At 69.5% G+C, this 57,536-nt stretch carries 52 protein-coding genes (1 of these 52 cut by a window edge); 12 read left to right on the forward strand and 40 right to left on the reverse strand.

Translation table 11 applies throughout. The features are described 5' to 3' along the window. Window positions 1-110: 110 nt before the first annotated feature. The 8 genes from exaC to KXS11_RS13580 form a co-directional block, all read right to left on the reverse strand. Complete coding sequence (exaC, locus tag KXS11_RS13545) at window positions 111-1,634, reverse strand: acetaldehyde dehydrogenase ExaC (protein ID WP_437386130.1); 1,524 nt, start codon at window positions 1,632-1,634, stop codon at window positions 111-113. 116 nt (window positions 1,635-1,750) lie between these two features. Further along, window positions 1,751-3,031 (reverse strand): GAF domain-containing protein, encoded by a 1,281-nt coding sequence (locus KXS11_RS13550; RefSeq protein ID WP_437386131.1) that lies wholly within the window; start codon window positions 3,029-3,031, stop codon window positions 1,751-1,753. A 76-nt stretch (window positions 3,032-3,107) separates the two neighbouring features. Beyond that, entirely contained in the window at window positions 3,108-5,396 is a 2,289-nt protein-coding gene (locus KXS11_RS13555; protein WP_437386132.1) for a heavy metal translocating P-type ATPase, read from the reverse strand. Continuing rightward, window positions 5,396-5,620 (reverse strand): heavy-metal-associated domain-containing protein, encoded by a 225-nt coding sequence (locus KXS11_RS13560; RefSeq protein ID WP_437386133.1) that lies wholly within the window; start codon window positions 5,618-5,620, stop codon window positions 5,396-5,398. The genes KXS11_RS13555 and KXS11_RS13560 overlap by 1 nt, the downstream gene beginning before the upstream one ends. Window positions 5,621-5,722: 102 nt before the next feature. Beyond that, entirely contained in the window at window positions 5,723-6,721 is a 999-nt protein-coding gene (locus KXS11_RS13565) for a malate dehydrogenase (protein WP_437386134.1), read from the reverse strand. A gap of 9 nt (window positions 6,722-6,730) precedes the next feature. Further along, window positions 6,731-8,329 (reverse strand): SDR family oxidoreductase, encoded by a 1,599-nt coding sequence (locus KXS11_RS13570; RefSeq protein WP_437386135.1) that lies wholly within the window; start codon window positions 8,327-8,329, stop codon window positions 6,731-6,733. A 75-nt stretch (window positions 8,330-8,404) separates the two neighbouring features. Beyond that, window positions 8,405-9,175: a 3-hydroxybutyrate dehydrogenase gene (locus KXS11_RS13575; protein ID WP_437386136.1), complete on the reverse strand. Its 771-nt coding sequence runs from the start codon at window positions 9,173-9,175 to the stop codon at window positions 8,405-8,407. Then, the gene (locus tag KXS11_RS13580) at window positions 9,172-10,581 is read right to left on the reverse strand and encodes an MFS transporter (RefSeq protein WP_437386137.1); all 1,410 of its coding nucleotides are present in this window, start codon (window positions 10,579-10,581) and stop codon (window positions 9,172-9,174) included. Before KXS11_RS13580 ends, KXS11_RS13575 begins: the two co-directional genes overlap by 4 nt. A gap of 68 nt (window positions 10,582-10,649) precedes the next feature. Between KXS11_RS13580 and KXS11_RS13585 the strand changes: the two genes are divergently transcribed. Next, complete coding sequence (locus tag KXS11_RS13585) at window positions 10,650-11,630, forward strand: LysR family transcriptional regulator (protein ID WP_437386138.1); 981 nt, start codon at window positions 10,650-10,652, stop codon at window positions 11,628-11,630. A 23-nt stretch (window positions 11,631-11,653) separates the two neighbouring features. Here the strand turns inward: KXS11_RS13585 and KXS11_RS13590 are convergent, their stop codons facing one another. The 11 genes from KXS11_RS13590 to KXS11_RS13640 form a co-directional block, all read right to left on the reverse strand. Further along, window positions 11,654-12,514 carry an aldehyde dehydrogenase family protein gene (locus tag KXS11_RS13590; RefSeq protein WP_437386139.1) on the reverse strand — a complete coding sequence of 287 codons (861 nt, stop codon included), beginning with the start codon at window positions 12,512-12,514 and terminating at the stop codon, window positions 11,654-11,656. Then, window positions 12,511-14,007 carry an aldehyde dehydrogenase family protein gene (locus KXS11_RS13595; RefSeq protein WP_437386140.1) on the reverse strand — a complete coding sequence of 499 codons (1,497 nt, stop codon included), beginning with the start codon at window positions 14,005-14,007 and terminating at the stop codon, window positions 12,511-12,513. Before KXS11_RS13595 ends, KXS11_RS13590 begins: the two co-directional genes overlap by 4 nt. Window positions 14,008-14,013: 6 nt before the next feature. Further along, window positions 14,014-15,036, reverse strand: coding sequence for a deoxyribose-phosphate aldolase (gene deoC / locus KXS11_RS13600; RefSeq protein WP_437386141.1), 1,023 nt, complete (start codon window positions 15,034-15,036; stop codon window positions 14,014-14,016). Continuing rightward, window positions 15,033-16,034 (reverse strand): sugar-binding transcriptional regulator, encoded by a 1,002-nt coding sequence (locus KXS11_RS13605; RefSeq protein ID WP_437386142.1) that lies wholly within the window; start codon window positions 16,032-16,034, stop codon window positions 15,033-15,035. Before KXS11_RS13605 ends, deoC begins: the two co-directional genes overlap by 4 nt. 117 nt (window positions 16,035-16,151) lie before the next feature. Continuing rightward, complete coding sequence (locus KXS11_RS13610) at window positions 16,152-17,390, reverse strand: MFS transporter (protein WP_437386143.1); 1,239 nt, start codon at window positions 17,388-17,390, stop codon at window positions 16,152-16,154. 64 nt (window positions 17,391-17,454) lie between these two features. Continuing rightward, window positions 17,455-18,162: a hypothetical protein gene (locus KXS11_RS13615; RefSeq protein ID WP_437386144.1), complete on the reverse strand. Its 708-nt coding sequence runs from the start codon at window positions 18,160-18,162 to the stop codon at window positions 17,455-17,457. A gap of 105 nt (window positions 18,163-18,267) precedes the next feature. Then, on the reverse strand, window positions 18,268-19,200 hold the full coding sequence (locus KXS11_RS13620; RefSeq protein WP_437386145.1) for a bifunctional riboflavin kinase/FAD synthetase: 933 nt from the start codon (window positions 19,198-19,200) through the stop codon (window positions 18,268-18,270). Continuing rightward, on the reverse strand, window positions 19,197-19,616 hold the full coding sequence (locus KXS11_RS13625; RefSeq protein WP_437386146.1) for a hypothetical protein: 420 nt from the start codon (window positions 19,614-19,616) through the stop codon (window positions 19,197-19,199). The genes KXS11_RS13620 and KXS11_RS13625 overlap by 4 nt, the downstream gene beginning before the upstream one ends. A gap of 104 nt (window positions 19,617-19,720) precedes the next feature. Continuing rightward, window positions 19,721-20,089, reverse strand: a complete 369-nt coding sequence (locus KXS11_RS13630; protein WP_437386147.1) for a hypothetical protein — start codon at window positions 20,087-20,089, stop codon at window positions 19,721-19,723. Further along, window positions 20,086-21,024 carry a tRNA pseudouridine(55) synthase TruB gene (gene truB, locus KXS11_RS13635; RefSeq protein WP_437386148.1) on the reverse strand — a complete coding sequence of 313 codons (939 nt, stop codon included), beginning with the start codon at window positions 21,022-21,024 and terminating at the stop codon, window positions 20,086-20,088. The genes KXS11_RS13630 and truB overlap by 4 nt, the downstream gene beginning before the upstream one ends. A gap of 59 nt (window positions 21,025-21,083) precedes the next feature. Next, window positions 21,084-21,758 carry a uridine kinase gene (locus tag KXS11_RS13640; RefSeq protein ID WP_437386149.1) on the reverse strand — a complete coding sequence of 225 codons (675 nt, stop codon included), beginning with the start codon at window positions 21,756-21,758 and terminating at the stop codon, window positions 21,084-21,086. Between the two features lie 38 nt (window positions 21,759-21,796). Here KXS11_RS13640 and KXS11_RS13645 point away from each other — a divergent pair, with 38 nt between their 5' ends. Beyond that, window positions 21,797-22,681: an A/G-specific adenine glycosylase gene (locus KXS11_RS13645; protein WP_437386150.1), complete on the forward strand. Its 885-nt coding sequence runs from the start codon at window positions 21,797-21,799 to the stop codon at window positions 22,679-22,681. A gap of 131 nt (window positions 22,682-22,812) precedes the next feature. Here KXS11_RS13645 and rbfA read toward each other — a convergent pair whose 3' ends face one another. The 4 genes from rbfA to nusA form a co-directional block, all read right to left on the reverse strand. Further along, a complete protein-coding gene (gene rbfA / locus KXS11_RS13650; protein WP_437386151.1) occupies window positions 22,813-23,250 on the reverse strand; it encodes a 30S ribosome-binding factor RbfA in 438 nt (145 codons plus the stop codon). Window positions 23,251-23,365: 115 nt separating this feature from the next. Continuing rightward, a complete protein-coding gene (gene infB, locus KXS11_RS13655) occupies window positions 23,366-26,140 on the reverse strand; it encodes a translation initiation factor IF-2 (protein WP_437386152.1) in 2,775 nt (924 codons plus the stop codon). Window positions 26,141-26,419: 279 nt separating this feature from the next. Next, window positions 26,420-26,695 (reverse strand): YlxR family protein, encoded by a 276-nt coding sequence (locus KXS11_RS13660; RefSeq protein ID WP_437386153.1) that lies wholly within the window; start codon window positions 26,693-26,695, stop codon window positions 26,420-26,422. A gap of 5 nt (window positions 26,696-26,700) precedes the next feature. Further along, window positions 26,701-27,702 (reverse strand): transcription termination factor NusA, encoded by a 1,002-nt coding sequence (gene nusA / locus KXS11_RS13665; protein ID WP_437386154.1) that lies wholly within the window; start codon window positions 27,700-27,702, stop codon window positions 26,701-26,703. A gap of 206 nt (window positions 27,703-27,908) precedes the next feature. Between nusA and KXS11_RS13670 the strand changes: the two genes are divergently transcribed. Both KXS11_RS13670 and KXS11_RS13675 read left to right on the forward strand, forming a co-directional pair. After that, the gene (locus KXS11_RS13670) at window positions 27,909-29,594 is read left to right on the forward strand and encodes an ATP-binding protein (protein ID WP_437386155.1); all 1,686 of its coding nucleotides are present in this window, start codon (window positions 27,909-27,911) and stop codon (window positions 29,592-29,594) included. Next, on the forward strand, window positions 29,591-30,271 hold the full coding sequence (locus KXS11_RS13675; RefSeq protein WP_437386156.1) for a response regulator transcription factor: 681 nt from the start codon (window positions 29,591-29,593) through the stop codon (window positions 30,269-30,271). The genes KXS11_RS13670 and KXS11_RS13675 overlap by 4 nt, the downstream gene beginning before the upstream one ends. A gap of 49 nt (window positions 30,272-30,320) precedes the next feature. Here KXS11_RS13675 and KXS11_RS13680 read toward each other — a convergent pair whose 3' ends face one another. Genes KXS11_RS13680 through KXS11_RS13710 form a run of 7 tightly spaced genes read right to left on the reverse strand, consistent with a single transcriptional unit; the run spans window position 30,321 to window position 37,512 of the window. Then, window positions 30,321-32,078 carry a proline--tRNA ligase gene (locus tag KXS11_RS13680; protein ID WP_437386157.1) on the reverse strand — a complete coding sequence of 586 codons (1,758 nt, stop codon included), beginning with the start codon at window positions 32,076-32,078 and terminating at the stop codon, window positions 30,321-30,323. A gap of 50 nt (window positions 32,079-32,128) precedes the next feature. Next, entirely contained in the window at window positions 32,129-33,139 is a 1,011-nt protein-coding gene (locus KXS11_RS13685; protein ID WP_437386158.1) for a hypothetical protein, read from the reverse strand. After that, window positions 33,136-34,176 (reverse strand): VWA domain-containing protein, encoded by a 1,041-nt coding sequence (locus tag KXS11_RS13690; protein WP_437386159.1) that lies wholly within the window; start codon window positions 34,174-34,176, stop codon window positions 33,136-33,138. The genes KXS11_RS13685 and KXS11_RS13690 overlap by 4 nt, the downstream gene beginning before the upstream one ends. Then, complete coding sequence (locus KXS11_RS13695) at window positions 34,173-35,171, reverse strand: vWA domain-containing protein (RefSeq protein ID WP_437386160.1); 999 nt, start codon at window positions 35,169-35,171, stop codon at window positions 34,173-34,175. The genes KXS11_RS13690 and KXS11_RS13695 overlap by 4 nt, the downstream gene beginning before the upstream one ends. After that, a complete protein-coding gene (locus tag KXS11_RS13700) occupies window positions 35,162-35,629 on the reverse strand; it encodes a hypothetical protein (RefSeq protein WP_437386161.1) in 468 nt (155 codons plus the stop codon). The genes KXS11_RS13695 and KXS11_RS13700 overlap by 10 nt, the downstream gene beginning before the upstream one ends. Further along, entirely contained in the window at window positions 35,616-36,506 is an 891-nt protein-coding gene (locus tag KXS11_RS13705; RefSeq protein ID WP_437386163.1) for a DUF58 domain-containing protein, read from the reverse strand. The genes KXS11_RS13700 and KXS11_RS13705 overlap by 14 nt, the downstream gene beginning before the upstream one ends. Before the next feature lie 4 nt (window positions 36,507-36,510). Beyond that, window positions 36,511-37,512, reverse strand: a complete 1,002-nt coding sequence (locus KXS11_RS13710) for an AAA family ATPase (protein ID WP_437386508.1) — start codon at window positions 37,510-37,512, stop codon at window positions 36,511-36,513. A gap of 198 nt (window positions 37,513-37,710) precedes the next feature. Between KXS11_RS13710 and KXS11_RS13715 the strand changes: the two genes are divergently transcribed. From KXS11_RS13715 to KXS11_RS13725, 3 genes are read left to right on the forward strand one after another with little or no spacing between them, the layout of a single operon-like run. Further along, a complete protein-coding gene (locus KXS11_RS13715) occupies window positions 37,711-38,973 on the forward strand; it encodes a cytidylyltransferase domain-containing protein (protein WP_437386164.1) in 1,263 nt (420 codons plus the stop codon). Next, a complete protein-coding gene (locus tag KXS11_RS13720; RefSeq protein ID WP_437386165.1) occupies window positions 38,970-39,878 on the forward strand; it encodes an N-acetylneuraminate synthase family protein in 909 nt (302 codons plus the stop codon). Before KXS11_RS13715 ends, KXS11_RS13720 begins: the two co-directional genes overlap by 4 nt. Continuing rightward, on the forward strand, window positions 39,871-41,220 hold the full coding sequence (locus tag KXS11_RS13725; RefSeq protein WP_437386166.1) for a DUF6716 putative glycosyltransferase: 1,350 nt from the start codon (window positions 39,871-39,873) through the stop codon (window positions 41,218-41,220). The genes KXS11_RS13720 and KXS11_RS13725 overlap by 8 nt, the downstream gene beginning before the upstream one ends. Window positions 41,221-41,238: 18 nt before the next feature. On the opposite strand, the gene ispG is transcribed toward KXS11_RS13725, so the two are convergent. The 7 genes from ispG to KXS11_RS13760 all read right to left on the reverse strand — a co-directional run bounded on the left by ispG (window position 41,239) and on the right by KXS11_RS13760 (window position 48,488). Beyond that, entirely contained in the window at window positions 41,239-42,399 is a 1,161-nt protein-coding gene (ispG, locus tag KXS11_RS13730; protein ID WP_437386167.1) for a flavodoxin-dependent (E)-4-hydroxy-3-methylbut-2-enyl-diphosphate synthase, read from the reverse strand. A gap of 72 nt (window positions 42,400-42,471) precedes the next feature. Further along, window positions 42,472-42,837, reverse strand: a complete 366-nt coding sequence (locus tag KXS11_RS13735; protein ID WP_437386168.1) for a hypothetical protein — start codon at window positions 42,835-42,837, stop codon at window positions 42,472-42,474. A 122-nt stretch (window positions 42,838-42,959) separates the two neighbouring features. Beyond that, window positions 42,960-43,622 carry a response regulator gene (locus KXS11_RS13740; protein WP_437386169.1) on the reverse strand — a complete coding sequence of 221 codons (663 nt, stop codon included), beginning with the start codon at window positions 43,620-43,622 and terminating at the stop codon, window positions 42,960-42,962. Next, window positions 43,619-44,842: a sensor histidine kinase gene (locus tag KXS11_RS13745; RefSeq protein ID WP_437386170.1), complete on the reverse strand. Its 1,224-nt coding sequence runs from the start codon at window positions 44,840-44,842 to the stop codon at window positions 43,619-43,621. The genes KXS11_RS13740 and KXS11_RS13745 overlap by 4 nt, the downstream gene beginning before the upstream one ends. 102 nt (window positions 44,843-44,944) lie before the next feature. Beyond that, window positions 44,945-46,279, reverse strand: a complete 1,335-nt coding sequence (locus KXS11_RS13750; protein ID WP_437386171.1) for a M50 family metallopeptidase — start codon at window positions 46,277-46,279, stop codon at window positions 44,945-44,947. A 96-nt stretch (window positions 46,280-46,375) separates the two neighbouring features. Continuing rightward, entirely contained in the window at window positions 46,376-47,455 is a 1,080-nt protein-coding gene (locus KXS11_RS13755) for a 1-deoxy-D-xylulose-5-phosphate reductoisomerase (RefSeq protein ID WP_437386172.1), read from the reverse strand. A 34-nt stretch (window positions 47,456-47,489) separates the two neighbouring features. Next, on the reverse strand, window positions 47,490-48,488 hold the full coding sequence (locus KXS11_RS13760) for an FKBP-type peptidyl-prolyl cis-trans isomerase (protein ID WP_437386173.1): 999 nt from the start codon (window positions 48,486-48,488) through the stop codon (window positions 47,490-47,492). Window positions 48,489-48,633: 145 nt separating this feature from the next. Here KXS11_RS13760 and KXS11_RS13765 point away from each other — a divergent pair, with 145 nt between their 5' ends. Continuing rightward, window positions 48,634-49,449: a lysophospholipid acyltransferase family protein gene (locus KXS11_RS13765; protein ID WP_437386174.1), complete on the forward strand. Its 816-nt coding sequence runs from the start codon at window positions 48,634-48,636 to the stop codon at window positions 49,447-49,449. An 18-nt stretch (window positions 49,450-49,467) separates the two neighbouring features. Here KXS11_RS13765 and KXS11_RS13770 read toward each other — a convergent pair whose 3' ends face one another. After that, complete coding sequence (locus KXS11_RS13770; protein ID WP_437386509.1) at window positions 49,468-49,944, reverse strand: OsmC family protein; 477 nt, start codon at window positions 49,942-49,944, stop codon at window positions 49,468-49,470. Between the two features lie 85 nt (window positions 49,945-50,029). Here KXS11_RS13770 and gabT point away from each other — a divergent pair, with 85 nt between their 5' ends. After that, window positions 50,030-51,403, forward strand: coding sequence for a 4-aminobutyrate--2-oxoglutarate transaminase (gene gabT, locus KXS11_RS13775; protein ID WP_437386175.1), 1,374 nt, complete (start codon window positions 50,030-50,032; stop codon window positions 51,401-51,403). Beyond that, window positions 51,400-52,404 carry an asparaginase gene (locus tag KXS11_RS13780; RefSeq protein WP_437386176.1) on the forward strand — a complete coding sequence of 335 codons (1,005 nt, stop codon included), beginning with the start codon at window positions 51,400-51,402 and terminating at the stop codon, window positions 52,402-52,404. The genes gabT and KXS11_RS13780 overlap by 4 nt, the downstream gene beginning before the upstream one ends. Here the strand turns inward: KXS11_RS13780 and KXS11_RS13785 are convergent. Together KXS11_RS13785 and KXS11_RS13790 are read right to left on the reverse strand one after the other, a co-directional pair. After that, window positions 52,366-55,473, reverse strand: a complete 3,108-nt coding sequence (locus KXS11_RS13785; protein ID WP_437386177.1) for an FtsK/SpoIIIE domain-containing protein — start codon at window positions 55,471-55,473, stop codon at window positions 52,366-52,368. The two genes, KXS11_RS13780 and KXS11_RS13785, sit on opposite strands and share 39 nt — an antisense overlap. Window positions 55,474-55,577: 104 nt before the next feature. Further along, entirely contained in the window at window positions 55,578-56,357 is a 780-nt protein-coding gene (locus tag KXS11_RS13790; RefSeq protein WP_437386178.1) for a PP2C family protein-serine/threonine phosphatase, read from the reverse strand. 200 nt (window positions 56,358-56,557) lie between these two features. Here KXS11_RS13790 and KXS11_RS13795 point away from each other — a divergent pair, with 200 nt between their 5' ends. After that, the gene (locus tag KXS11_RS13795; protein WP_437386179.1) at window positions 56,558-57,040 is read left to right on the forward strand and encodes an Lrp/AsnC family transcriptional regulator; all 483 of its coding nucleotides are present in this window, start codon (window positions 56,558-56,560) and stop codon (window positions 57,038-57,040) included. 82 nt (window positions 57,041-57,122) lie between these two features. Beyond that, window positions 57,123-57,536, forward strand: the start of a protein-coding gene (locus KXS11_RS13800) for an ATP-binding protein (RefSeq protein WP_437386180.1). It continues 1,326 nt past the right edge of the window; 414 of the gene's 1,740 nt are visible here — the first part of the coding sequence; its start codon is at window positions 57,123-57,125; the stop codon falls past the right edge of the window.

A 57,536-nucleotide genomic window follows, 5' to 3' on the forward strand; every position in this document is an offset into this window, starting at 1 on the left:
CTCGTCGGAGTGTTCGGATCCTACGCCCATCGCGGGGCTTCGGCAGCCCCGGGTGACGGGTGGCGCGACCCGAACGCGCGCCACCCGCGGTCCACCCGGCAGCCGGTCGATCAGAAGAAGCCCATGGGCCCTTCGGCGTAGCTGACCAGGAGGTTCTTCGTCTGCTGGTAGTGGTCGAGCATCATCTTGTGGTTCTCGCGTCCGATGCCCGACTGCTTGTACCCACCGAAGGCGGCGTGCGCCGGGTACTGGTGGTAGGTGTTCGACCAGACACGACCCGCCTCGATCGCGCGGCCCGCGCGGTACAGCGTCGTCGCCTCACGACTCCACACGCCCGCCCCGAGACCGTACAGCGTGTCGTTGGCGATCGAGATGGCCTCGTCGTAGTCGCTGAAGCTCGTGAGGGCGAGCACCGGACCGAAGATCTCCTCCTGGAAGATCCGCATGTCGTTCGTGCCCTCGAACACGGTCGGCTGGACGTAGAAGCCTCCGCTCAGCTCGCCGCCGAGGTCGGCACGTTCACCACCGATGAGCAGCTTCGCACCGCCCTGCTTCCCGATGTCCATGTAGGACAGGATCTTCTCCAGCTGGTCGTTCGAGGCCTGCGCGCCGATCATGGTGTCGGTGTCGAGCGGGTTGCCCTGCCTGATCTTGCCGATCCTCGTCAACGCATCCCCGACGAACCCGTCGTAGATGGACCGCTGCACGAGCGCACGGCTCGGGCACGTGCACACCTCGCCCTGGTTCAGGGCGAACATGCTGAAGCCCTCCTGCGCCTTCTCGTAGTACAGGTCCTTCTCGCGCGCGACATCCTCGAAGAAGACGTTCGGACTCTTGCCGCCGAGTTCCAACGTCACCGGGATGAGGTTCTCGCTCGCGTACTGCATGATCAGCCGGCCGGTCGTGGTCTCGCCGGTGAACGCGATCTTGCGGATGCGCGGATGGGAGGCGAGCGGGGCGCCCGCTTCGATGCCGAAGCCGTTGACGACGTTCAGCACTCCGGCAGGCAGCAGGTCCTTCACCAGGTCGACGATCACGTGGATGGACGCAGGGGTCTGCTCGGCCGGCTTGAGGACGACGCAGTTGCCGGCGGCGAGCGCCGGCGCGAGCTTCCACACGGCCATGAGGATCGGGAAGTTCCAGGGGATGATCTGCCCGACCACGCCGAGTGGTTCATGGAAGTGGTACGCGACCGTGTCGTGGTCGAGTTCCGAGATGCCGCCCTCCTGCGCCCGGATGGCGCCAGCGAAGTACCGGAAGTGGTCGATCGCGAGGGGGATGTCCGCCGCCAGGGTCTCCCGGACCGGTTTGCCGTTCTCCCAGCTCTCCGCGACCGCGATCTCCTCGAGGTGCTCCTCCATGCGGTCCGCGATGCGGTTGAGGATGACGGCGCGCTCGGCGACGCTCGTCTTCGACCAGGCGGGGAAGGCCTTCCAACCGGCCTCGACGGCTCGATCGACGTCGGTTGCCGTGCCGCGCGCGATCTCGGTGAACACCGCGCCGGTCACCGGCGTCTGGTTCTCGAAGTACTGCCCGTTCGCCGGCGGGACGTACTCACCACCGATGAAGTGGTCGTAGCGCGGTGCGTAGCTGAACACGGCACCAGCGGTGCCCGGATTGGCGTAGACGGTCATGTCACTCCTTGTCGACGACGTTGTCGGTGCCGCACCCCTCGGGTGGGCTGCCGCCGACGCTAGTCGCCTGGACGTTGCATGAGGTTGCGCCGCACTCCCGCGCCGAGCGTGCCGGGTCAGGGCGCCGCGAGCTCCGCCTCGATGGCTTCGATCCGGGCGACCAGGCCCGCTCGCTTCGGTGAGCGCGGCGGCAGCAGGCGGAGGCATGCGACGAGCACCTCGACGTCGTCGGGTGCTGCGGCCGTGCGGATGTAGTCGTGGAGGAGATCGACCGAGGCATCGGTGAGCATCGCCTCGCGGAGCCTGGCCGCCACGTGCTCTCGGAGTTCGACGATGCCGGGAGCTGTGGAGTCGGGCAGGAGCGGGCCCGGGTACGCGGCGAGCGCCGCCCGGTGCGCTCCCCGGTCGAGGAGTGACAACACCTGGTGTGCGTCGAGCTCCAGCGGGGTGACGAGCCGGTAGGGACGGGAGGCCGGGACCAGCGCGGGGGCGACGTTGGTGAGCACCCTCCGGAGCCGGACGAACTCGGCTCGCAGCGTGACGGCGGCCTCGTCGGCGTCGTAGAGCAGTGTCGCGAGCGCCTCGGCGCTGAGACCCTGTCGATGCCACGACAGGAGCGCGAGGATCTCCGCGTGACGACGGCTCAGCTCGGTCGGCCGCACCGTACCGTGGCCGACCAGGAGCCCGGTGTCGCGCCCGAGCACCTGGAGTCCGGCGCGCACCGCCGTCGGCCGGGTCGGCTGATCGCGACGAGAGCGTCCTGCGAACCTGCGGTCGGCGATCGCCCGCAGGCGCTGCACCATGATCTCGGACTCGACCGCGGCCGCCGTGGCCTCCATGAGCGGGAGGGCGTGCGAGGCGACGGCCTGCGGGCCGCCGGTGATGTCGATGACCCCGATGATCTGGCGGGTCTCCGGATCGTGGACCGGGACCGCCGTGCAGCTCCACGGGTGGACGAGGCGGTTGAAGTGCTCGGCCGCGTGGATCTGGATGCCGTGGTCGAGTTCCAGCGCGGTACCCGGTGCACTCGTGCCGACCTCGCGTTCCGACCATCCGGCGCCCTCCACGAACAGCATGCCCTCGGCGCGTCGGCGGAGGTGGCGGTCGCCGTCGACCCAGAGCAGCCGGCCCATGGCGTCCCCCACAGCCACGAGCATCCCGGAGTCGTCGTCCGCATCGTTCACGAGGAGCTTCGTGATCACGGGGAGGACGCCGGCGAGGGGGTGACCCAGCCGGTGGTCGCGCAGTTCGTCTTCGTCGAAGGCGAGTTCGGGCATGAGGTTGTCGGGGTCGAGATGACGACCCATGGAACGCTCCCAGGACTCCCGGACGAGGCGCCGGACGAGTCCGTGCTGCGCTTCGGCACGCGCGGGCGCCGCGAGCCAGGGACTGGACACGTCACCACCACCCATCTGCGTCGACCGGTTCTGCGGACAGTGTAACCCCGCTGGGGACGCCGACAGCCCGGAGGGATCAGCTCCGCGGCCGGAAGCTGCGCAGACGCAGACTGTTGAGGACGACGAACACGCTCGAGAACGCCATCGCCGCGCCGGCGATCATGGGATTGAGCAACCCGAGCGCGGCGAGCGGGATGGCCGCCACATTGTAGGCGAACGCCCAGAACAGGTTGCCGCGGATGATGCCGAGGGTTCGTCGCGAGAGACGGATCGCGTCGACGGCCGTCGTCAGCGAGCCGGACACGATGCTGAGGTCCGCCGCCCCCTTCGCGGCATCCGTTCCGGTGCCCATCGCGATGCCGAGTTCCGCGGTGGCGATGGCGGCGGCGTCGTTGACGCCGTCGCCGACCATCGCGACCCGGTGCCCCTGCGCCTGGAGACGCTCGACGAGGGCGATCTTGTCGTCGGGGCTCGCGTCGGCGATCACCTCGGTGATGCCGACCTCGGCGGCGACCCGAGCGGCGACCCGCGCGTTGTCACCGGTCAGGAGCACCGGCTCCATGCCCAGTCCGCGAGCCGCGGCGATCGCAGCTGCCGCTTCGGGTTTGACCGTGTCCGCGATCTCGAGGACGCCACGCACCTCGCCCCGCCACGCGACCACGACAACAGTGCTCGCACGCTCGGCCGCGTCTCGCAGCACTGCCGCCGCTTCGGCGCCGACGGCGAAATCACGTTCGGTGGCGAAGGACGCGCGTCCGACGAGGACGTGCTCCCCGGCGACCGTGCCGGTGACGCCCTGCCCTTCGACGCTCACGAAGTCGGTGACCTGGTGGTACTGGAGGCCGGCTGCATCCGACGCACCGACGACCGCCTGGGCGATCGGGTGCTCCGAACCGCGTTCGAGGGCGGCCGCCAGCGACAACGCCTCGTCGGTCGAGGCCGAGGCCCAGCGGCGCGCGAGCGTCATCCGCCCCTCGGTCACGGTGCCCGTCTTGTCGAGCACGAGGCGGTCGATGCCGCTCGCCCGCTCGAGCGCCGCAGGACCCGCGATGAGGATACCGAGCTGGGCACCGCGGCCGGTGCCGACGAGCAATGCCACCGGGGTGGCAAGACCGAGCGCACAGGGGCACGCGATGATGAGCACTGCGACGGCGGCCGTGAACGCGGCCTCCATCGAGGAGCCTGCGGCTGCCCACACGATCGCGGTCACGAGGGAGATGACGAGGACGATCGGCACGAAGACGCTCGAGATTCGGTCGGCGAGGCGCTGCACCCGACTCTTCCCGAGCTGCGCGGCTTCGACGGCCTGCGCCATCCGCGCCAGCTGCGTCTCGGCCCCCACGGCGGTCGCCCGGACGACCAGGCTGCCGCCCCGTGCGACGGTGCCACCGATCGCCCGGGATCCGGCGGTCTTCTCCACTGGCACGGACTCCCCCGTCACCAGACTCTCGTCGACGCTCGCGGCGCCCTCGACGACCGTGCCGTCGGTCGCGACGGCCTCACCGGGTCGAACGATGAACCGGTCGCCGACGAGGAGCTGTCCGATCGGGATGCGCTCCTCGCGTCTCGTCGCAGCCATGAGGTCCGTCGGGTCGGCGGCACGTTCGCGCAGCACCGACACCTCCGCGGCGCCGAGGGTCATGAGGTCGCGCAGCGCCTGCCCGGCCACGCGCTTCGAACGTTGTTCGATGAGCCGTCCAGCGAGGAGGAAGACCGTGACCCCGGCAGCGACCTCCAGATACAGGGCGCTGGAGGGATCCGCGTCGGGCGCGAAGAAGGTGAACTCGTGACGCATGCCGGTCATGCCGGCCATCCCGAAGAACAGGGCCCAGACGGACCAGAGGTAGGCGGCTCCGGTGCCGAGCGTGATGAGGGTGTCCATCGTCACCGAACCGTGCCGGAGTGTCGCGAACGTCGCCCGGTGGAACGGGTAGCCGCCCCAGAACACGACGGGGGTCGCGAGGGTGAGCGACAACCACTGCCAGTTGTCGAACTGCCACGCCGGGACCATCGCCAGGAGGACGACGGGCAGGGCGAGGGCGGCGCTCACGATCAGGCGGGTGCGCAGGGTGGTCGACGTGGTGGAGGGATCGACCGCCGAGACGGACGGCTCCGTGGCCGCCGAGCCGGCCTGCTCACGCTCGACCCTGCGGACGGTCGCGGTGTAGCCGGCCTTCGCGACCGCCTGGACCAGATCGTCCGTGCTCACGCCGGCAGGTGCGCTCACCGTGGCGCGTTCGGTCGCGAGGTTCACCTGCGCCTCGACACCCTCGAGCGCGGTGAGTCGCTTCTCGACCCTCGCCACACAGCTCGCGCAGGTCATGCCCTCGATGTCGAGACTGAGTGTCTGCAGACCACCGGGCATCAGACGCGACCGATGAGCGTGTACCCGGCCTCGTCGACACCGCCGGCGATCGCCGCCTCGTCGTCGGCTCCGGTCCCCGTGACGACGATCGTGCCGGCACCGAGATCGACCGCGACGGTGTCGACGCCCCCGAGTGCGGTGAGCTCGCTCGTGACCGAGGACACGCAGTGGCCGCACGTCATGCCGTCGACGCGATAGGTGGTGGACGTGGTGATGCTGGACATGGTCACTCCTTGATGCGTTGGAGCTTCCACCATACCCCCGGGGGGTACCTCACGCAAGCGTCGTCAAGGGACGTCGGCGACAACCTCGGCCCCGCGTGGAACTCAGCCGAGCAGCCCCAGCCCACGCACCGCCGCGCGCTCCTCCTCGAGTTCGGCGAGCGAGCGGTCGATGCGCTCCTGCCAGGAAGGAGCGACGTCGAGCCCCTCGACGACCTCCCATCGGCCGCCCACAGAGCGGGCCGGGAAGGAACTGACGAGGCCGTCCGGCACGCCGTACCAGCCCTCGGACGGCAGCGCGACCGACGTCCAGCGGCTGGGTCGCTCACGGGTCGCCGTGCCGTTGACCCAATCGTGCACGTGGTCGATGGCTGCGGCCGCAGCCGACGCCGCCGAGGACGCCCCTCGGACGGCGATGATCTCTGCACCGCGCTTCGCGACGCGAGGGATGAACTCCTCGGCCACCCAGCGCTCATCGACGAGATCGAGTGCAGGTCGACCGCCGACCGTGGCATGCGAGAGGTCGGGCACCTGCGTGGCCGAGTGGTTGCCCCAGATGACGACGCCGTCGACCTCGGACACCGGCACTCCGGTCTTCGCCGCCAGCTGCGCGACGGCCCGGTTGTGATCGAGTCGCGTCAGCGCGGTGAAGCGTTCACGCGGGACGCCTCGGGCGCTCGCCTGAGCGATGAGCGCGTTGGTGTTCGCGGGGTTGCCCACGACGAGGACCCGTACATCGTCCGCTGCCCCTGCGCCGATCGCGGCCCCCTGCGGCGCGAAGATGCCCCCGTTCGCGGCGAGCAGGTCACCCCGCTCCATGCCGGGGCCGCGCGGCCTCGCGCCGACGAGCAACGCGACGTTCGTGCCGTCGAACGCCTGTGAGACGTCCGTCGTCGGCTCGACACCGGCGAGCAACGGGAAGGCACCGTCCTGGAGCTCGAGCGCTGTGCCCTCCGCCGCCGCGAGCCCCTGCGGGATCTCGAGCAGACGCAGGATGACCGGACGGTCGGGCCCCAGCAACTGTCCTGAGGCGATGCGGAAGAGGAGGGAGTAGCCGATCTGGCCACCCGCCCCGGTGACGGTGACGACGGTGGGAGCGCTCATGCCCCCACGCTACTCCGCAGGGTCGACAGCGGCCCGCGACGACTGCAGTTCCGCCTCGGCCGAGTCGGCGGCGTCGTGCTCAGCCTGCGACACGGGCACCACCTTGACCCGCCTCGTCCCCGCACGCTCCGTCGGCACGGCGACGGCCGCCTCCGTGATGCGGTTCGCCATGCCATTGAAGATGATGCCGTGGAACGGCAGGATCGCAGCCCAGTACAGACGACCGCCGAGACCCTTCGGGAAGAAGATCGCGCGCTGCCGGTACACCGAGCCGCCGTCGACGGGCGTCGCGCTCATCTCCAACCAGGCGAGCCCCGGGACGCGCATCTCGGCACGGAGCCGCAGCATCCTGCCGCGCTCCAGGTACTCGACGCGCCAGAAGTCGAGCGCGTCGCCCACGCTCAAGGTGTGCGGGTCGTCGCGTCCGCGACGCAGCCCGACGCCACCGACGAGCTTGTCCATCCACCCGCGGACGGCCCAAGCCAGGGGGAACGAGTACCAGCCGTTCTCGCCGCCGATGGACTCGATCACCTGGAACAGCCGATCAGCGTCGGCGGTCGTCTTGCGCTCCTTGAGATCGGTGTAGACCGTGTGCCCGGCCCACTCCGGGTCGCTCGGGAGCGGATCGCTCGGAGCGCCGACGACCGTCGCATTCCGCCAGGTCGTCTCGACCTCGCCGTCCTTGATCCGTTGCAGGGCGAGGCGGACGGCTCGGCGGTAGCCGGTGAGGCCACCCGGTGGTGGCGGGATGACCTCGTCGATGTCGTGATTCTGCATGACGCAGTCGACGAGCAACGACTCGATGATCGGCGAGGCGAGCCGCCTCGGGATCGGCGTCACGAGGTTCACCCACTGGGAGGCGAGCCATGGTGTGAGGACCGGGAGCGGAGCGATCGGCCGTTGCGGCAACCCGGCCTCGACCGCGTAGCCGTTCATCATCTGCCCGTAGCGCAGCACGTCCGGCCCACCGATGTCGAACGCGCGGTTCACCGACGGGTCCACCTCGGCACTCGCCATGAGATAGTGCATCACGTCGCGCACGGCGATCGGCTGGATGAAGTTCCGCACCCACTTCGGAGCTGGCATGTACGGGAGGATCTCGGTGAGATGACGGATCATCTCGAACGACGTCGACCCGGAACCGATCACGACCCCGGCCTGCAGCACGATGGTCGGCACACCCGAGGCGAGCAGGATCCGCCCGACCTCGGTCCGCGATCGGAGGTGCTTCGAGAGCTCGACACCCTCGGGATGCAATCCACCGAGGTACACGATCCGCGACACCCCGGCTGCCGCAGCACCCGCCGCCACGTTCTCGGCAGCGTCGACCTCCGTGCGTTCGAAGTCGCCGGAACCGCCCATCGAGTGCACGAGGTAGTAGACGACATCCACCTCCCGACAGGCCGATGCGACGGTCTTCGCGTCGCCCAGGTCGCCCTCGACCACCTCGACGTCGTCGCGCCAGGGGACGTCGGTGAGCTTCTGCGGCGAGCGCACCAGCACGCGCACCGTGTACCCGGCATCCAGCAGCCGCGGCACGAGCCTGCCGCCGATGTAGCCGGTCGCGCCCGTGACGAGCACTCGTTTCCCCGTCGCTGATTCCGTCATGGGCGCAACGTTACGGCGCGAGCCTGAAAGTGGCGTCCTCCTGTACAGGGCTGCCGCAGTGTGCAAGGGCACTTGTCACCGGGCGGACCAACCGCCGTCCATCGTGTAGCTCGCACCGGTGACCATCGCCGCGGCGGGTTCGGCGAGCCAGGCGACGAGTTCGGCGACCTCCTCGGGTTCGACGAGACGTTTGATCGCGCTCTCGGCGAGCATGATGGACGAGAGCACCTCGGTCTCGGGAACACCGTGCGCAGCCGCCTGGTCGGCGAGCTGCCGCTCGACGAGCGGCGTGCGGACGTACCCGGGGTTCACGCAGTTGCTCGTCACCCCGCGGGGCCCTCCCTCGAGTGCGGTGACCTTGGAGAGCCCTTCGAGCCCGTGCTTCGCGGCCACATATGCGCCCTTGAACGGCGACGCCCGGAGCCCGTGGACCGACGAGACGTTGACCACTCGTCCGAAGCCGCGCTCGTACATCGCCGGGAGCGCGGCGCGCACGAGGAGGAACGGCACTTCCAGCATGAGCTGCACCAGCCTGCGGAACTCCTCTGGCGGGAACTCCTCGAGCGGACTCACCCGCTGGACACCCGCGTTGTTCACCAGGATGTCGACGTCGAGGGTGAGGTCGTCGAGTGCACGCGTGTCGAGGAGGTCGACGACCCAGCTGCGCCCGCCGAGTTCGGTTGCAAGGGCTTCAGCACCGTCGCGATCGACGTCCGCGACGACGACCTCCGCCCCGCGAGCAGCCAGCGCCCGGGCACAGGCTGCGCCGATCCCGCTCGCCCCACCGGTCACAAGGGCCGAGCGCCCCGCGAGTGAGCGGCCGACGACCCCCGTCCCACCGGTCATCGACGCACCGCCTCGGTCTCGGACGCGGTCAGTGCCTCGTCAGCTGCATCGACAGCACGCAGGTCGACACCCACGGTCTCGCGGAGGGTGAGGACCGTGACGGCGGTCACCGCGCACGCACCGACGAGGTAGAGCGCCACCGGCACCCACGAACCGGTCGCCTGCAGGAGCGCGACGGCGATGATCGGCGCGAGCGAGCCCGCGACGATGGAGGTGACCTGGTAGCCGAGCGACACCCCCGAGTACCGCATTCGCGTCGGGAACATCTCGCTCATCACCGCGGGCTGCGCCGCATACATGAACGCGTGGAAGCAGAGCCCGATCGTGATGGCCAGCACGATGAGGACGGGGTTCGCCGTGTCGAACATCGGGAAGGCGAAGAACGCCCAGCCGGCACCGAGGACGGCACCCGTGAAGTACACGGGCTTGCGACCGACGCGATCGGACAGCCGGCCGATCTGCGGGATCACGAGGAAGTGCACGACGTGGGCGATGAGCAGCGCGAGCAGCAGTTCGCTCGTGTCGTACTCGACCACCGTCGACAGGTAGACGATCGAGAAGCTCACGATGATGTAGTACAGGATGTTCTCCGCGAACCGCAGCCCCATCGCCTGGAGGATCTTCACCGGGTACCGCTTGATGACGGCACCGACGCCGATGCTCGCGGCCTTCCGGCTCTCCTGGTCGGCTTTCGCCTCGAGGAAGATCGGCGCCTCGGTCACGTGGGTCCTGATGTAGTAGCCGATCAACACGATCACGGCGGAGAGCCAGAAGGCCACACGCCAGCCCCAGCTGAGGAACTGGTCGTTCGGGAGGATCCACGACATCGTCAGGAGCACGAGGGTCGCGAGCAGGTTGCCGACCGGGACGGCGGCCTGCGGCCAGCTCGACCAGAAGCCGCGCGACGCGCTCGGGCTGTGCTCGGCGACGAGCAGCACGGCCCCACCCCACTCCCCGCCGACCGCGAAGCCCTGGATGAACCGCAAGGCGACAAGGAGTGCGGGTGCCCAGTAGCCGATGGAGTCGAAGCCCGGCAGGCATCCCATGAGGAAGGTCGCGACCCCGACGATGATGATGGTCGCCTGCAGGGTGTGCTTCCGACCGAGCCGGTCACCGATCTGTCCGAAGACGATGCCGCCGAGGGGACGCGCGACGAAGCCGACGGCATACGTCAGGAAGGCTGCGATGATGCCGTCGAGCCGGGTGCCTGCCGCTGGGAAGAAGAACGTGCCGAAGACGAGCGACGCTGCGGTCGCGTAGAGGAAGAACTCGTACCACTCGACGACCGTGCCGATCATCGAGGCTGAGACGATGCGCTTCAATCCGGAGCCGCGCGCCGCGTCGCCTGTCTGGCTGGATGTCGGGTCGGGCGTGGTGTGGGGACGGCCGGATCGTTGGACGCTCATGGGGGTGCCTCTCCTTCTCGGTCGTCATCGACCTCGATGAGTGTGCCCCAGGGCTGAGCTGTGCATCAATGACCAATCCCGCGACGGCGAAGTGCATACTTGCAGATGTGACACCGCCGTCAGAGCTCCCCGCCCTTCCCGCGACCGCCGCCGACGACCTGCTCGTCCTGCTCGCCGTCGCCCGGACAGCACGGTTCACGACCGCAGCCGACCGCCTCGGCGTGAACCACACGACCATCTCCCGGCGGATCGGCACGCTCGAGCACGCCCTCGGCGGCCGCGTGCTCGTGAAGGCCGTCGGCGGCTGGGAGCTCACCGAGCTCGGACGGCGGGCGGCGCGGGTCGCGGAGCAGATCGAGGTCGCGCTCGGGGGCCTCACCGCCGAACCGGACGCACCGGGATCCGAGCTCGCGGGCGTCGTCCGCATCTCCGCCACCGACGGGTTCAGTGCCCACATCGCTGCACCCGCGGCTGCGGCCCTCCGCAGGGAGCATCCGCGACTCGCCGTCGAGATCGAGACGGTCACCCGCCGGGTCCGCCAGTACCGTTCCGGCATCGACATCGAGGTCGTCGTCGGGAAGCCCGAGGTGCATCGCGCCTCGGCCGTGCTGCTCGGCGGGTACGCGCTCGGCATGTACGCCTCACGTGAGTACCTCGACAGCGCCGGGAACCCGACGACGATCGACGCACTGTCCCGGCACCCGCTCGTGTACTTCGTCGAGTCGATGCTGCTCGTCGACGACCTCGACGCACCGCGTCGACTGGTGCCGCTCATGCGAGACTCCGTCAGCTCGACCAACGTCTTCGTGCAGGTCGAGGCGACCCGCGCCGGCGCCGGCGTCGGGCTGCTGCCCTGCTTCATGGCCGACCACCATCCCGACCTGGTGCGGGTGCTCCCGGAGCTCACCGAACGCCTCGAGTACTGGATGGTCCTGCGGCCGGAGGCGTTGCAGATCCCCGCGGTCAGCGCGGTTGCAGCAGCCTTGCAGCGACGCGTCGTCGAGCTCCACACACAGCTGTTGCCCGGGTCCTCAGGAGTCGATTCCTGAGCACCCGGGCAACGCGGTGGAGCCTAGAGGAGTGCCTTCGTGTGCCAGACCGTCTTCACTTCGGTGAAGGCGGTGATGCGGTCGAGACTCGCCGCGACCCGCACCCGTCCGCCGCTCGGGCGCAGCACCCGCTTGAGCGTCTCGGCAGCGAGGACCTCGAGTTCGATCCAGTCGAGCTCCTCAGCACCGGCCAGGTCGATCGCGTTCACGTCGGCGTGCGAGGCGAGCCACGGGGCCATCTCGGCCGGCGAGCCCGTGAGCACGTTCACGACGCCGCCGGGGACGTCACTCGTCGCCAGGACCTCGGCGAGGCTGATCGCCGACAGCGGCAGGCGTTCACTCGCGATCACGACGACCGTGTTCCCCGCGACCAGCGCAGGGGCCACGACGCTGACGAAGCCGAGCAGCGAGGAGTCCTGCGGTGCGATGAGCGCGACGACGCCGGTGGCCTCCGGTACGGAGAGGTTGAAGTACGGGCCGGAGACGGGGTTCGCTCCCCCGACCACCTGGACGTACTTGTCAGCCCAGCCGGCGTACCAGACCCAGAGGTCGATGGCCTCGTCGACCTGGGCTGCAGCCTTCGCCTGCGACACGCCCTCCGCCTGGACGATCTCGTCGACGAACTGCGCCCGACGACCCTCGAGCAGTTCCGCGATGCGGTACAGCACCTGACCGCGGTTGTACGCCGTGGCGCCCGACCAGCCGCCGAGCGCCGAGCGCGCGGCCACGACGGCGTCGCGTGCATCCTTGCGGGAAGCCAGCGAGGCGTTCGCCAGGAAGGCGCCCTTCGCGTTCGTCACCTCGTAGGTCCTTCCGGATTCGCTGCGCGGGAACTTGCCGCCGATCGCGAGCTTGTAGGTCTTGGGGACGGTGAGCCGGCTCATCGCTGGGCTCCCTTCGTGCTGGCCTTGGGGGCGGCGGTGACGGCGGAGGACGCGGGTCCGGCAGGAGCCAGGTAGGCACCGAGTCCGTGCCGGCCCCCCTCGCGCCCGTACCCGGACTCCTGGTAGCCGCCGAACGGGCTCGCGGGGTCGAACCGGTTGAAGGTGTTCGCCCAGATCACGCCGGCACGGAGCTTGTCGGCCACCGCCAGGATGCGGCTGCCCTTGTCGCTCCAGATGCCCGCCGACAGGCCGTACGGCGTGTTGTTGGCCTTCGCGATCGCCTCTGCCGGGGTGCGGAAGGTCATGACCGACAGGACCGGGCCGAAGATCTCCTCGCGAGCGATCCGGTGGCTCGTGGAGACGTTCGTGAAGATCGTCGGCGCGAACCAGAATCCGTTCTCCGGCAGCTCACAGTCAGGGCTCCACCGCTCGGCACCCTCGAGCTCACCGATGTCGGACAGCTCACGGATGCGCGCCAGCTGCTCGGCAGAGTTGATCGCACCGACATCCGTGTTCTTGTCGAGCGGGTCTCCGACGCGGAGCGTCTGCAGGCGGTGCTTCAGCCGGTCGACGACCTCGTCGTGGATGCTCTCCTGGACGAGCAGCCGGGAACCGGCGCAGCACACGTGACCCTGGTTGAAGAAGATGCCGTTGACGATGCCTTCGATGGCCTCGTCGATCGGGGCGTCGTCGAAGACGATGTTCGCGGCCTTCCCGCCGAGCTCCAGCGTGAGGCGCTTGTCGGAGCCGGCGATCGTCTTCGCGATCTCACGACCGACGGCGGTCGAGCCCGTGAACGCGACCTTGTTGACGTCCGGGTGGCGGACGATCGCCGCGCCCGTCGCACCGGCACCGGTGACGATGTTCACCACACCGGCCGGCAACTCGGCCTGCTGCAGGATCTCGGCGAAGATGAGCGCCGTGAGCGGGGTGGTCTCAGCAGGCTTGATGACGACGGTGTTCCCAGCGGCGAGCGCCGGCGCGACCTTCCACGCGAGCATGAGGAGGGGGAAGTTCCACGGGATCACCTGGCCGGCGACGCCGAGCGCCCGCGGGTTCGCTCCGAGCCCCGCGTAGTCGAGCTTGTCCGCCCAGCCGGCGTAGTAGAAGAACCACGCAGCGACGAGCGGCACGTCGACGTCGCGGGACTCCTTGATCGGCTTGCCGTTGTCGAGACTCTCGGCCACGGCGAGCTCACGGGCGCGTTCCTGGACGAGACGGGCGATGCGGAACAGGTACTTGCCGCGGTCGGCGCCCGACAGCTTCGACCAGGTGCGGTCGTAGGCGCGACGGGCCGCCGCGACCGCGCGGTCCACGTCGGCGTCGCTGGCGGCTGCGATCGTGGCGATCGACTGCTCGGTGCTCGGGGAGATGGTCTGGAAAGTACCGCCCGTGCCCTCGGTGAACTCGCCGTCGATGAAGAGACCGTACTCCGAGCGGAGGTGCAGGACCGAGGTGGATTCCGGGGCTGGTGCGTATTCGAGGAAGCTCATGATATCCTAGTCGATCGTGACGTAGTCGGGGCCGGAGTAGTGGCCGGTGGTGAGTTTCTGACGCTGCAGCAGCACGTCGTTCAGCAGGCTCGACGCACCGAAACGGAAGAGGTGCGGCTGCAGCCACTCCTCGCCGACCGTCTCGGCGACGGTGACGAGGTACTTGATGGCGTCCTTCGAGGAGCGGATCCCGCCCGCGGGCTTCACACCGATCTGTTCGCCGGTGAGGCGGTACCAGTCACGCACGACCTCGAGCATGAGGAGCGTCACGGGGAGGGTCGCGGCGGGCGAGACCTTTCCCGTGGAGGTCTTGATGAAGTCACCGCCCGCGAGGATCGCGAGCCAGGAAGCGCGCTTGACGTTGTCGTAGGTGTTCAGCTCCCCCGTCTCGAGGATGACCTTGAGGTGGGCCGAGGTGCCGTCGCTCCGACGGCAGGCCTCCTTGACCGCGACGATCTCGTCGAAGACCTGGCCGTAGCGGCCCGAGAGGAACGCGCCGCGGTCGATGACCATGTCGATCTCGTCTGCACCGGCGTCGACGGCGTCGGCCGTGTCGGCGAGCTTGATCGCGAGCGAGGCCCGACCGCTCGGGAACGCCGTCGCGACCGCCGCGACGTTGATACCACCGGCATCGTGACCGGCGCCCGGTCGCGTGTGGGCGGCCCCGAGGGCGTCGACGGCGTAGGGCACCATGTCGCCGTAGACGCAGACCGCTGCGACACGAGGCGTGCTCGGGTCCGAAGCGTCAGGCGTGATCGCCTTCGCGACGAGCGAGCGGACCTTGCCGGGGGTGTCGGCGCCTTCGAGTGTCGTGAGGTCGATCAGCTCGATGATCTTGTCGAGCGCCCACGCCTTCGAGGTGGTCTTGATCGAACGGGTGCCGAGGCCGGCAGCCCGCTGCTCGAGGCCGACGGCGTCGACGCCGGGCAGACCGTCGAGGTAGCGGCGGAGGCTGGCGTCGGTGACGGGCCCGTCGATGAGTTCGAGCGCCGTGGGCTTGGCCACGAGGTCTCCGGGTGGAGTGGTCATGGTGCGATCCTTCCGAGCAGTGCATGCTCCGGGGTCTGGTTCGGGCTGTGGGATGCTTCGGCGTCGGCGAGCAGGGCGGTCGCAGTCGCCTCGTCGGTGACGAGGACGGTGCACAGGCCACTGCTGACGACCGCTCGTGCGACGGCACGCTTCTGCGCGCCGGCGATCACGGCGATGCTGCGGTTGGCACCGCGGAGGGCCTCGAGACCCAGGCCGACGGTTCGCTCGTCGAGCGTCGGGTCGACGATCATGCCCTCGGCGTCGATGTACCTGCCGACGACGTCGCCGACGGCGCCACGCGCGACGAGCACGTCCAGTTCCGCCGCGGTGAGGTAGCCGCTGTGCACGAGGGCGGAGTCCGGTCCTGCCACGCCGGCGCCGTACAGGTAGGTGTCGGCAGCCGCTGCAGCTCGGAGCACCTCGGCGACGGTCCGATCGGACTCGATGCTCAGCTTCGTCTCGAGCCGTTCGAAGATCGCGGGACTCGGCAGGAGGGTGACGTCTCCGCGGCCCTTCTCGGCGATGCGGGCGGCAGTGGCCGCAGCCGTGCCGATGCGCTGGTTGAGGCTCACGCCACCGTTGATCTGGACAACCGAGATCCCGGTCGCCCAGCCGTCGGGCAGGTGGTCGGCGACGTCGCGGAGGGTCCGGCCCCAGCTGACGCCGAGCGTGCGTGGCACGGGACGCATCGCCCCGAGGTAGTCGGCGGCGGCTCGCGCGACCCGCTCGTGCAGCTCGGCGCTGTCGCTCGGGCTCGGCACGACGACGGCGTCCTTCAGACCGACGCGCTCGCGCAGCGCGCGTTCGAGCGGCAGCCTGCGGGCGCGCGGATGGACGATCTCGATGCGGATGTAGCCGAGTTCGCGGGCTTGTGCGAGGAGTCGGCCGACCTTCCACCGGGTGATCCCGAGGAGCGCCCCGATCTCGTCCTGCGTCTTCGTCTCGTCGTAGTAGAGCTCTGCGGCGCGCACGGCGAGGAGTTCATCGCTCTCGATCACGTCAGGCCTCCTTCGTGGGACGCCTCCAGCCTAGGACGGGGTTCCTGGATCAGCAACGCCTGTAGGCCTCAGTGCTCATATGAGCATCGAGTCCTGCTCGCCTGCGCACGAGACGGCTCAGCGGTGCCGCTTCGCGCGTGCTGCGAGGTCGGCCTCGATCGTCGTCGCCCGCCCGGTGATCCGACCGGCGATCGCGACGGCGGCACCTGTCGCGAGCAGCAGGATGAGCGGCACGGTCCACGAACCGGTCACGGCGTGGAGCAGACTCACGACGAGCGGGCCGAGGGCTCCGATGGTGTATCCGACGCTCTGCACGAAACCGCTGAGGGCGACCGCGCCGTCATGCGTCGCCGTCCGGAGGTTGATGAGCACGAGCGCGAGGGGGAACAGGAGCGGACCGAGACCGGCGAGGAGCACCCACAGCCAGGTGAGGCTCGTCGGCCAGAGCAGCAGGCCGAGGTAGCCCAGCACGAAACACGCGCTCGCGATGTACACGAGGACGGCGACGTTGCGGAGACGAGCGACGAGCATCGGGACGATGAGGCTCGCCGGGACGCCCATCGCCGAGTAGAGCGACAAGAGCAGGCCACCCTGCGCCGGCGTGACCCCGGCGAGATCGGCCACGATCGTCGGCAGCCAGGCGAACATGACGTACGCGTTCAACGACGAGGTCGCGAACACCGCGGCGACCGCCCAGGCGATCGGCGATCGGTGGACGAGCACGCGGTCGGCCTTCGGAGCCTCCTCGATCTCAGGGTCGACAGCGGCCCTCGCATCCCGCCGCTCGCGCAGCAGGAGCGCCAGCCACGGCAGCACGGCGAGGAACGCGATGATCGACCACAGGCCGAGCGAGACGTGCCAACCGGCCGAGTCGGCGACCGGGACCGCGATGAGCGGCGGCAGGAACGTGCTCACCGACAGCACCGTCGCGTAGAGCGAGGTGACGAGGCCGATGCGGTCGGGGAAGTACTTCTTGACGAGCGGCGGCAGGACGACGTTCCCGATGCCGATGCCCGCGAAACAGAGCGCACTGCCGATCGCCAGCACCGCGAAGCTCGGTGCGAGCGATCGGACGAGGTGCCCGAGCACGATCGAAGCGAGCGCGATGAGCAGCACCGGCTCCAGGTGCAGCCGCCGCACCAGACGAGGCGTGAAGACCCCGAAGAGCGCGAAGCACAGCGGCGGAAGCATGCCCAGCAGACCGAGACCGACGGAACCGACGCCGATGTCGCCGTCGATCTCGGCGAAGATCGGGGACAGCGAGGTGACTGCGGTCCGAAGGTTCGCCGCGACGAGCACGATGCCGAGCAGTGCGAGGACCCGACCCCGCCAGAGGGGCCGGGTTCCTGGTTGCATCACCGAGCCAGTCTAGGCCCGGAGCGCCGGGCCTCCAGACCCGGGGTGCGTCCGAGCGGCCGGATCACGCTCCCCAGTTCGGCGACGGTGCGACGATGCGATCGATCTGCGCGGAGGGCGTTCCGACGATCCCGACCGCCCAGGAGCGATTCCCGGTGCCGTTGTCGGTCTCGGGAATGGGCGTCACATCCGCCCGGATGAAGAGCGCCGGCGTCCCGTCGGACAGGACGTACCGTTGGACGTCTTCGGCCGTGGCTCCCTCGGCACCCGAGATCGCGTCGGCGACGGTCTCGGACCCGTCGCCCACGGCGAAGCCACCGACGGCCTCGATCCGAATGCCGGCTTCCTCAGCAGACTCCGCATTCACCAGGGTGGCCGGGTCGTACGGCTCGCTCTGGTCGATCTCACGCGCGGTCACCGACAGCCCTCCCCAGGTGTATCGGGTGCCTGGAGCGGTCTCGATCGCCCCAGGGTCCGCGGAGACCACGGGTTCCGTTCCGAGCGCATCGCTGAGCGCGGCGACGAGGTCGGCGGTGGGGTCGAAGTAGCGCACAGAGGTCAGGACGGTGTCGTCTTCGGCCACGAAGTCCACCCCCTCCGCGCCGATCACCACGCGCGAGACGACGGGCTCCGGCGTCGGCGTGGGTGTTCGGGTCTCGGACGCCGTCGGAGCTGACGAGCCCGCATCCGGCGCTGCGGATTGCGGCGTGCAGCCGGTGATGAGGACGAGGCCTGCGACGAGCGCGGGCAGGACGATGAGACGTCGAAGCATGGTGATTCCCCCGGGTGTGATCCGACCCCAACGAGCCTCCGCCAGCCTATCGGGAGCAGCACGAGGCGGATGCAGGGCTTCCCCCACTCCGCGACCGACGGAACGTCAGGAGAGCAGGCGGCGCGCTCGCTCGACGTCGTCGGTCATCTGCACGATGAGGGGTTCGATGCCGGTGAACGCGACCATGCCGCGGATCCGCTCGACGAACTGCACCTCGACCTCGTCGCCGTACAGATCGAGGTCGGTCTCGTCGAGGACGTACGCCTCCACCTGCTTCTGCGGCACGCCGTCGAACGTCGGGTTGTTGCCGACGGAGATGGCGGCCGGGTACTGGCGCCCGTGCCGACCGAGCCACCCGGCGTAGACGCCGTCGGCAGGGATCAGCCCCTGCGAGTCGGGAGACAGGTTGGCGGTCGGGAAGCCGAGCTCTCGGCCGCGCTTCGCGCCGTGGACGACGACACCCCGCACGCCGGGTGGGCGGCCGAGGAGTCTCGACGCCTGCGCGACGTCACCCTCCTCGAGCAGTTCGCGGATCCAGGTGGACGACACCCTCCGGCCGCCGCCGGGCCGCACATCGTCGATGACCCGGACGGAGAACCCGTAGACCTCGCCGAACGACTCGAGCGTCGAGACCGTGCCGAGGCCACGGTGTCCGAACCTGAAGTCCTCGCCGACGAGCACGATCTTCGCGTGGAGCGCGCCGACCAGGATCGAGGTGACGAACTCCTCGGGTGTGAGCTGCGCGAACGTCTGATCGAAACGCAGCAGCAGTGCCGCCTCGACCCCCGTGCTCGCCAGGAGGCCGAGCTTCTGCTCGTTGCTCACCAGCGACTCCGGGCACCGGTCGGGGTTGATGAGGCTCAGTGGATTCCGGTCGAAGGTGACCGCGGTCGGAGTGAGGCCGGCGCTGGACGCTGCGTCGAGGAGCGCGTCGATCACCGCACGATGCCCGGTGTGGACGCCGTCGAACTTGCCGATGGTGACCGCCGACGGGCCGAACCCGTCCGGCACCTGGTCGAGCTCGGTGAAGGTGATCATGCGCTCTGGCGCCGATGCGCTGCGAGCCACCACAGTCCGAGGATGGGGAGCACGAGCGGGATGAACACGTACCCACGGCCGAAGACGGACCAGACCGTGTCGTGCGGGAACAGCGCAGGATCGAGCAGGCTGAGCGCTCCGACGACGAGCACGCCGACGAGTTCGAACGAGATGGTGATCCAGGCGATGTTCCGCCAGACATCCCCTCGGGCGACGAGTGAGACCGTCGCGAGGATGTAGACGACCGCGGCGAGTGCCGACAGCACGTAGGCGAGCGGTGCCTCCTCGAACTTCGTCGTGATCTGGACGACCGAGCGACCGGTCGCGGCCAGCGCGAGGATGCCGTAGACGGCGACGAGCACGACCCCGATGCCACGGAGTCGCGGACGGGCGGGTGCGGTGGTGGGGTCAGCCATAACTTGTCGATTCTATGCGACGCGGGCCCGCCTCCCGGCACCCGGTGACGCCGGATGGCGAGCGAACCGGCACCTCGAGCCGCCATGGGCTGAGGATGACGGGGTCAGGCGAGCTGGGTGGACCAGATCTGCTCCATGCGATAGAGCATGACGGCGATGGCGAGGCACACCACGCCGAGGACGACCGTCGACCAGCGGCTGCGTTCCACGAGCGCCCAGAACCCACCGGCCAGCGGCAGGATGATGGCCGAGATCAGGTAGGTGTAGAACTCGGGCACGCTGCCCGTCGCGGAGTTGCCGAAGGCCGGGGCGGCGATCGCGACGACGAGTTGGGCGATGAGCAACAGCTCGACGACGGCGGTCGCGCCCATCGTGAGGTCACTCGGTACCCTCCCGACGAGTCCGAGGAGCACGCAGAGGAGGCCGGCGACGACCGCGACGCCGATCTGCGCGATCGTGAACCACTCGATCATGCGGATTCCTCCGCCGGGAAGTTCACGATCGACCGCAGGCTCGCCCCACGACGCTCGACCAGGCCCACGAGGCGGCCGTCGGGTGCGACGGCCGCGATGGGACCGGTGTGGTCTGCCGGGAGCTCACGGGCGAGGCGCTTTCCATGGCCGAGGTCGATCGCCTCCTGCTCCGTGAGGTCGAGGGCGCCGAAGAGCTCCCGAGCGACGTCGGCGGGCGCCAACAAGGCAGACTCGACGTCGAGTTCGTCGATCGTCGACGCATCGCGCACCTGGAACGGTCCGATGCGTGTGCGCCGGAGCGCCGTCAGGTGCCCGCCGACGCCGAGCGACGCGCCCAGGTCTCTGGCGAGGGCTCTGATGTACGTGCCGGAGGAGCACACGACGCGCACGTCGACGTCGACGAAGCCCTCGGGTCGCCGGATCTCGATGACCTCGAACTCGCTCACGGTGACCGCACGCGGCGTCAACTCGACCTCGATCCCCTCGCGGGCGAGCGCGTACGCGCGCTTCCCACCGACCTTGATGGCGCTCACACTGCTCGGGACCTGTTCGATGTCGCCCGTGAGCGGTGCGATGCCCGCCTCGATGCGCTCGTCGGTGACGGCGGCCACCGCCGCGAGGTCCGCCGTGTCGAGCGTGTCCCCCTCGGCGTCATCGGTCGACGTCGTCTGTCCGAGACGGATCGTTGCGAGGTACTCCTTGTCGAGGCCCACGACGAAGGTCAGGAGCCGGGTGGCTGAGCGGATGCCGAGCACGAGGAGGCCCGTCGCCATCGGGTCGAGCGTGCCGGCATGGCCGACCTTCCGGGTGCCGGCGAGACGCCGGACCCGGGCGACGGCGTCGTGGGAGGTGTGCCCCTGCGGCTTGTCCACGAGGAGGATGCCGGGCCGCAGAGGGACCGGTCCGGATGCTGCTGCTGCACTGTTCTCGACCACCCTGCAACGCTACCAGCGCGCCCGAGGACGGCACGGCGGTCCGGATGCCGGCTCGTGCGTCAGCAGAAGTCGGCGAACACGCGCCTCGGGTGCGCCTCATCGGTGTTGTCGACGATGACGCTGGCACGCGCGGCAGGGTCGTCGTCTTTCCGGTACAGCGCCTGGCCGCCGACGTAACGGGCGTTGGACGGCGCCGACGGATCGGCGTCGACGCCGAGGGTGGCGTGCAACCGCTCATAGGCCGTCGCCACGGGGACCTCGAGCCACACGGAGCCGTGCCACAGGCCGCGGAGTTCCGGACGGTTGAGGAACACGCCGTCGACGATGAGCACGGCGTCCTGCGGCGCAGTCGTCCAGCGCAGTTGCGCACCGACGTCGCGTGCCTCGTCGAAGCCGACGAGCTGGAAGCCCGCACTGCCGGCCAGACGGAACGGTTCGATGAGCACCCGTCGGAACAGCGAGTCGTCGAAGGAGTCGAGCCAGTACCCTTCCGCCGAGTCACGGCCTCGGGCGTACCGTTCCTCCCTCGGACGGTGGAAGTCGTCCATCGAGGCACGGAACACCGCACGCCCGGCCTCGCCGTACACCTCTGCGAGGCCGTCGGCGAACGCCGCCGTGCCTGACCCGCTCGCGCCGTCGACCGCGAGCATCGTCCGCCCACGCGGGTAGTCGCGCTGGAACTGGTCGCGCAACTGCCGCAGCAGTTCGATGCGTGGCGTGGTGACGAGCTTCATGGCGCCGAGCCTACCCGTATGGATCGTAGGCTGGACCGGTGCCTTCCGCTCCCGAACACCTCGCACCGCTCGTCAACGAGTGGTTTCGAGTGCACGCCCGCGACCTGCCGTGGCGGAAACCGGGCTTCCCGGCGTGGGGCACGCTCGTCTCGGAGTTCATGCTGCAGCAGACCCAGGTCAACCGCGTCGTGCCGCGGCTCGAGGAGTGGCTCACCCGCTGGCCGACACCGGCCGCCCTCGCCGCGGAGCCTCCGGCGGAGGCCGTCCGGGCGTGGGGCCGCCTCGGCTACCCGCGCCGCGCACTGTGGCTGCACGCGGCGGCGACGCAGATCACCGACCGCCACGGAGGCGTCGTGCCGGAGGACGTCGACGCGCTGCTCGCGCTCACCGGCATCGGCGACTACACGGCCCGCGCGGTCGCCGTCTTCGCCTACGGCCACCGGCACCCGGTGGTCGACACGAACATCCGACGCGTGATCGCCCGGGCGGTCGACGGCCAGGCCGAGCCCGGCCCTCCCAACGCGAAGGTCGACCTGCCTGCGATGAACGCGCTTCTGCCCGAGGACCTCGCCGAGACCGCGACGTTCAACGCCGGGATGATGGAGATCGGAGCGATCGTCTGCACCGCGCGGGCACCACGATGCGACGACTGTCCGCTGAGCGCGCTCTGTGCCTGGCGTGCAGCGGGATACCCCGCCTACGACGGTCCGGTGAAGGCGAAGCAGAAGCAGTTCGCCGGAAGCGACCGCCAGGTCCGCGGCATCATCATGGCCGAGCTGCGGTCGGCGCACCACGCGCTCGGGCACGCGGAGCTCAGCGCGCTCTGGCCCGAGGAGGAACAGTTCGAACGAGCCCTCTCCGGGCTCCTGTCCGATCGCCTCGCGGTCCGCATCGACGGCGGCTACGCCCTCCCCCACGACTGAGCACCGCTCGACAGGCTCGGCGACCCGGCGCACTCGCGCACCAGCCCGTTCGGGTCCGGTCTGCCGAGAAGACGAACAGGCTCAGGGACCGGATCACCGGTCCCTGAGCCTGTCGGAGCGCGTTCCTCGGACTAGACCTCGTCGTCGGACTCGCGCGGCTTCACGTAGGGGTCCTCGTCGCCCGCGTAGGTGGCACCGGCTGCGAGGCCGGCGACCTCGGTGTCACGGTTCTTCGCCTCTCGGAGCAGATCCTCGATGTGCTGCGCATTCTCGGGGATCGCGTCGAGGAAGAAGTCGAGGCTCGGCGTCAGGCGCGTGTTGATGTTGCGGCCGATCTCGGCTCGCAGGAGCCCCTTCGCCGACACCAGGGCAGCGGAGGTGTCCGCTCGCTCCTCGTCGGTGCCGTACACCGTGTAGAACACGTTCGCGTGCTGGAGGTCGCCCGTCACCTGGACGTCCGTGATCGTCACGAAACCGAGACGGGGGTCACGGATGCCCTTGTCGAGCCGCTTCGCGATGACTTCCTTGATCCGGTCCGCCAGCTTGCGGGCCCTGGGGTTCTCTGCCATCTCGTCCTCCTCTGATGACCGCCGGGCTACGGGCGCCCGGCGGGTGTTGCACTCAAGTCAAGCAGGAATCCCCGCCGCCCTCCGAGTGGAGGGCGACGGGGATCGGCCGGGCGGACTAGCCGCGCGGCTTCTCCTTCATTTCGATCGTCTCGATCTCGTCGCCGATCTGGATGTCGTTGAACTTCCCGAGGCCGATACCAGCCTCGAAGTCCGTACGGACCTCGGTGACGTCGTCCTTGAAGCGACGCAGCGACTCGATCGCCAGGCCGTCGCCGACCACGACGCCGTCGCGGATGACCCGCGCCTTGGCGTTCCTCGTGATCGTGCCGGAGCGGACGATGACACCCGCGATGTTGCCGAACTTGGAGGAACGGAACACCTCGCGGATCTCGGCCACACCGGACTGCACCTCTTCGTACTCGGGCTTGAGCATGCCGGTGAGGCTCTGCTCGACGTCCTCGAGTGCGTTGTAGATGACCGAGTAGAAGCGGACGTCCACACCTTCGCGCGCCGCGCGTTCGCGGGCCTTCGGGTCGGGGCGCACGTTGAACCCGATGATGATCGCGTTGTCGATCGTGGCGAGGTTGACGTCGGACTCCGTGACCGCACCGACACCGCGGTGGATGATGCGGAGCTGGACGCTGTCGTCGACGTCGATCTTGAGCAGCGACTCCTCGAGTGCCTCGACGGCACCGGAGACGTCACCCTTGATGATGAGGTTGAGCGACTCGACCTTGCCCTCTTCGAGTGCACGGGTGAAGTCCTCGAGCGAGATGCGCTTGCGGGCCTTGGCCAGAGCGGCGTTGCGCTCCGCGGCTTCGCGCTTCTCGGCGATCTGACGCGCGGTGCGGTCCTCCTCGGTGACGAGGAAGGTGTCGCCTGCACGGGGAACGCTCGAGAGACCCTGCACCTGGACGGGACGGGACGGACCCGCCTCGGACACGGTGTCGCCGTTCTCGTCGACCATGGCGCGGACGCGGCCGTACGCGGTACCGGCGACGATCGCGTCGCCGACGCGCAGCGTACCCGACTGGATGAGGACGGTCGCGACGGAACCGCGGCCCTTGTCGAGCTTGGCCTCGATGGCCACACCTCGGGCGTCCTTGTTCGGGTTCGCACGCAGGTCGAGACCTGCGTCTGCGGTGAGCAGCACGGCGTCGAGGAGGTCCTTGATGCCGGTGCCGGCACGGGCGGACACGTCGACGAACATGACGTCGCCGCCGTACTCCTCGGCGACGAGGCCGTACTCGGTCAGCTGCTGGCGCACCTTGGCCGGGTTGGCGTCGGGCTTGTCCACCTTGTTGACCGCGACGACGATCGGCACGTTGGCCGCCTGCGCGTGGTTCAACGCCTCCACCGTCTGCGGCATGATGCCGTCGTCGGCCGCGACCACGAGGATCGCGATGTCGGTGACCTGGGCACCACGGGCTCGCATGGCGGTGAACGCCTCGTGACCCGGGGTGTCGATGAAGGTGATCGGGCGCTCGACGCCCTCGTGCTCGGCGACGACCTGGTACGCACCGATGTGCTGCGTGATGCCGCCAGCCTCACCGGCCACGACGTTCGCGTTGCGGATGGCGTCGAGGAGGCGGGTCTTACCGTGGTCGACGTGACCCATGACGGTGACCACGGGAGGACGGATGGCGAGGTCCTCGTCGGACTCGTCCTCCAGCTCCTGGTCGAGGTCGATGTCGAAGCCCTCGAGGAGCTCCCGGTCCTCGTCCTCGGGCGAGACCATCTGGATCTTGTAGCCGAGCTCGGAACCGAGCACGTCGAACGTGGCCTCGTCGAGCGACTCGGTCGCCGTCGCCATCTCACCGAGGTGGAACAGCACGGTGACGAGGTTGCCGGGGCTCGCGTCGATCTTGTCCGCGAAGTCCGAGATGGACGCGCCACGACGCAGTCGGATGATCGTGTTGCCGTCGCCGCGGGGAACGCTCACGCCGCCGAGCGACGGAGCTTCCCGCAGCTCGAATTCAGCCCTCTTCGTCCGCTTCGACTTGCGGGCCTTGCTCTTGCCGCCACCGCGACCGAAGGCACCCGCGGTACCACCGCCGGGTCCACGACCGCGACCGCCACCGCCACCGGGGCGACCTGCGAAGCCACCGGCCGGGGCGCCACCGGGTGCGCCTCCGGGACGGAAGCCACCGCCGGCACCGGCACCGCCGGGACGGAAGCCGCCACCGCCGCCGGGACGGCCTGCGCCGCCCGGACGACCGGGACCGCCGGGGCGCTGGCCCTGGCCGACGCCCGGGCGGGGCGAGCCGGGGCGAGGAGCCTGCGGGCGGGGGATGTTGCTGGGGTTCGGGCGCTGGCCCATGCCCTGTGCAGCAGCGAAGGGGTTGTTGCCCGGACGCGGCGTACCGGTCGGACGCTGTCCCATGCCCTGCGACGAGGCGAAGGGGTTGTTGCCGGGGCGCGGGGCGCCGGGGCGGGGTCCGCCGGGCTTGGCGGCGTCACCCGAGGAAGCGTCACCTGCAGCAGGGGCCGGCGCTGCGGGTGCAGCGGCGGCAGGAGCCTCCGACTTCGGGGCCGGAGCTGCGGGAGCCGCAGGGGCCTTCGGGCCGGGGGCAGCCTGCTTGGCGGCGGGCGCGGCGGGAGCCGCAGCGGCCTTCGGAGCCGGAGCCGCAGGAGCCGGAGCCTTCGGGGCAGCCGGTCCGGGGGTCGGCGCGCCGGGGGTGGCGGGGCGTGCTGCCGGAGCAGCGGGGGCGGGAGACGCCTTCGCGCCTTCGGCCTCGAGGGCGGCGCGCAGCTTGCGGGCCACCGGGGGTTCGATGCTCGACGACGGGCCCTTGACGAACTCGCCGAGTTCTTTGAGCTTCGCCATGGCGATCTTGCTGTCTACTCCGAGTTCGGATGCGATCTCGTGTACGCGTGGTTTTGCAGCCACAATTCTCCTGTCTGAGCTTGCACCCAGGCAGGGGCAAGCGTTAGTGGTGGACGGTGCTCATTTCGAGCCGCTCATGAGTTGTCCATTAGCCGTTCAGCCTGTTCTCTCGGAATGCCGCACCGGGTGGCGCGGCAGCAGGATTCCAGCCCGGGATCCGGGCCTGGTACCTGCAATGGGAAGCACGTCGATCGCCGAAGCGCTCTCGCGTGCAGTCACCATCGTACACCCCACACCTGGGTACGGCCTCCACCGTCACAGGCGCTCTCCGACGGATACTGCTCAGTCGGCCACCGTCGTCGTCGCCTGTTCGGCAGCCGTCACCGCCGCGAGGAGCGCTGAGGCGTCGAGACCGCCCGACAAGCGCAGCGCGCGCGTGAACGCGCGACGCTGCACCGCCTGCTCGACGCACTTCGTGACGGGGTGCACCCAGGCGCCTCTCCCAGGCAGTCGCGCAGCGGTGTCGGCGACGAGCTCCTCGTCACCGGCGACCACCCGCAGCAGTGCGGACCGCGGCTCGCGACGGCGGCAGCCGACGCAGGTCCGGACCGGTTCCATCCGGATTAGTCCGCTTCGAGGATCGAATCCGGCTGGATGTCGATCTTCGCACCCGTGAGCTTCGCGGCGAGACGGGCGTTCTGACCCTCCTTGCCGATCGCCAGCGACAGCTGGTAATCCGGGACGAGGGCGCGAACGGCCTTGAGCGACTGGTCGATGACGTACGCGCTCGTGACCTTCGCCGGTGACAGGGCGTTCGCGACGAACGTCGGCAGGTCGGGCGAGTAGTCGACGATGTCGATCTTCTCGGCGCCGAGTTCATCGGTGACCGCACGGACCCGACGACCGAGCTCACCGATGCAGGCACCCTTCGCGTTAATGCTCGGGTCGTTCGCCTTGACCGCGATCTTCGTGCGGTGGCCGGCCTCGCGGGCGAGCGAGACGATCTCCACGACGCCTGAGGCGATCTCGGGCACCTCGAGCGCGAACAGCTTGCGGACGAGCGCGGGGTGGGTGCGCGAGACGGTGATCTGCGGACCCTTCAGGCCCTTCGTGACGCTCGTGACGTAGACGCGGATGCGCGCACCGTGCGGGTACTCCTCGCCGGCGACCTGCTCCTCCGGGGGCAGGATCGCCTCGATCGTACCGAGGTCGACGTGGATCATCCGCGGGTTCGGGCCCTGCTGGATGACACCGGCGATGATGTCGCCTTCACGGCCCTTGAACTCACCGAGCACCGCATCGTCCTGGATGTCGCGGAGGCGCTGGAAGATGACCTGCTTGGCGGCGAACGCGGCGATTCGACCGAAGTCGTCCGGGGTGCTCTCGGCCTCCCCGATGAGGACGTCCTCGTCGTCGAACTCCGGGACGAACACGCCGACGTGACCGGTCTTGCGGTCGAGCTGCACGCGCGCGGGAGGCGTCTCGCCACGGCCGGCGGTCTCGGCACCCTCGGTGCTCTTCAGGTAGGCGCTCAGGATGGCCTGCTCGATGATTCCGACGAGCTCCTCGAAGGGGATCTCCTTCTCGCGCTCGATCGACTTCAACAACCCGAGATCGATGTCCATCGATGCCTCCTCTATTCAACTGATGGTGCCGCGGCAGAAACGTGCAGCGGCCCGACGGGCACGCCGCTGCGGTGCTGCCGAACCCGTCCGTCTACGGTACCGGATGCCACGGGCTCCGTCATCCACTCAGCTGGGAACCGCCCGAGGTTCCCCACCATCGGGCGTACCGACTCGACCCGGTCAGGAGCGGATGACATGATGGCCCAATGGTCTTCGGCGAGCTTCGGAACGTCCTGCGGAGCACGAGGGTGCGGATCCTCGTGGCGATCCTGCTCGCCACGACGCTCGCCATGACCCTCGTCGGTGTCGCAACGTACACCCTGGGTCGGCAGCAGACCCTCGCGACCATCGATGACCGGCTCGCGCACAGCGCCGAACTCATCGACTTCATGGTCGTCGGCTCCGGCGACACGGCGGACGCGCCGGCGTCGAGCGACGAAGCGGTCGACGCGGTCCTGCGTCGCTGGATCTTCGCTGACGATGAGACCGCGATCGGGCTCCACGCGGACGGCTCGACGGTAGCGCCCTCGGCGCCGTCGGCGTTCCGTCTCGACGACGACCGGACCCTCATGGACACCGTCACCGCTGAGGCTGCAGGAAGCGTCGTCACCGGCGAGGCCACCGGCGAGCGCACCGTCCGGTACGCGATCATCCCCGTGCAGGTCACCGGAGACCCTGAGGTCGGTCATGTCGTCATCGCCACCGACGTCCACGCGGCCCTCGCCGGGTCGCGCGGTGTGCTCGCGGTGGAGATCGTGGTGGCGGTCATCTGTCTCCTGCTGCTCGGCCTGGTCGGTTGGCAGCTGGCCGGAGGCCTCCTCCACCCGATCCGCTTGCTCCGCGACGCCGCTGCCCGGATCACCGAGTCCGACCTCGACGAACGCATCCCGGTCGTCGGTCGCGACGACGTGTCGGAGCTCACCGACACGGTCAACGGCATGCTCGACCGTCTGGACGACGCCTTCACGAGCCAGCGGCAGCTGCTCGACGACGTGGGCCACGAGCTGAAGACACCGATCACGATCGTGCGCGGCCATCTCGAACTCCTCGACCCAGCCGATCCCGTCGAAGTCGCCGCCACCCGCGACCTCGCGCTCGACGAACTCGACCGGATGAGCTCACTCGTCGCGGACATCACCGAACTCTCCACAGCCGGTCTCGCCTCGACACTCGACCGCGAGAGCGTCGACATCGCCGCCCTCACCGCGACGGTGCGCGACAAGGCCGCCGCCATCTCCCCTGGTCACACCTGGCTCCTCGGGGGCCTGGCGGAACTCACGGCGGACGTCGACGAGGGCAGGCTCGCTCAGGCATGGCTGCAGCTCGCCGACAACGCGGCGAAATATTCACCGGCGGGGTCGACGATCCTCATCTCGAGTCGATTCGAGGAGGACGACGACCAGGCGCTCGTCCTCTCGGTGTCCGACGAGGGCCCCGGCGTGCCCGAGGCGTTGCGCGAACGCATCTTCGACCGGTTCACCCGCGTGAGCAGCGGACGCGGCGTCGCGGGTTCCGGCCTCGGACTCTCCATCGTCCAGGCGATCGCGGCGGCCCACGGCGGCTGGGCGGAGATGGAGGACACCGTCGGCACCGGCAGCGTGTTCAGTATCAAGCTGCCGCTCGCCGTGGCCGAGGAGGACGCGGACGAGGACGACCTCGCCATCGAGGGTGCAGCGTCAGCGCTCGACCTCGACCCGGACGAGACCGCGGCCATCCCCCGGAACGCGATGGCACAGGCGATCGCCCTGCGTGAAGCACAAGACGCCGCGGCCAGGGCGATCACCGAGCAGGAGCGCGCCCAACCCGAGTCCGTCACGCCCGTCCGTGAGGACGACTTCCCCGATCTGGTCGACTCCTCCGCGAGCCGCGCACCGCGTGGAGACGACACATGAGCCGCATCCTGGTCGCTGAGGACGAGACGCGGATCTCCGCGTTCGTCAGCAAGGGGCTGCGTGCCGCCGGGCACACGGCCGACGTCACGGTCGACGGCAGTCGCGTCGTCGAACTCGCCGAGAGCGGCGACTTCGACCTCCTCGTGCTCGACATCGGCCTGCCGGGCATCGACGGTTTCGAGGTCCTCCGCCGCCTGCGGGACGATGGCAGCGAGCTCCCGGTGATCATCCTGACGGCACGCGACTCCGCCCGAGACCTCGTTGCGGGACTCGACGGCGGTGCGAACGACTACATGTCGAAGCCCTTCCGCTTCGACGAACTCCTCGCGCGGATCAGACGCCGTCTCGCCGAACAGGGGGCCGCTGCTGGCGTTCCCGCCCAGGAGCGGCTCGTCGTCGGCGATCTGGAGCTCGAGCTCCGCGAGCGTCGCGTGCTCGTGGACGGCGTGGCGGTCGAGCTGTCGACCCGGGAGTTCGCCCTCGCCGAGGAGTTCTTCCGCCACCCAGACCAGGTGCTCAGTCGCGAGGAGCTCCTCAGCCGGGTCTGGGGGTACGACTTCGACCCCGGCTCGAACGTCGTCGACGTGTACGTCCGCTACCTGCGCAACAAGATCGGCAAGTCCGCGATCGCCACGGTCCGCGGCGCCGGCTACCGTCTGAGCACGAACGCGCAGTAGCCGACACCATCCGCGAGGGATGACACCGGCTCCTGCGCGCTCGTGGGAACTACAGGGAGAGGTCGGCGATGGCCACTCGGTCCTTCGTGCCCGCTGCGCGGTCCCAGACCTCGACGAACCCCTCGGCTGCATCACGGCCGACGACGACCACGGTCGGCACACCGATGAGTTCGGCGTCGCCGAACTTGACGCCGGGCGACACCTTGCCGGTGCGGTCGTCGTAGAGGACGTCCTTGCCGGAGGCTTCAAGCGTTGACACGAGCGACTCGGCGATCTCGAAGACGGCTGCGTCGCGGCCGGCAGCCACGACGTGGACGTCGAACGGAGCGACCGCCTTCGGCCAGATGAGGCCGCGGTCGTCGTTGTTCAGCTCGGCGATGATCGCGAGGATGCGCGTGATGCCGATGCCGTAGGAGCCCATCGTGACGGTGACGAGCTTCCCGTTCTCGTCGAGCACCTTGAGGCCGAGGGCGTCGGCGTACTTGCGGCCGAGCTGGAAGACGTGGCCGATCTCCATGCCCCTGGCGAGTTCGACCGGGCCGGAGCCGTCAGGAGCCGGGTCGCCAGCACGGACCTCCGCCGCCTCGACGAACGCGTCGCCCTGGAAGTCGCGGCCAGCGACGAGACCGAAGACGTGCTGCTGGTCGACGTTCGCCCCGGTGATCCACTCGGTGCCGTCGACGACGCGCGGGTCGAGCAGGTATCGGATGCCAGTCGCGGACTCGTCGCCGAGGATCGGCCCCTGCGGCGACCACGGACCGATGTAGCCCTTGACGAGGCCGGGGTGCTTCGCGAAGTCGGCGTCGGTGGCTGCCTCGATCTCGGCCGGCGCGAACGCGACCTCGACACGCTTGAGGTCCACGTCGCGATCCCCCGGCAGCCCGATCACGACGAGCTCGCGGGAGCCGTCGAGGTGGGTCAGCGCCAGGACGACGTTCTTCAGGGTGTCGGCCGCCGTCCACGCGCGGCCGTCGTCACGCGGGTGGCGCTCGTTGGCGAGGTCGACGAGCGTCGCGATGGTCGGGGTGTTCGGTGAGTCGAAGACGGTCGCGGGAGCGAGCCCGTCGATCGGCAGCGCCGCGGGGACCTCGGTGGTGTAGGCCTCGACGTTGGCGGCGTACCCGCCGGCCGAGCGGACGAAGGTGTCCTCGCCGACCGCGGTCGGGTGCAGGAACTCCTCGCTGCGCGAGCCGCCCATCGCTCCGGCATCCGCCTGGACGATGACGTACTCGAGCCCGAGGCGCGTGAAGATGCGCTCGTAGGCATCACGCTGCGCCTGGTAGCTCACGTCGAGTCCGGCGTCCGTCACGTCGAAGGAGTAGGCGTCCTTCATCGTGAACTCACGGCCACGAAGCAGGCCGGCCCGCGGACGTGCCTCGTCGCGGTACTTGTCCTGGATCTGGTAGATCGAGAGCGGGAGGTCCTTGTACGAGGAGTACAGGTCCTTGACGAGGAGCGTGAAGACCTCTTCATGCGTCGGGGCCAGGAGGTAGTCGGCACCCTTGCGGTCCTGCAGGCGGAACAACGCGTCGCCGTACTCCTCCCACCGACCGGTGACCTCGTAGGGCTCCCGCGGCAGCAGCGCCGGGAAGTGGACTTCGAACGCCCCGGCGTTCGCCATCTCCTCGCGGACGATCGTCTCGATCTTGTTCTTGACCCGGAGACCGAGCGGGAGCCAGGCGAAGACACCCGGCGCCTGGCGTCGGATATATCCCGCCCGCACCAGCAGGCGGTGACTCGTCACCTCCGCATCGGAGGGGTCTTCACGGAGCGTACGGAGGAAGAAGTTCGAAAGGCGCGTAACCACCCGTCCATGCTAGTCCGTGCGGCGGTCCCGATTCGCGGACGACCGGAGCACTACCAGGGCCGCTCGGCGAAGTTGCCGTTGTCGTTGTTGCGACCGCGGTTCTTCGCGTCCTCGGTCGACTTGTCCTGTTGGGCGTCCTGACCGGCGTCCTTCAGCTTATCGACCTTGCCGTCGATCCCCCGGTCACCGGTACCGCTCGAACCGCTCGACTCGCCGTCGGACCCTGTGCCGTCACCCTCCTGCTGGTCCTGTCCTTGGCCGCCGGCTGCACTGTCTCGCTGGTCCGTCGCATCCTGGCGCTTGCGGTCGATGCGGTCGCCGGTGTCCTTGAGGTTCTCTCCCGGCGTCTGTTTGGGGTCGATCGCGTCGGGCTGCTGCCCCTGGTCACCCTGGTTCCCTTGATCACCTTGATCGCCCTGGTCGCCCTGGTTCCCTTGGTCACCTTGGTCACCCTGGTCACCTTGATCACCCTGGTCCTGCTGGTCCTGCTGGTCTTCGCTCTCGTCCTGGGACTCACCCTCGAAACAGCTCGCCCCCTCGTCGACGATCCGCTTCGCGGTGTCGTACAGGTTGATCGCGCCCTGGAAGAACCGGCCCTTGACGTACTCGTCGGCCTGGGTCTCGTACGCCCGCGCGAGGTTCACCCGGACCAGGCACGCCGTCTCCTCGGACGGCGCGAGCTCGAGCGCCTTCCCGAGGTCGTCCGTCCCCTGCACCCAGTCCTGCCCGGCCGCAGACGCCGTGCCGCGATCGAACCACGCGATCCACGGCTCGACGGCGTTCGCGGTGAGCAGGTGCGCCGCACTCAATTGGGAGCCCGAGTAATCCTCGGCGCGGTACCCGGCGATCGACGCTTGGGCGACGACGGGCAGGCTGACGAACTTCACCCCGATCGTGAGCGCCACCAGGACGAGCGGAAGCGACCACCAGAAGAGCCGACGTCGCAGACGCCTGGTCTCCGCCTCCGTCAGCGGTGCCCGGCTCGGCTCGGACGGCGGTGGGGTTCGAGGCTCGGGGGCCGAGGTCTCCTGTTCCCGGAGACGGTCGTCGAAGAGTGTCACGACCTGCCCCCTCTCGTCCGACGCAGCTCGCCGAGTGCGCCGACGATTCCGGGGATCTCCGTGAGGAGCACGGCACCGAGTGCGAGGGCGAACACCCAGTACAGCTCATCGGTGCGGCGGATGTCCACCTCGTCCTGCACCCGCACCCCAGCCACGCTGATCCCGTCGAGCACCGCGTCGAGTGAGGCTCCGGGTGTTCGGATCTCGGCGTCGACACCGAGTTGGGCCGCGATCGTCTCGAGAGCTCCCGGGTCGAGCCGGGACACTGCGGGCTCCCCGGTCGAGTAGTCCTGGATGTACCGGACGCTGCCGTCCTGGTACCCGGAGAACTCCCGCATCGTCCCGCCGGTCTCGGTGCCGTAGCCCAACACCCCTCCACCGCGGATGAGTGGGGCGATGCCCTCGAACGAGCCGGGCTGCTGGCCGCTCGTCTGTTCGCCGTCGCCCAGGTAGAACAGGATCCGGTTGCGACCGGGCTCCTGCTCCTCGGCCTGGGTCAGCATGGTCGTGAGGAAGTCGACTGGCGCGTCGATGCTGCTGCCGCGGGAGTAGGTGGTGATCTCCTGGGTCATCGCCTCGGTCGCGGAGCGGAGGGCGGTCGCATCGGTCGTGAGCGGCATCCGTTGCACGGCGACGGCGTCGAAGCTGACGAGCGCGTACCGGGCACCGGCGAGCCGGTCGGCGATGCCCGTGATGTCGGCCTTCGCGCCGTCGAGCCTCGTCGCGGGCGCCGGTGCTCCGTTCTCGTCCGTTCCGGTGGCCTCGTCGTCCGGCCAGTCCTCAGCTGCCATCGAGCTCGTCGTGTCGACCACGAAGTAGACGTCCAGGTCACCCATCGCCGCCGGGGGCCGATGATTGCCGGGGATGGTCGGGCGAAGAGCGATCACGATGAGGAGCACGACCATGAGCAGTCGGGCCAGCCAGTGCCAGGCACCCGCTCGTCGCGGGCCCGCGAGGAACTGCCAGATCGCGAAGCCGCCGAGGACGACACCGAACACGATGAGCGCCCACACGGGGAGGACGGGGTTGACGGTCATCGGCGCAACCTCCAGGCGAGCAGCATGAGCGCGGCCAGGGCGCCGAAGCCTGCGAGCACGAAGACGAACGGCTCATCGACCTGGACGAGCTGTTTCGCGCCCTTCAAGGTCTTCGTCTGCTCCGCGGTGATCTGCTGGACGATCCCGGCGACGGCTCCCGGATCGGCGAGCGCGTAGTACTGGCCACCCGTCGAGGTCACGACCTCGTCCATCTCGGCGGCGAGGTCGTCGAGGTAGTCCTTGCTCGTCACGTCGCCTGGGTTGATGCCGTACACGGTGACGTCCTGGGCACTCGCGTAGTCCCCCGCCTCTCGCAGGGTGAGGATCGGTTCGCCGGCGACGTAGTTGTCGGTGGCGAGCACGATCGACCTCGAGCGCTCCTCGCCGACCTGGTCGAAACGCATGACGCAGGAGCCGAGGCCGTCGCCGATGAGCGAGGAGCCGTTGCCGAGGTCTGTGCCGTTCCAGTACTCGTAGTCGCTGTCCGGCGAGGTGAGGTCGTCGACGAGATGGTCGAGCTGCGCGGTCACGAAGTCGTAGTCGCTCGTGAGCGGGAAGTAGGTGGTGGCCGAGGCGTTGAAGAGGACGAGCGCGATCCGTTCCCCGTCGAACCGCTGCACGAGCGATTCGAAGACGCCGACGAGCGCCGCGTCGTATTCGGTCATGGAGCCGGAGACGTCGAGACACAGCACGATGTCCCGGTTCCGGAGCTCTGGTTGGAAGACCGTCGTACTGACGACGCGCGAGCCGAGCGCCATACCGGCGAGCACCAGCACGCTGAGCGCTGCGATCGTCGCGATGACGAGTCGGCGGTAGCGCGAGAGCGCCCGACGGTACCCGGGCAATCCGGTCAGGCGCTCGGAGTGCGCGACCCACAACGCCGCCTCCGCGGTGTTCCTGCGACGACGTCGACGGGCGACGAGGACGACTGCGACGACGACCGCGGCGATGACGAGGACCCAGACGACGGGCATCCACCAGTGGATCAGTTCCATGTCGTCACCACCTGACGGGCGAGCGCGGCCGCTTCCGGTACGCTCCCCGTCTCGGCCTCGCGGAACTCGACGGGATAGTAGGCGGACACGGCACGGGTCAGCGGGACGAGACCTGCGCGGTCGAGGTCGGCGAGCGTCATGACCTGGGCGCGGACACCGTTCGACTCGTGCGCGTACATGCGCAGGATGCCACCGAGACGCTGATGCGCACGACGCGTGCTGAGCGTCCCGTTCTCATGCTCCTGCTCGATCTCGCCGATCAACCCGAGGTAGCGGTCGCGCAGCACCGCCGGGGACGGCGGCGGGACAGGCCGTGGTGCCGTCCCGCGCGCACGACGCCGGACGTGGCCGAGCATCCACACGTACCAGCCGATCACGAGCGCGATGAGGACGAGGCCGATCACCGGCCAGAGGATCGCGTACTGGACAGGCGCGTAGTAGCCGTTATCGCCGGGCATGCTGATGTGCCTCGAGGAGATGGAAGAGCCCGGGGACGACGTCCTCGGTACCGGTGATCCGCTGCCCACTGATGCCGAGCGCCTCGAGCTGGTCGAGGTGCCGGGCCGTCGCATCGGCGACGGAGGCCACGAACTCGCGCCGCAGGGCGTCGTCGGCGCGGACGAACGACGGGAGCGACCGCTCGCCGTCGACGTCGAACATCGAGCGATCCGTGTACTCCGCGCGCATCAGGTCGGCATCGCCGATCGAGATCCACAGCACCTCGTGCTGCACATGGAGGCGACGCAGGATCGCCAGACGCTGCGGCGTGAACTCCTCGTCGTCGGAGACGATCACGAGCAGACAGCGCTGTTTCACCGACCGCGCGACGAAACCGAGGAGCTCGTCCAGGTCGCTCTGCGGCGCCTCGAGCGAGACACGGCGGTCGATGTGCTGGAGCAGTCGTTCGAGCGCCGACTCGGTGCCGGCGGGGCGCACCAGCTCCGGCGAGGCGGTGTCGCCCGCGACGAGGCCGACGAGGTCACCGTGGCGGATCGCGAGGTAGCCGAGCACGCCCACGGCGAGGAGCGCGACCTCGCGCTTCGACGTCCCTCCAGCCGCGAGCGCCGCGAGATCGCGCCCCGTATCGACGGCGAACAGCACCTGGTGTTTGCGGTTCGCGATGTAGCGCTTGATGAGCGGTGAGCCGTGCCGCGCGGTCGCCTTCCAGTCGATGTCCTTGATCTCGTCGCCCGGCGCGTACTCGCGCAGGTCGTCGAAGTCGAGGCTCCTGCCCTGGAACACCGAACGGTACTCACCGTCGAGCATCCCCCGAACGCGACGGTGGGCATGGATGAAGAGTTTCGACTTCACCCGGTGGAGCAGCGGTGTCGACATCGGACTACGGTGCCTGCACGGCACCGAAGACGGCGTCGATGATGGTCTCAGGCGAGACGTCGTCGGCGGCCGCCTCGAAGTTCAGGATGATGCGGTGGCGCAGCACCTGGTGCCGGTACCCCTTCACGTCCTCCGGGATGACGTGGTCGCGGCCGGCGAGGATCGCGAGCGCCCTCGCGACCGTGCTGAAGGCGATGCTCGCCCTCGGGCTCGCACCGTAGTCGATGTAGCTCGCGAGCTTCGGTGGCAGGTAGTCGTGGGCATGCCTCGTGACGTACACGGTCTGCACGATGTAGTTGAGGATCGAGGCGTCGAGATACACGCGCTTCGCGAGCGACTGGAGGAAGAGGACGTCCTCGACGCTCACACCGGGTTGCGTCGTCTCGGCGTCGTACAGGCCGGAGTTCACGCGGCGCACGATCTCGGCCTCTTCGCCGATCGTCGGGTAGTCGAGCACCTCTTTCACCAGGAAGCGGTCGAGCTGTGCCTCCGGCAGATGGTAGGTGCCCTCCTGCTCGATCGGGTTCTGCGTCGCGAGCACGAAGAACGGCTTCGGCAGGGCGTAGTGGACTCCGCCGATGGAGGTCTGTCGCTCCTGCATCGCCTCGAGCATCGCGCTCTGCGTCTTCGCGCTGGAACGGTTCACCTCGTCGAGCAGCACGAAGTTCGCGTGCACCGGCCCGAGCTGCGTCTCGAACCCGCCGGTGCGCGCATCGTAGATCTGGGTGCCGATGATGTCGCTCGGCAACAGGTCGGGCGTGCACTGGATGCGCTTGAACGAGGCGTTGACCGCCTGTGCGATCGACTCGGCTGCAGTCGTCTTCGCCAGCCCGGGGACGCTTTCGAGGAGGACGTGCCCACCGGAGATCAACGCGGCGAGCAGGGTGGTGCGAAGGCCCTGCTGACCGACCACCTTGGCATCGTAGGCGCCGACGATGTCGGTGAGGATGCTGCGGGCCCGCTGGAGTTCGGCGGGCGCGATCGGTGTGCTGAGCGTCACGGTGATTGGTCTCCCCTGGCGATGCGGTGCTCCGGTCGGACGACCGTGTGGCGCTGGAGCGCTCGGCGGCCCTCCGCGGTCCGAACAGTCTACGTGCCCACCCGGACACGGCGAGCGCACCGGCCACCGAATGGACACCGGGGCGTCCCCCGCCGTTCCACCCGCGTCCCCCTCCGCGTCACCGGCGCTTCCTACCGTGGATCGATGACTGATGCAGCGCAGGAGCGGCGCGCCGGGATCGAGGGCGCGACGGCGATCGTCCCGGTCCGCGGCGGCTCGAAGGGGATCCACCGGAAGAACCTCCGAACGGTCCGCGGTACCAGCCTCATCACCCGCTCGATCGAGGGCCTCCTCCGCGCACGGGGTGTCTCGCGTGTCGTCGTGACCACCGACCATCCCGACCTCGCCGCCGCCGCACTCGCCGCGGGCGCGGAGGTCATCGAGCGTCCGGCGGAGCTGGCGGAGGACAGCACCTCGTCCGAGGCTGCCCTCCTGCACGCCCTCGGGGTGCTCGGGCAGCGCGGTGAGCTGACACCGGTCACGGTCTTCGCCCAGGCGACCTCACCGTTCCTCGACGTCCAGGCGCTCGACGACGCGATCGCCACGGTGTCGGCCCACCGCGCCGACGCCGTGTTCGCGGCGGTGCTCGACCACGGCTTCCTCTGGACCGACAAGCCGAAGGGTGCGCGGGGACTCGGTCATGACCACCGCGAACGGCCCCGCCGACAGGACCGTGCGCCGCAGTACCGCGAGACCGGCTCCTTCTACGTGTTCGACACCGAGGGATTCCTCGACGCCCGGCACCGGTTCTTCGGACGGATCTCCCCGGCGATCACCCGTTCCTTCGCCGCGCTCGACATCGACGAGCCGGAGGACCTGCTCGTCGCCGAGGCCATCGCCGCCCTGGCCGAACGGCAGCTCGGCATCCCGGCACCCTCCGAACGCCCGGAGGACGACCTCGACGTCGACGCGGTCGTCACCGACTTCGACGGCGTGCACACCGACGACCGCGCGATCATCGATGCCGACGGCGTGGAGCGGGTCAGCGTCCACCGTGGCGACGGTCTCGGCGTGCGCCTCCTGCGGGAGGCAGGCATCCCCGTCCTCATCCTGTCGACCGAGCGCGTACCGATCGTCGCCGCCCGCGCCGCGAAACTCGGTGTCGACGTCGTCTACGGTGCGGACGACAAAGCCGCGGCGCTGCGCGAATGGGCCGCCTCGGCCGGCGTTTCGCTGGAACGCGTCGCCTACCTCGGGAACGACGTCAACGACCTGCCGGCACTCGACATCGCCGGTTGGCCCGTCGTGACCGCCGACGCCCACCCACGCGCGAAGGCGTCGGCGCGACTCGTCCTCGCGCGTCGCGGTGGCGACGGTGCGGTCCGCGAACTCGCAGACCTCGTGCTCGCCGCCCGGGAAGCGCACCCCCAGACCCCCCAGCATCGACCGAACGGAGCACGACCATGAGCATCCACCAGGACTCGACCGAGCAGCAGGCGTCCCCACTCCACATCGGCGGCACACCCGTCGGCGGTGGTGCGCCCGCCTACGTGATCGCGGAGATCGGTCTCAACCACAACGGAGATGTGGAGCTCGCGAAGCGACTCATCGACGTCGCTGCCGATGCAGGCGCCCAGGCCGTCAAGTTCCAGAAGCGCACGCCGGAGATATCGACGCCCTCGCACATGCGCGACGTCCCGCGCCAGACGCCGTGGGGCGAGATGACCTACCTCGAGTACCGCTACCGCGTCGAGTTCGACCGAGAGCAGTACATCGAGATCGGCGACCACGCCACGCTCCGCGGCCTCAGCTGGTTCGCCTCCCCGTGGGACGAGCCCTCCGTGGACTTCCTCGAGGACCTCGGGGTCACCGCGCACAAGGTCGCATCCGCCTCGGTGACCGATGCGGGGCTCCTCACCCGCCTCGCGGGCACCGGCAAGCCCATCATCCTCTCGACCGGCATGTCCACGCTCGAGCAGATCGATCGCGCCGTCGCGATCCTGGGCGGCTCACCGCTCGCGATCCTGCATGCGACGTCGACCTACCCGCTGCCGCCCGAGGAGGCGAACCTCAGGATGATCCAGAGCCTCGGCGACCGGTACCCGGGCGTCCCGATCGGGTACTCCGGGCACGAGACCGGCTTGCAGATCTCGCTCGCCGCCGTCGCCCTCGGCGCATCACTCGTCGAGCGTCACATCACGCTCGACCGGGCCATGTGGGGCTCCGATCACGCCGCGTCGCTCGAACCGCACGGCTTCTCCAACCTCGTCCGCGACATCCGGATCATCGAGACCGCGATGGGCGACGGCGTCAAGCGCGTGTTCCCGGGCGAACTGGCGCCACTCGCGAAGCTGCGCAGGGTCGATGCCTGATCCGCGGGTTCGGCGGCGGGTGATCGGGGTCGTCGACTCCGACTCCTTCGTCAAGTGGGGTGCCGCGACGCTCTCCAGGGCGGAGGGTTGGGATGTCGACCTCGTCCTCATCGAGACCGACGTGTCGGCCACCGAACGCCAAGCGGACATCGCACTCCTCCACACGGCCTTCGAAGACCGGACCGTGCCGCGGGTGTCGCTCCGTCAGCTCGTCGACCTCGTACGCTCCGAGCGACCCGACGGCGTGTTCGTGTCGACCAGAGGGCCGGTGGCCGAGGTGGTCATCTCCGAGCTGCTCGCGCTCGGCACCGACCGTCCGGTCCTCCTCACCGGGCTGCCCGGCATCTCGATCCCGGCGAAGTGGAAGGGCGTCTTCCTGCGAGCCCAGGCCGACGTCTTCGTGCTGCACAGTCATCGCGAGGTCGCCGCGTACCGGGAGCTGGCGACGGCGAACGGCATCGAACCAGCCTTCGCCCTCGCGACGCTGCCCTTCCTCGCACCCCAGCGGGAGGATGTCACACCGAGTCCGACGACTGCGGCTCCGCGAACCCGCATCGTGTTCGCCGCGCAGGCGACGGTTCCGGCCGACCGGGGTGACCGGCTCCGGATCATCTCCTGGCTTCGCACCCTGGCGAAGCGGCACCAGCACCTCGATGTGGTGATCAAGGTCCGCGCTCTGGCGGGAGATCCGCAGACCCACCACGAGCACTACCCGTACGACGTCCTGTTCGGCGACGGCGGCCCGCGGAATCTGCGGATCGCGACCGGCTCCATGGCCGTGCATCTCGGCCACGCCGCCGGGCTCGTGACCGTGAGCTCGACTGCGGCGATCGAGGCCGTCGCTCTCGGCGTCCCCGTCATCGTGCTCGACGATTTCGGCGTCGATCCGGCCCTCATCAACACGGTGTTCGAGGGCAGCGGGCTGCTCGCCTCACGCGAGGAGCTCATGCGGGCCCGGTTCCGTCATCCCGACCCGGCCTGGCTGCAACAGAACTACTTCCACCCGGCGCAGGAGGACGACTGGATCGAGCGTGCGGAGGAGGCCTTCGCTGCACGCGACCTCGGGACGCTCGCCATCCGTCCACGTGCGCGTCGGAGCCGTGGCGGGCTGCTGCGCACCGGGTGGGAGCGCAAGCGGGCCCTGGGACGGGCCGACACGAGCCTGCTCGGCACGGTCGCGCTCGTCGTCGGCACGCCGCTCCAGCTCGCCAGGCGCCTCGCGAGGAGAGCTCTCGGTGCTCAGGTTCCGGCCCGGCGGGTCATCCCCTCACGCCGACTCGAGCCCGTCGAACCAGGCACGGGCGGCGTCCCGACGCACGCCAGGGAGCGACCCGCGCGGTGAGTCGCCGGCGCCTCGCGGTCAGTTCGAACCGACGGTGACCACCGGCGAGCCGGTGGACGTGTCGTCCGCCGGCATCGAGGCGGCGATCCGATTCGCCTCTTCGATGAGCGTCGCGACGATCTCCGCCTCGGGAACGGTCTTGATGACCTCGCCCTTGACGAAGATCTGGCCCTTGCCGTTGCCGCTCGCGACGCCGAGGTCGGCCTCGCGTGCTTCGCCAGGCCCGTTGACGACGCAGCCCATGACGGCCACGCGGAGCGGGACGGTCATGCCCTCCAGTCCGTCCGTGACGTCGTTCGCCAGCTTGTAGACGTCGACCTGGGCGCGGCCGCAGCTCGGGCAGGACACGATCTCCAGCTTGCGTTCGCGGAGGTTGAGCGATTGCAGGATCTGCAATCCCACCTTGATCTCCTCGGCCGGAGGCGCCGACAGGGAGACCCGGATGGTGTCTCCGATGCCTTCCGAGAGCAGGATGCCGAATGCCGTCGCGCTCTTGATCGTGCCTTGGAACGAGGGGCCCGCCTCGGTCACCCCGAGGTGGAGGGGCCAGTCGCCGCGTTCCGCGAGCAGACGGTAGGCCTTCACCATGACGATCGGGTCGTTGTGCTTGACCGAGATCTTGAAGTCGTGGAAATCATGCTCCTCGAAGAGGCTCGCCTCCCAGACAGCGCTCTCCACGAGCGCCTCCGGGGTGGCCTTGCCGTACTTCTGCAACAGCCGTGGATCGAGGGAGCCGGCGTTCACCCCGATCCGGAGCGACACACCGGCCGCCTTCGCGCGCCGGGCGATCTCGCCGACCTGGTCGTCGAACTTCCGGATGTTACCGGGGTTCACTCGGACGGCCGCGCACCCGGCGTCGATGGCCGCGTACACGTAGTTGGGCTGGAAGTGGATGTCGGCGATGACCGGGATCTGGCTCTTCTTCGCGATGATCGGCAGCACCTCCGCATCGTCGCGGGTCGGGACGGCCACGCGGACGATGTCACAGCCGGACGCGGTGAGTTCCGCGATCTGCTGCAGCGTCGCATTGATGTTCGTGGTCTGCGTCGTCGTCATCGACTGGACGCTCACCGGCGCGTCGCCACCGACGAGCACCTTCCCCACCTTGATCTGGCGGGACTTGCGCCGCGGGCTGAGCGTTTCGGGAACCGAGGGAAGACCCAGATTGATAGCTACCACATGCCACAGCTTACGCTCGCGCGGACCAGCAGCCTCCCGGTGGTCTGGGAGGCTGCTGGGTGGTATCGCGGATCAGCGCCCCGGCGGCACCTCACGGTTCGCGCGCAGCACTTCGAGCCTCGCACGGTACTCGACCTCGTCGATGTCGCCCTGGGCGAAGCGCTCCGCGAGCGTCTGCTCGGCCCCGCGCACGGCGTCTCCGCGCCAGGCCCACGGCCCACCGGCCTGTCCAGGAGCGCCGGCACCCGCCCAGGCGCGCCGGCGCCACCGTCGGCCGACGAGCGACACGACGAGGACGATCACGAGGATCCAGAAGACGGGGATGAGGAGGAGGAGCCAGACATGGGGGCCGGGGCCGCCGTACCAGCCTGGATGGGCGGCGAGGGTGCCCGCGGTGGATTGGAGCGCTGCTGCGCCTGATTCGATGAGGGTGGTCATGGGGACTCCGTTCGATCGACGACCGGGCCGGTCGTCTGTCTGACCCCCTCAGCCTCTCGCCGGCCTGCGCGTCGCGAATCCGCCCGCCGGACGCTTTCTCCCTACTCCGTGGGGAGCACCGCTCAGCTCTCGCCGGGCGCGATGAGCCCGCTCTCGTAGGCGAGCACGACGAGCTGCACCCGATCGCGCGCCTGCACCTTCGACATGATGCGCGAGACGTGGGTCTTCGCGGTGAGCGGGCTGAGGAACAGCTCCGCGCCGATCTCCTCGTTCGTGAGTCCGCGTCCCACCTGCACGAGCACCTCCCGCTCGCGAGGGGTCAGGGCGTCGAGCGCCCGCTCGTCCACAGGTTCTCGCAGGGACCCGGCCACCTGCGACAGCAGGCGTCTGGTCACCCCGGGCGACAGCAGTGCGTCGCCGGCGGCGACGACTCGGACGGCCCGGATGAGCTCGGTGGGTTCGGTGTCCTTCACGAGGAAGCCGCTCGCCCCGGCCCGGATCGCCTGCGCGACGTACTCGTCCAACTCGAAGGTCGTCACGACGATGATGCGGGTGCCGGCGAGACCCGGGTCCGCGACGATCCGTTCGGTCGCCTCCAGTCCGTCGCCGTCCGGCATGCGGATGTCCATGAGGGCGACGTCCGGACGCTCCCGGCGGATGACCGACAGCGCTTCGGCACCCGATGCCGCCTCACCGACCACGGTGATGTCCGGTTCGGCCTCGAGCAACGCCCTGAATCCGCCGCGGATGAGCCCCTGATCGTCGGCCAGCACGACCCGGATCATGATGCCGCCTGCGCGGGAATGGTCGCGTCCACCCGGAAGCCGCCGCCCGGAACCGCGCTCGTCTCGAGCGTGCCGCCGAGGAGCTCCGCGCGTTCGGTCATGCCGAGGAGGCCGTTCCCCCGCTCCTCGGGGCCGGGAGGGGCGCCGACGCCGTCGTCCGCCACCGTCAGCCGGTAGCTCCCGTCGATCTCCGAGAGGTCGATCGACACGCGGCCGGCCCGCGCGTGACGGAGCACGTTCGTCACGCTCTCCTGCGCGATCCGGTAGAGCGCGAGCTGGGCGGCCGCCCCGGGAGTGGTCGTCAGCTCCGTCGTGAGGCTCGCCGCGACGCCCTGGTCCCTGAGCGAGTCGACGAGCGAGGGAAGGGCCGCCAGATCGGGGCCAGGACGCCGTGGAGCAGGTGCTCCACCGACGGTCTCCGGGTCCGTGCGCAGCACGTCGAGCAGGCCGCGCACCTCGTCGAGGGACGATTTGCTCGCGACCTTGATGTTCGACAGCGCCTCCCTGGCCCGTTCCGGCTGCGTGTCCATCAGGTGCAGTCCCATGCCGGCCTGCACGTTGATCTGCGCGAGCGAGTGCGCGATCACGTCGTGCAGTTCACGCGCGATCCGCATGCGCTCCTGCTGGGCGGCGGTCGCCCGGCGCTCGCCCTGGGTCCGACGGTACTGCGCGAGACGCTCGCGACGCGAACGGAAGCCTTCCGCGAGCAGCACCGCGAGGACGACGAGGACCGTCGTCAGTCCGATCCGGAACCCCGACAACGCCCAGCCCCCTGCCAGGGCGCCGGCGAGCAGGAGGGCCCACCCGATCCCGAGCGACAGGTAGGTCCAGCGGCGGGCACCGCGGATGATGCCGGACCCGGCGGCGAAGGCGAGCGCGATCGCCGGCGGACCCCAGATGGGGCCGGTCAGCATCGACGCACTCGAGAGGACGGCCACGACCGCGACGGTCTGGCCCGGAAGTCGGCGCGCGGCGAGCAGGGCGAAGGGCCCGATCACAGCGAAGCAGGCCGCGGCGATCCGTGACCATGCCGAGGCGCCCGCTCCCTCAGCCAGGGACCCGTGCAACGCGAGCAGCGCCGTCGCAGGGAACTGGACGAGGAGGGAGACGACGACCGGCCCCCAGAGACGCCAGGCGGGTCGACCACGACCGAAGCGTGCGTCGCCGGGCCAGCCGCCAGGCGCGTGCAGCTCCGTCGATCGCATCCTGTCCGGTGGCATCTCTGCATGCTACTCGCGGCACCACGAGCGGGCGTCGGCCACCCGGCGGACCGTGAGTACTCCCGAGGGAGTACGTCCGATGCGCATCGCCGGGTCGAGGCCTCAGCCGAAGAGGTTGACCGGCTTCACGATGTCGGCGTAGACGAGGAGTGCGCTCATGCCACCGAGCACGATCACGACGGCGAAGGTCAGTGGAATGAGCTTGGCGGCGTCCACCGGTCCCGGATCGCGGCGCTTGAAGACCTTCGCGAAGCCGCGACGGATCGACTCCCACAGGGCGGCAGCAACGTGACCGCCGTCGAGCGGCAGCAGGGGGATGAGATTGAAGACGAACAGGGCGACGTTCAAGGAGCCGAGGATGCTGAAGACCGTCGCGGCCTTGGTGGCGACGGGGATCTCATCGATGCTGACGACCTCACCGACGATCCGGCCGACGCCGACGACGCTCATCGGGCCGTTCGGGTCGCGTTCACCGGAACCGAAGGCAGCCTGCCCGACGTCGATCAGACGCTGCGGCAGGTTGAGGATGATGTTCGCCGTGCGGGACACCGTGTCGCCGACCGTGGGCAGGACGGCCGTGACGGGTTGGGCGACGATCTTCTGCTGCGGGGTGATACCGACGAAGCCGACCTCGTGCGTCACCGCCTTGCCTGCGGAGTCCGTCACGACCTCGCCGGTGTCGGCGTCGACGACATCCCGCTCGAGCAGGAGCGGAGTGAGCGTCAGGTCGAGGTGCTGGTCGCCGCGCAGGACCTCGAGTGCGAGCGGTGAGCCTGGTGCCTGCTGGACCGCGGCCGAGATCTCGGCGAAGGTCGTCACGGCCGTGCCGTCGATGCTGAGGATCGTGTCGCCCGGTTTCAGTCCGGCGGCAGCAGCCGGGCTCTCCGGATCTGAGGCCGCGCAGTCCTGGCGGTCGCTCGTCGACGGGAGGACGCAGGCGTACACGGTCGTGAGGGTGTTGCTCTGCTGCGGGATCCCGAAACCCGAGATCGCTATCCCGATGAACAGCACCGCGAGGACGAGGTTCATGAACGGCCCGCCGAGCATGATGATGATCCGCTTCCACACCGGCAACCGGTAGAACGTGCGCTCCTCATCGCCCGCGCCGATCGTGTCGGCGCTCGCCTCACGTGCGTCCTGCACGAGGGTGTCGAAGAAACCCGTGCTCGCGTTCCGGGCGGCCTCGCCCGGCTGCTTCGGCGGGAACATGCCGATCATCGAGATGTACCCGCCGAACGGGATCATCTTGAAGCCGTACTCCGTCTCGCCCTTGCGCCGGGACCAGATGGTCCGGCCGAAGCCGATCATGTACTGCGTGACCTTGACCCCGAAGAGTTTCGCGGGCACCAGGTGGCCGACCTCGTGCAGCCCGATGGACACGACGAGGCCAACGAGCACGATGACGATGCCGAGGATGTAGAGGAGCACGGATTCCACGCCGTTCACCCTACTCGCGCGTTCGAGCACCCGGCTGCACGCGGGCTGTGCGCAGCCTCTGGAGCTGCTGGGGGTCGAAGCCCTGCCGAGCGATGATCAGCCGATGCGCTGCTGCGCCCGTTCCCGTGCCCACCGCTCCGCCTCGGCGAGTGATTCGCGCGTCAACTCGCCGTCCGGTGCGGCGTGGTCCTCCACGACGCCGCGCACGATGTCGAGGATGCCGAGATAGCCGAGCCGACCGGCGTGGAACGCCTGCACGGCCTCCTCGTTCGCGGCGTTGAAGACGGCAGGGTACGTGCGGCCGTAACCGCCGACCTGCTTCGCCAGACGCACAGCGGGGAAGGCCTCATGGTCGAGTGGCTCGAACGTCCACTGCTGCGCGGCCGTCCAGTCGAGGGGCACGCCGACACCGGGCACACGGTTCGGCCAGTCGAGGCCCAGCGAGATCGGCAGGCGCATGTCCGGCGGCGAGGCCTGGGCGATCGTCGAGCCGTCGATGAACTCGACCATGGAGTGCACGATCGACTGCGGATGCACCGTCACCTCGATGCGGTCGTAGGGCACGTCGAAGAGGAGATGGGCCTCGATGACCTCGAGCCCCTTGTTCACGAGCGTGGCCGAATTCGTCGTGACGACGAGGCCCATGTCCCACGTGGGGTGCGCCAGCGCCTGCGCGGGCGTGACGTCTGCGAGGGAGTGACGACTCCGGCCGCGGAACGGCCCGCCCGAGGCCGTCAGCACGAGGCGACGGACCTCGGCGTCGGTGCCTGAGCGGAGCGCCTGCGCGATCGCCGAGTGCTCCGAATCCACGGGCACGATCTGTCCGGGAGCGGCGAGCCGCTTGACGAGGTCGCCGCCGACGATCAGGGACTCCTTGTTGGCGAGCGCCAGCGTCCGACCGGTCTCGAGCGCCGCCAGCGTCGGGCCGAGACCGATCGACCCGGTGATGCCGTTGAGTACGACGTCCGCGTCGACGCTGCGGATGAGTCGCTCGGCGTCGTCGGCGCCGAGCGCCGTGTCGTCCACGTGGAACTCGGCCGCCTGCTCTGCGAGGAGTACAGCGTTCGACCCGGCGGTCAACCCGACGACCTCGAAGCGGTCGCGGTCGGCGCGGATGACGTCGAGGGCCTGCGTTCCGATCGACCCGGTGGAACCGAGGATGATGACACGTCTCACGGCGGTCAGTCTACGGCTGCCCGGGCGGTGCCGCTCAGCCCGCAGCCGGTGCGGTCGTGCGACTCGCGTCGAGGATGTCGATCACGAACACGATCGTGTCGTCCGCCTCGATGCCGGCTTGGCTGTTGCCACCGCTCGGTCCGTAGCCGAGATCGGGTGGAATCACCGCAAGGACCTGCGAACCGATGCGCTGACCGGCGATGGCGCTCGAGAACCCCTTGACGACCGCGGACAGCTGGAAGTTCGTCGGGCCGTTGCCCCAGCTCTCGTCGAACACCTTCCCCGTGCGCCAGTTGACGCCCTGGTAATTGATGATGACCTCCGCATCGGACTCCACCACGGCGCCGTCACCCTGCTTGAGGACGGCGACCTGGAGATCGGCAGGCGCCGGCTCCTCGGGGATCGTGACCGTCGGGCGGCCGGCGGTGTCGAGTTCGACCGTCGGCATGCCGGCCACGGGCTCCTGCGGGACGCCGTCGGCCTTCGCGTCGCTGTGGACGGTGCTCAGGACGTCGGCGACGACGACGAGCGGCTGATCCGCCTGGACAGTGCCGTCGCTGGAACCTGCCGACCCGAACCCGTCGCTCGCCGTGACGAACGCCGCGACGCGGGAACCGACGGTCGTGCATTCGACGGCGCGGACGAGACCCTTCAAGTACTTCTGGTCGTTGACGACGATCGCCGTCGCCGGACTCGCGCCGTACGCGGTCTGGGCCACGATCGAGCCGGTCACGGCGTTGTAGATCGACATCTCGACGAAGGTGGTGTCGCCGGGCTCCACCTCCTCGCCGTCGCCGGTCGAGACGATGGTGCGTTGCGTCGTGTCGGCGCTCAGCGTCCCCTTGGAGAAGGTGACGTCCGGGAGGGAACCGAAGTCGCCCTTCACCGAGATCGCCTTCGAAGCGGACCCTGCGCTGGTGTCTGCGCACTCCCCCGGGCTGGCGAGCGCCTGCGACTGCGAGGTCGCCGAACTGCAGGCCGTCAGCGACACGAGGGACGCGATCACGGCCAGGAGGGAGAGGCTCTTGCGCACAGGGGAACTTTCGGTCGTTGCTGAGGGGTCGATCCAGTGTCACCCACCAGTCTCCATGCTGGCTGATAGCACGCCGAGCATCCGCGGAGCGCTGAGCCCGGAGCGTATGCCGCGACGCGCATGCATCCGGAGTACAGTCGAGCGCATGGCCGAGGACGAACAGACGAACCGACGCGCCCAGGAGCACCCTGTCGACGAACCTTCGACCGCGGCAGAGGGCATCGCACCCGCCGATCCCCCAGCGAAACCCGGGTTCGTCTACTACTTCGGTCGCACCGTCCTGAACACCACCGCGAAGCTCCTCTACCGTCCGAAGATCATCGGCCGGAAGAACGTGCCCAAGCGCGGGCCGGTCATCCTCGCGAGCAACCACCTGTCCTTCATCGACAGCATCGCCATCCCGATCAGCGCGCCGCGGCGAGTGCAGTTCCTCGCCAAGAACGACTACTTCACCGGACGAGGGCTGAAGGGCTGGGTCTCCCGCACCTTCTTCACCTCGATCGGCGCCGTCGGTGTCGAGCGCGGCGTGGGACAAGCGGCCCAGGAGGCACTCGACCAGGGGCGACGCATCCTCGACGGCGGGAACGCCTTCGCGATCTACCCGGAGGGCACGAGGTCGCTCGACGGCCGCCTGTACCGGGGCCGCACGGGCGTCGCCTGGCTCGCTCTCACGACCGGCGCGACGGTGGTCCCGGTCGGTCTCATCGGCACGGACGAACTCATGCCGGTCGGCACCACCATCCCGAAGTTCAAGCCGGTGACCATCATCTTCGGCGAGCCGATCGACGTCAGCCACCACGGTCCAGCGACCTCGGGGCGTGCCAGGCGCAAGGCCACCGACGAGATCATGGACGCCATCCACGCCCTCACCGGTCAGGAACTGGCGAACGCGTACAACGAGTCACCGCCCGCCGACACGGTGGAGCGCATCAAGCGCGCGCTGCGCCCAGAACGCCTCTGACGCCGGCGCTGCCGAGCCTCAGGGCGCTTCGACGACGATCGTGGGCTCGTGGAGCACTGGGAAGTTGACGGAGTTGGCGATGAAGCACAGCTGATTCGCCTTCGCATGCCCTGCCCGCGCCGCCTCCACCATCGAGGCGTCGGCGACCGTCACTCGGGGTCGGAGCACCACCTCGGTGAACGCACCGCTGCCCGCGCCGTCCTCCACCATCGTGCCGACCGCGTCGTCCGTGTACCCGGTCACCACGACGCCGAGGGTCACGGCGACGTGCAGGTAGGACAGCAGGTGGCACTGCGCGAGCGCGGCGAGGAGCAGCTCCTCGGGGTTCCACCGACCGGGATCGCCCCGGAACGGCTTGTCGGCCGAGCCCTCCAGATCGTGCTTGCCCGAAGCGGTGACCGTCACCTCTCGCGAGTAGTCGCGGTACCCGCTCGTCCCCGTCCCGAGGTCGCCGTCCCAGCGGATGCCGATGGTGTAGTCGTGGTGGCCCGTGATCATGCCACCAGTATTCCACTGGCCTGACACCGCGCCCCACGAAGCGGGCCGCGGGTGTCGGACGGGCGCGCTACGCTGAATGACTATGACTGACACCCTCGACACCACGAACCAGACGACCGCTTCCGCGCCGAGCGTGACGCAGGAGCGTCGCATCGTGACGGCAGTCCCCGGCCCCCGCTCGCAGGCGCTCCACGCCCGCCGCCAGGCCGTCGTGTCCGATGGCGTGTCGAGCGTCCTTCCGGTCTACATCGAGCGCGCGAACGGCGCGATCGTCGTCGACGTCGACGGCAACCAGTTCATCGACCTCGGCGCCGGGATCGGCGTCACCACGATCGGCCACACGGAGTCGTCCGTCGTCGGCGCCATCCAGGAGCAGGCGTCCGACGTCCTGCACACGCTCTTCACGATCACCCCCTACGAGGAGTACGTGCGGGTGGCGGAGCTGCTCGCCGAGCACACCCCCGGAGACTTCCCGAAGAAGACCGTCCTCGTGAACTCAGGCGCCGAGGCGGTGGAGAACGGCGTGAAGATCGCCCGCAAGTTCACGGGACGTCGCGCCGTCGCCGTGCTCGACCATGGCTACCACGGTCGCACGAACCTCACCATGGCCATGAACTACAAGGCGGCGCCCTACGCGACCGGCTACGGCCCGTTCGCCGGCGATGTCTACCACGCCCCCAACTCGTATCCCTACCACGACGGCCTCTCCGGTGCCGAGGCCGCTGCCCGCACCATCGCCTACCTCGAGAAGCGCGTCGGCGCCGTCGACCTGGCGTGCCTCGTCGTCGAGCCGATCCAGGGCGAGGGCGGCTTCGTCGTCCCCGCCGAGGGCTACCTCCCGGCACTCCAGGAGTGGTGCACCGCGAACGGTGTCGTCTTCATCGCCGACGAGATCCAGAGCGGCATGGCCCGCACCGGTGAGTACTTCGCGAGCTCGCACTTCGGGCTCGTGCCCGACCTCGTGCTGAGCGCCAAGGGCATCGCCGGCGGCCTCCCGCTCGCCGCAGTCACCGGCCGCGCCGAGATCATGGACGCCAGTCAGCCTGGCGGGCTCGGCGGGACCTTCGGCGGCAACCCGGTCGCCTGCGCAGCGTCGGTCGCCGTCTTCGAGGCCATCGAGTCCCGCGGTCTCCTCGCCGAGGCAGACCGCATCGGCGCGACGCTCACGGCAGCGCTCCTCGAACTCCAGACGAAGTACGACATCATCGGCGAGGTGCGCGGCATCGGCGCGATGATCGCGATCGAGCTCGTCCAGCCCGGCACCGCCTCGACGACCAAGGAGCCCAACGCCGCGGCGGTCAGCGCGATCGCCGCTGCCGCAGCGCAGCAGGGCGTGCTCGTCCTCACCGCCGGGACGTACGGCAACGTGCTCCGCTTCCTGCCGAGCCTCGCCGTGTCCGACGAGCTCATCGCCGACGCGATGACCGTCATCGATCAGGCGATCTCGGCACTGTGAGCGCCGGCGTCGTGCAGACCTTCGGCGTCGACGACGCCGTCGAGCTCGCGGTCGTCGAGCGGAGCGGGTTCATCGAGTCGCGGCACGCGGGCTCGGCCATCGTGCTGGGCCCGGACGGCGAGGTGCTCGCGAGCCTCGGCGACCCATCTGCTCCGATCTTCCCGCGCTCCTGCCTGAAACCGTTCCAGGCGATCACCATCATGAACGCCGGTGTGTCCCTCGAGGGTGCGCAGGCCGTCCTGTCCACTGCGAGCCACGCGGGCACCCGGAAGCACGTGCAGGTCGTCCGAAGCATGCTCGGCCGCGCGCGCATCGAGGACTCGGCGTTGCAGTGCCCACCGGACTGGCCGGGTGACCGCGCCGCCCGTGACGAACTCGTGCGCGACGGACTCGGCAAGAGTCCGCTCTACATGAACTGCTCCGGGAAGCACGCCGCGATGCTCCTCGCCTGCGCGCAGAACGGCTGGGATCAGGCGAGCTACCTCGATCCGGCGCATCCGCTGCAGGTGGCGGTTCGCGACACGGTCGAGCGGTTCACCGGTGAGAAACCGGCGGCGAGCGGTATCGACGGATGTGGTGCACCGGTCTACGCGATCTCGCTCGCAGGGTTGGCCAGAGGCATCGGCCGCGTCGTGAGCTCCTCCCCCACTTCCCCGTTCGCGCTGTACCGCAACGCCGGGCTGTTGACGGCTGCTGTGCTCGCCAACGGGTGGGCACTCGACGGCCCCGGTCGTGCGAACACCCTCGTCATCGAGCGGCTTGGTCTGTTCGCGAAGCTCGGGGCCGAGGGTGTCATGGTGATGTCGGCTCCTGGCGGCGCGACCGTGGCGCTGAAGGTGCTCGACGGGTCCCTCCGGGCCTCGACGATCATCGGGTTGCGCCTCCTCGTCTCGGTGGGCGCGCTCGACGCGGCCGCGGTGGATGCGCTCGAGCCGGAACTCGACCTCGCGATCCACGGCGGGTCAGCGGTCGTCGGCCGGATCAGCGTCACCGCGGTCTGAGCCGAGGCCACGGCTGCGCCCCGCGCCGTCGCCGAACAACTCGACGCGTCGCGCCTCGTGTCCGGGGCGCCACCACCATGCTCGTGCGCTGCCGTAGCCGAGTAGCGGAGGGAGCTCCCGGCTCCGGGTGATCTGCCGGAAGTCCGCCGCGGAGCACCCGTGCATGACGAGGTCCGCACCGGCTGCGCTGTTCGGCAGCTCGCGGCCGGCGACGAGTCGCCCGGAGAGCCACGTCTCCGGGTCCACGAGCACCACGGTCGCACCCGGAGCCGGTCTGTCCGGCTCGGCTGGGCGGAATCCTCCGCTCAGTCCGATCGCAGTCCACGGCTCCACGGCTGGCTCGACGAGGTGCACGCCTCCCCCGGAGCCGACGTGGGACTGGACGAGCGCCCTCGCCGCACGTGCTGCGCGGGTGATGAGGATCGTGGTGGTGCCGGGCTCCGGGCACCACGCTCGCGGCGCGGTGGGCGCGGCACGGCCCACCGGCCGTGCTTCGGGGACGGCGATCTGGACCTCGACCTCATCCCAGTAGGCCCGTCCCGGCGGTCGCCGTGGGTCGAAACAGCTCGCTGGCGCGCCCGCGACGAGGTGCTCCTGGCGATCGGCGAGCCGCAGCACGAGGGTGCGATCGGTCTGCGCGGCGAGCCGATGGATGACACCAGCGATCCGCGACGCGACGAGCACCACGCGGAGCTCCCGACGTCCGCCGTCGCGCAACAGGCCGAGCAGGGTCGCTCGGATCGCGTCCGCATGTTCGTCGCCGGCGGTCGCGAGCATCGACTCGACGTCGTCGACGAGGAGGATCGTCGGAGGTGTCGGACGCAGTGGGTCTGCGAGCGCGACGATGGTGTCCCACGCCTGCTCGGGATCGTGGCCCACCCGCTCAACCTGCCACCGTCCCGTCGCAGCCTGCTCGACGGTGTCGAGGAAGGTCGTGCGTCCGGACCGGCCGGCGCCGAGGACGAGCAGCGAGCCGTCACGCGCGGGCCTCCACACGGCCGGACGTTGCTCCTGCTGGTCGGGAAGGTCCGCGAGACCGAACACGATTTCGGTGCCGTCCTCAGGCTCCAGCGCGCCCGTCGCGAGAACCGTCTCCCGCACGATGGATCGCAGTGCTACGGCGCTCAACTGAGCCGGCAACGGGTCGAGCCATGGCCGGCGGGGCACCGGGGCGCCCCGCCATCGGTCACGCACCGCCGCGAGGTCGACGGGATCGGCGACTGCAGCCTGGAACTCGATGCGCGTAGAGCCATCCCAGACGATGCAGCGGCCGGCTGCCGACGCCGGGAGGGCCGCGGCGTCGGGCACGCCGATGATCGCGCTGCTGTCCTGCCGCGACGTGACCCGGAGCGAGAGGCGCAGGGTGCAGTTGGCGAGGATCGCATCGGCCGCGACCGCCGCGGGTCGTTGGCTGCACAGGATCAGGTGGAGGCCGAGCGAACGGCCGCGAGCGGCCAGGTCTGCGAACACCTGGTGCAGATGCGGGCTCGCATCCAGCAACGCCTGGAACTCGTCCACCACCACGACGAGCCGGGCAGGTCGGTGCTCCGGCGCGAGCACGGGGTCGAGGAGATGTCGTGCTCCGTGCGCGGCCAGGATCCGCTCGCGATACCGGAGCTCTGCTCGGAGGCTCGAGACGACACGCACCGCTGCAGCCGGCTCGAGGTCGGTCACCATCCCGACGACATGCGGGAGCGCCTCGACGGCTTGGAAGGAGGCGCCGCCCTTGCAGTCGATCAGCAGGAACGAGAGTTCGACGGGCGAGCACCGCCAGGCGAGCGCCGTGATCCAGGTGATGAGCAGTTCACTCTTGCCGCTTCCGGTCGTGCCGCCGACGATCGCGTGCGGCCCGTCTCCGGCGAGGTCGAGGAGGAACGGCGCGTCTGCCGTTCGGCCGACTGCGACACGCAGTGCCTGTGACCGCCAGCCCGTGTGCTCCGATTCCTCGTCTCGGACCCCCGAGCGCAACTGGGCCAGGCGCACCTCGCTCGGGATTCGACTCCCGGTGTTCGACTCACCCGAGCTCGATGCCGCCTCGGCGAGTGTGAGAGCGAAACGATCGGCCTCAGCGTCCGAGAGAAGCCCCGGTCGCAGCAGGACGGACTCGCGCGCGCCGGTACCGTCGGCGAGGATGGTCTCGCCATCGGCGCCGAGCACGAGCAGATGGCGGCACCTCGTCGGGATGAGCTCCACCGCGTCGGAGAGCGCGAGCAGCACGCCACCTGCCCCGGGGCGATGCCCCGAGTCGCCTCGCGATGACGGAGCATCGCTCCAGCGCTCGACGACCGTGACGTGCGTGCGTTCTCCGTCCTGGGCCTCAGCACCCGGCGTCCGTGCAGGACCGTCGCGATGCGGCAGCCCACCCAACGCAGCCCAGGGTTCGGAGCGGGGTGAAGCACCTCCTCCGGCGAGGAACACCGCCTGCTGCGGCGGGAGCTGGCGGGCGAGCTGGAGGAGCACGTTCCGTCCGACGGCGCGGGCGAGCGCCGGTCCACCGACGATGCCGATGCCGTCGGCGGCGTCGATCACCACCGGCGCATCGTCCAGCCGTCGAGCGTGGGCCCAGCGCCCCTCCTCACCCGTGCCGTCGATCCGCAACGTGCTGGCGATCTCACCCCGCCCCAGCACGACGAGCGTGAGCCGCTCGGCGGGCACCCGCCACCGCCCGCGATCGGCTCCGGCCAGGACCCCCAGGGAGCGTCCTGACGGGTGCTGCCGGTCGAGGCAGGCACGTTCCACGGCGTGCGCCTCGTCGATCTCCTCCTCGAGCCGTGTCGCTGCGGCACGGTACTCCGCCGCGGCGCGCCCCGCTCGCCTGCGTCTCGTCCAGCGTGCATCGACGAATCCCGCGATCGCGATGAGCGGGCCGAGCGCCGCGAACACGAGCGTGACCGGCGATCTCGTGATCGCGAACAGCACCACGGATCCGAGCACGGGCGCGAGACTCGCCAGGATCGGGAATGAGCCGGCAGGGGCGTCCTCCGGCGGTTTCGGGGCGAGCAGGCGGCCGTCGCCCGGCGTCGTCCTGGCGGGGCTTTCGACGGATGGCTGGTGACGGGATCGGCTCATGGCTCAACCACATCAGCCCGATCGGCGCGAGCTCGACGACTGACGTCCTGTTGGGGAGAACTCGACCGGGTGCCCCCCTGTGGAGCAGGCTCAGCGAAGCAGGCTCAGGAAGTCTGCGGCTCCTCGGCGACGTCGAGGACGATGACCGACACGTTGTCGCGGCCGCCGTTGTCGAGGGCGGCCCGGAGGAGCAGCTCGGCTGCGTCGACCGGAGTCTTGCCCTCGGTGAGGAAGTACCAGATGCCGTGGTCGGTGAGCTCCTTGGTGAGGCCGTCCGAGCAGATCAGCCAGCGCGCTCCACTCACGACCGGGAAGAGCTCGACGTCGGGCACCGGGTCATCGGACGGGCCGACGGCTCGCGTGATCATGTTGCTGTTGGGGTGGAACTCCGCCTCTTCAGGGCTGATCGCCCCGGCGCGGATGAGTTCCTGCACGATCGAGTGGTCCTCGGTCATCTGGGCGAGTTCGCCGTCCTGCAGGCGGTACACGCGGGAGTCGCCGATGTTGAAGACGGCCAGACGGCCCTCGCCCTCCTCGGCGGTCAGGACGACACCTGTCACGGTGGTACCCATACCGAGCTCGCCTTCCTCGGCAGTGTCGATCATGTCGGCGACGGCCATGCGAAGCGCTTCGACGAGACCGTCGACGGTGAGGATGTCGGCGTCCTCGGTGGCGAGATTCAAGCGGTGGGCGACGGCGGCGCTAGCGACCTCACCGGCGGAATGCCCACCCATACCGTCCGCGACGGCGAACACCGGCGGTTCGGCCACGACGGAGTCCTCGTTCAGTTCGCGGCGTTTGCCGACATCGGTCATCGCGGCCCAGGCCAGCGAGAGGCGACGACCGCCGGGCACAGTGACGATCCGTTGCCCGTGCTCGGTCACGTCTGCTCCTCTAGTACGGCTGGCGGTGGCTGATGCACCATCGACGATAGTACGGCACCGACCCGGAGCGCAGCGTGCCGCCCGGCTCGGCGGATTCCGATTCGGGCATCTGCGCCGCCCGCCACGGATTCACACCGTTCAGCGAAGGCACGGCTGCGGATCCGCTTGCCCGACCCCACCTCTGCTGCCATGATCGTCACATGATCAGAGCAACGTCCGACGGCTCGGCGAAGGCACCCCAGCCTGATGCCACGTCCAAGGCGATCATCGAGCAGTTGCAGACCGACGGACGTCGGTCGTACGCCGAGATCGGCAAGGCCGTCGGCCTCAGTGAGGCCGCCGTCCGCCAGCGTGTGCAGAAGCTAACCGAGTCAGGGGTGATCCAGATCGTCGCGGTGACGGATCCCATGCAGCTCGGCTTCACCCGGCAGGCGATGATCGGCATCCGTGTGACGGGCGACACCCGCGTGGTGGCCGACCGGCTGTCGGCACTCAGCGCAGTCGACTACGTGGTGCTCACGGCCGGTTCCTTCGACCTCCTGGTCGAAGTCGTCTGCGAGGACGATGAGGAACTCATCGCCCTCCTGAACGCCGAGATCCGCACGATCGACGGCGTCGCGGCGACGGAGACCTTCGTCTACCTGCGCCTGCACAAGCAGCTCTACGACTGGGGCACGCGGTAAGCGGGCCTGGTCGCGGACGGCCCCCGCGGATCGCGTTGCGCTGTGCGCCCCTCGCACCCCCCGATCGCGGTACTCTCGTGCCATGCCCGCGAAGTCGACCGGAGACCGGACCGCGCTGTCCGACGACGCGACGTCCGGCGATTCCACCACCGGTCAGCACACGGGCCCGCAGGCTCCGATCCGCCTCGGTCGATTGAGTGGCTCGGCCCGCTCCGAGCCCGTCGGACGGATGACCGGATACTCGGCGTTCCCGCAGCTCCTGTTCGGCCTCGCCGTCGTCGCGATCCTCTTCGCGACGCTCATCTTCCAGGGCGTCGACAAGAATTCGGTCCTGTTCTATGTCGGCGTCATCCTCGCCTTCGTCGCAACCGCCCTCGCACCGATCGTGCCGTGGCAGCAGTTCCCGCGACTCCTCATCGCGCTGCCGATCATGGACATCGTCGCGATCAGCTTCATCCGCGCTGGTGAGCCGCTCATCGGCGCGGGGCTCCTGTGG

The organism is Plantibacter flavus, from assembly GCF_051487245.1.
In the GTDB taxonomy this organism is placed as follows: Bacteria; Actinomycetota; Actinomycetes; order Actinomycetales; family Microbacteriaceae; genus Plantibacter; species Plantibacter flavus_B.

Coding starts and splice junctions, on each gene's coding strand:
- exaC (WP_437386130.1), bottom strand. CDS start 1,634: ATGACCGTCTACGCCAATCCGGGCACCGCTGGTGCCGTGTTCAGCTAC.
- KXS11_RS13555 (WP_437386132.1), bottom strand. CDS start 5,396: ATGCCCGGTGGTCTGCAGACACTCAGTCTCGACATCGAGGGCATGACC.
- KXS11_RS13560 (WP_437386133.1), bottom strand. CDS start 5,620: ATGTCCAGCATCACCACGTCCACCACCTATCGCGTCGACGGCATGACG.
- KXS11_RS13565 (WP_437386134.1), bottom strand. CDS start 6,721: ATGAGCGCTCCCACCGTCGTCACCGTCACCGGGGCGGGTGGCCAGATC.
- KXS11_RS13570 (WP_437386135.1), bottom strand. CDS start 8,329: ATGACGGAATCAGCGACGGGGAAACGAGTGCTCGTCACGGGCGCGACC.
- KXS11_RS13575 (WP_437386136.1), bottom strand. CDS start 9,175: ATGACCGGTGGGACGGGGGTCGTCGGCCGCTCACTCGCGGGGCGCTCG.
- KXS11_RS13580 (WP_437386137.1), bottom strand. CDS start 10,581: ATGAGCGTCCAACGATCCGGCCGTCCCCACACCACGCCCGACCCGACA.
- KXS11_RS13585 (WP_437386138.1), top strand. CDS start 10,650: ATGACCAATCCCGCGACGGCGAAGTGCATACTTGCAGATGTGACACCG.
- KXS11_RS13590 (WP_437386139.1), bottom strand. CDS start 12,514: ATGAGCCGGCTCACCGTCCCCAAGACCTACAAGCTCGCGATCGGCGGC.
- KXS11_RS13595 (WP_437386140.1), bottom strand. CDS start 14,007: ATGAGCTTCCTCGAATACGCACCAGCCCCGGAATCCACCTCGGTCCTG.
- deoC (WP_437386141.1), bottom strand. CDS start 15,036: ATGACCACTCCACCCGGAGACCTCGTGGCCAAGCCCACGGCGCTCGAA.
- KXS11_RS13610 (WP_437386143.1), bottom strand. CDS start 17,390: ATGCAACCAGGAACCCGGCCCCTCTGGCGGGGTCGGGTCCTCGCACTG.
- KXS11_RS13615 (WP_437386144.1), bottom strand. CDS start 18,162: ATGCTTCGACGTCTCATCGTCCTGCCCGCGCTCGTCGCAGGCCTCGTC.
- KXS11_RS13620 (WP_437386145.1), bottom strand. CDS start 19,200: ATGATCACCTTCACCGAGCTCGACCAGGTGCCGGACGGGTTCGGCCCG.
- KXS11_RS13625 (WP_437386146.1), bottom strand. CDS start 19,616: ATGGCTGACCCCACCACCGCACCCGCCCGTCCGCGACTCCGTGGCATC.
- KXS11_RS13630 (WP_437386147.1), bottom strand. CDS start 20,089: ATGATCGAGTGGTTCACGATCGCGCAGATCGGCGTCGCGGTCGTCGCC.
- KXS11_RS13640 (WP_437386149.1), bottom strand. CDS start 21,758: ATGAAGCTCGTCACCACGCCACGCATCGAACTGCTGCGGCAGTTGCGC.
- rbfA (WP_437386151.1), bottom strand. CDS start 23,250: ATGGCAGAGAACCCCAGGGCCCGCAAGCTGGCGGACCGGATCAAGGAA.
- KXS11_RS13660 (WP_437386153.1), bottom strand. CDS start 26,695: ATGGAACCGGTCCGGACCTGCGTCGGCTGCCGCCGTCGCGAGCCGCGG.
- nusA (WP_437386154.1), bottom strand. CDS start 27,702: ATGGACATCGATCTCGGGTTGTTGAAGTCGATCGAGCGCGAGAAGGAG.
- KXS11_RS13670 (WP_437386155.1), top strand. CDS start 27,909: ATGGTCTTCGGCGAGCTTCGGAACGTCCTGCGGAGCACGAGGGTGCGG.
- KXS11_RS13675 (WP_437386156.1), top strand. CDS start 29,591: ATGAGCCGCATCCTGGTCGCTGAGGACGAGACGCGGATCTCCGCGTTC.
- KXS11_RS13690 (WP_437386159.1), bottom strand. CDS start 34,176: ATGACCGTCAACCCCGTCCTCCCCGTGTGGGCGCTCATCGTGTTCGGT.
- KXS11_RS13695 (WP_437386160.1), bottom strand. CDS start 35,171: ATGGAACTGATCCACTGGTGGATGCCCGTCGTCTGGGTCCTCGTCATC.
- KXS11_RS13700 (WP_437386161.1), bottom strand. CDS start 35,629: ATGCCCGGCGATAACGGCTACTACGCGCCTGTCCAGTACGCGATCCTC.
- KXS11_RS13705 (WP_437386163.1), bottom strand. CDS start 36,506: ATGTCGACACCGCTGCTCCACCGGGTGAAGTCGAAACTCTTCATCCAT.
- KXS11_RS13715 (WP_437386164.1), top strand. CDS start 37,711: ATGACTGATGCAGCGCAGGAGCGGCGCGCCGGGATCGAGGGCGCGACG.
- KXS11_RS13720 (WP_437386165.1), top strand. CDS start 38,970: ATGAGCATCCACCAGGACTCGACCGAGCAGCAGGCGTCCCCACTCCAC.
- KXS11_RS13725 (WP_437386166.1), top strand. CDS start 39,871: ATGCCTGATCCGCGGGTTCGGCGGCGGGTGATCGGGGTCGTCGACTCC.
- KXS11_RS13735 (WP_437386168.1), bottom strand. CDS start 42,837: ATGACCACCCTCATCGAATCAGGCGCAGCAGCGCTCCAATCCACCGCG.
- KXS11_RS13740 (WP_437386169.1), bottom strand. CDS start 43,622: ATGATCCGGGTCGTGCTGGCCGACGATCAGGGGCTCATCCGCGGCGGA.
- KXS11_RS13745 (WP_437386170.1), bottom strand. CDS start 44,842: ATGCCACCGGACAGGATGCGATCGACGGAGCTGCACGCGCCTGGCGGC.
- KXS11_RS13765 (WP_437386174.1), top strand. CDS start 48,634: ATGGCCGAGGACGAACAGACGAACCGACGCGCCCAGGAGCACCCTGTC.
- gabT (WP_437386175.1), top strand. CDS start 50,030: ATGACTGACACCCTCGACACCACGAACCAGACGACCGCTTCCGCGCCG.
- KXS11_RS13785 (WP_437386177.1), bottom strand. CDS start 55,473: ATGAGCCGATCCCGTCACCAGCCATCCGTCGAAAGCCCCGCCAGGACG.
- KXS11_RS13795 (WP_437386179.1), top strand. CDS start 56,558: ATGATCAGAGCAACGTCCGACGGCTCGGCGAAGGCACCCCAGCCTGAT.